The organism is Serratia sp. ME47 (assembly GCF_903970925.1).
Classification (GTDB): Bacteria; Pseudomonadota; Gammaproteobacteria; order Enterobacterales; family Enterobacteriaceae; genus Serratia; species Serratia ureilytica.
Genome location: NZ_CAJCKE010000008.1, coordinates 115,343 through 164,693, shown reverse-complemented (window position 1 = coordinate 164,693; position 49,351 = coordinate 115,343). Strand labels below are relative to the sequence as shown.

General features: G+C 60.9%; 50 protein-coding genes and 1 pseudogene (1 of these 51 only partly in view). 27 read left to right on the top strand and 24 right to left on the bottom strand.

Going from position 1 to position 49,351, the window contains the following annotated elements:
• Nucleotides 1-167 precede the first annotated feature (167 nt).
• The 3 genes and pseudogenes from H7A77_RS11210 to H7A77_RS11200 form a co-directional block, all read left to right on the top strand.
• Nucleotides 168-452 (top strand): annotated as a pseudogene (locus H7A77_RS11210) (aldehyde oxidase); the annotation flags it as partial.
• Nucleotides 452-910: a (2Fe-2S)-binding protein gene (locus H7A77_RS11205; RefSeq protein WP_033650458.1), complete on the top strand. Its 459-nt coding sequence runs from the start codon at nt 452-454 to the stop codon at nt 908-910. The pseudogene H7A77_RS11210 and the gene H7A77_RS11205, both read left to right, overlap by 1 nt.
• 11 nt (nt 911-921) lie before the next feature.
• Complete coding sequence (locus H7A77_RS11200; protein WP_042784443.1) at nt 922-2,226, top strand: c-type cytochrome; 1,305 nt, start codon at nt 922-924, stop codon at nt 2,224-2,226.
• Nucleotides 2,227-2,262: 36 nt separating this feature from the next.
• On the opposite strand, the gene H7A77_RS11195 is transcribed toward H7A77_RS11200, so the two are convergent.
• Together H7A77_RS11195 and H7A77_RS11190 are read right to left on the bottom strand one after the other, a co-directional pair.
• Nucleotides 2,263-3,432, bottom strand: coding sequence for a cupin domain-containing protein (locus H7A77_RS11195; protein ID WP_182074187.1), 1,170 nt, complete (start codon nt 3,430-3,432; stop codon nt 2,263-2,265).
• Nucleotides 3,433-3,722: 290 nt separating this feature from the next.
• Nucleotides 3,723-4,634 carry a LysR family transcriptional regulator gene (locus tag H7A77_RS11190; RefSeq protein WP_047575884.1) on the bottom strand — a complete coding sequence of 304 codons (912 nt, stop codon included), beginning with the start codon at nt 4,632-4,634 and terminating at the stop codon, nt 3,723-3,725.
• Nucleotides 4,635-4,737: 103 nt separating this feature from the next.
• On the opposite strand from H7A77_RS11190, the gene H7A77_RS11185 reads away from it, so the two are divergent.
• Both H7A77_RS11185 and H7A77_RS11180 read left to right on the top strand, forming a co-directional pair.
• Nucleotides 4,738-5,304, top strand: coding sequence for a chromate transporter (locus H7A77_RS11185; RefSeq protein WP_042785697.1), 567 nt, complete (start codon nt 4,738-4,740; stop codon nt 5,302-5,304).
• A complete protein-coding gene (locus tag H7A77_RS11180; RefSeq protein ID WP_046688471.1) occupies nt 5,301-5,822 on the top strand; it encodes a chromate transporter in 522 nt (173 codons plus the stop codon). Before H7A77_RS11185 ends, H7A77_RS11180 begins: the two co-directional genes overlap by 4 nt.
• 4 nt (nt 5,823-5,826) lie before the next feature.
• Here H7A77_RS11180 and H7A77_RS11175 read toward each other — a convergent pair whose 3' ends face one another.
• Nucleotides 5,827-6,180, bottom strand: coding sequence for an AprI/Inh family metalloprotease inhibitor (locus H7A77_RS11175; RefSeq protein WP_123061673.1), 354 nt, complete (start codon nt 6,178-6,180; stop codon nt 5,827-5,829).
• A gap of 411 nt (nt 6,181-6,591) precedes the next feature.
• On the opposite strand from H7A77_RS11175, the gene H7A77_RS11170 reads away from it, so the two are divergent.
• Nucleotides 6,592-8,208 carry a serralysin family metalloprotease gene (locus tag H7A77_RS11170; RefSeq protein WP_042784449.1) on the top strand — a complete coding sequence of 539 codons (1,617 nt, stop codon included), beginning with the start codon at nt 6,592-6,594 and terminating at the stop codon, nt 8,206-8,208.
• A 41-nt stretch (nt 8,209-8,249) separates the two neighbouring features.
• Here H7A77_RS11170 and H7A77_RS11165 read toward each other — a convergent pair whose 3' ends face one another.
• Together H7A77_RS11165 and H7A77_RS11160 are read right to left on the bottom strand one after the other, a co-directional pair.
• On the bottom strand, nt 8,250-8,900 hold the full coding sequence (locus H7A77_RS11165) for a dihydrofolate reductase family protein (protein ID WP_042784450.1): 651 nt from the start codon (nt 8,898-8,900) through the stop codon (nt 8,250-8,252).
• 69 nt (nt 8,901-8,969) lie between these two features.
• The gene (locus H7A77_RS11160; RefSeq protein WP_033650452.1) at nt 8,970-9,974 is read right to left on the bottom strand and encodes an alpha/beta fold hydrolase; all 1,005 of its coding nucleotides are present in this window, start codon (nt 9,972-9,974) and stop codon (nt 8,970-8,972) included.
• Between the two features lie 232 nt (nt 9,975-10,206).
• On the opposite strand from H7A77_RS11160, the gene H7A77_RS11155 reads away from it, so the two are divergent.
• The 5 genes from H7A77_RS11155 (at nt 10,207) to H7A77_RS11135 (ending at nt 16,526) form a co-directional block, all read left to right on the top strand.
• Complete coding sequence (locus tag H7A77_RS11155; RefSeq protein WP_033643010.1) at nt 10,207-10,638, top strand: DcrB-related protein; 432 nt, start codon at nt 10,207-10,209, stop codon at nt 10,636-10,638.
• Nucleotides 10,639-10,669: 31 nt separating this feature from the next.
• Complete coding sequence (locus H7A77_RS11150) at nt 10,670-14,896, top strand: RHS repeat-associated core domain-containing protein (RefSeq protein WP_255443864.1); 4,227 nt, start codon at nt 10,670-10,672, stop codon at nt 14,894-14,896.
• A 3-nt stretch (nt 14,897-14,899) separates the two neighbouring features.
• A complete protein-coding gene (locus H7A77_RS11145) occupies nt 14,900-15,334 on the top strand; it encodes a hypothetical protein (RefSeq protein ID WP_072056078.1) in 435 nt (144 codons plus the stop codon).
• Nucleotides 15,335-15,712: 378 nt separating this feature from the next.
• A complete protein-coding gene (locus H7A77_RS11140; protein ID WP_182074186.1) occupies nt 15,713-16,045 on the top strand; it encodes a hypothetical protein in 333 nt (110 codons plus the stop codon).
• Between the two features lie 28 nt (nt 16,046-16,073).
• Nucleotides 16,074-16,526, top strand: coding sequence for a hypothetical protein (locus tag H7A77_RS11135; protein WP_182074185.1), 453 nt, complete (start codon nt 16,074-16,076; stop codon nt 16,524-16,526).
• A gap of 134 nt (nt 16,527-16,660) precedes the next feature.
• Here the strand turns inward: H7A77_RS11135 and H7A77_RS11130 are convergent, their stop codons facing one another.
• Complete coding sequence (locus tag H7A77_RS11130; RefSeq protein ID WP_182074184.1) at nt 16,661-17,557, bottom strand: PhzF family phenazine biosynthesis protein; 897 nt, start codon at nt 17,555-17,557, stop codon at nt 16,661-16,663.
• 54 nt (nt 17,558-17,611) lie between these two features.
• The gene (locus H7A77_RS11125) at nt 17,612-18,529 is read right to left on the bottom strand and encodes a DMT family transporter (protein ID WP_182074183.1); all 918 of its coding nucleotides are present in this window, start codon (nt 18,527-18,529) and stop codon (nt 17,612-17,614) included.
• A gap of 178 nt (nt 18,530-18,707) precedes the next feature.
• Here H7A77_RS11125 and H7A77_RS11120 point away from each other — a divergent pair, with 178 nt between their 5' ends.
• From H7A77_RS11120 to H7A77_RS11105, 4 genes are all read left to right on the top strand, one after another.
• Nucleotides 18,708-19,577 (top strand): helix-turn-helix domain-containing protein, encoded by an 870-nt coding sequence (locus tag H7A77_RS11120; RefSeq protein ID WP_033643016.1) that lies wholly within the window; start codon nt 18,708-18,710, stop codon nt 19,575-19,577.
• An 18-nt stretch (nt 19,578-19,595) separates the two neighbouring features.
• Nucleotides 19,596-20,030: a glyoxalase/bleomycin resistance/dioxygenase family protein gene (locus H7A77_RS11115; RefSeq protein WP_047026144.1), complete on the top strand. Its 435-nt coding sequence runs from the start codon at nt 19,596-19,598 to the stop codon at nt 20,028-20,030.
• A gap of 311 nt (nt 20,031-20,341) precedes the next feature.
• Nucleotides 20,342-20,794, top strand: a complete 453-nt coding sequence (locus H7A77_RS11110) for a MoaF N-terminal domain-containing protein (protein WP_099783007.1) — start codon at nt 20,342-20,344, stop codon at nt 20,792-20,794.
• A 9-nt stretch (nt 20,795-20,803) separates the two neighbouring features.
• A complete protein-coding gene (locus H7A77_RS11105; RefSeq protein ID WP_033643018.1) occupies nt 20,804-21,295 on the top strand; it encodes a nuclear transport factor 2 family protein in 492 nt (163 codons plus the stop codon).
• 172 nt (nt 21,296-21,467) lie between these two features.
• On the opposite strand, the gene H7A77_RS11100 is transcribed toward H7A77_RS11105, so the two are convergent.
• A complete protein-coding gene (locus tag H7A77_RS11100) occupies nt 21,468-22,667 on the bottom strand; it encodes a multidrug efflux MFS transporter (RefSeq protein ID WP_033650443.1) in 1,200 nt (399 codons plus the stop codon).
• Nucleotides 22,668-22,922: 255 nt separating this feature from the next.
• Here H7A77_RS11100 and H7A77_RS11095 point away from each other — a divergent pair, with 255 nt between their 5' ends.
• Complete coding sequence (locus tag H7A77_RS11095; protein ID WP_223524949.1) at nt 22,923-23,378, top strand: MarR family winged helix-turn-helix transcriptional regulator; 456 nt, start codon at nt 22,923-22,925, stop codon at nt 23,376-23,378.
• Between the two features lie 37 nt (nt 23,379-23,415).
• Here the strand turns inward: H7A77_RS11095 and H7A77_RS11090 are convergent, their stop codons facing one another.
• The gene (locus tag H7A77_RS11090; RefSeq protein ID WP_046898399.1) at nt 23,416-23,697 is read right to left on the bottom strand and encodes a YjcB family protein; all 282 of its coding nucleotides are present in this window, start codon (nt 23,695-23,697) and stop codon (nt 23,416-23,418) included.
• A gap of 295 nt (nt 23,698-23,992) precedes the next feature.
• On the opposite strand from H7A77_RS11090, the gene mrdA reads away from it, so the two are divergent.
• The 3 genes from mrdA to H7A77_RS11075 all read left to right on the top strand — a co-directional run bounded on the left by mrdA (nt 23,993) and on the right by H7A77_RS11075 (nt 29,703).
• Entirely contained in the window at nt 23,993-25,918 is a 1,926-nt protein-coding gene (gene mrdA / locus H7A77_RS11085; protein WP_033650441.1) for a penicillin-binding protein 2, read from the top strand.
• 107 nt (nt 25,919-26,025) lie between these two features.
• Complete coding sequence (locus H7A77_RS11080; protein WP_033643023.1) at nt 26,026-27,744, top strand: penicillin-binding transpeptidase domain-containing protein; 1,719 nt, start codon at nt 26,026-26,028, stop codon at nt 27,742-27,744.
• Between the two features lie 411 nt (nt 27,745-28,155).
• Nucleotides 28,156-29,703 (top strand): methyl-accepting chemotaxis protein, encoded by a 1,548-nt coding sequence (locus H7A77_RS11075; RefSeq protein ID WP_182074182.1) that lies wholly within the window; start codon nt 28,156-28,158, stop codon nt 29,701-29,703.
• A 155-nt stretch (nt 29,704-29,858) separates the two neighbouring features.
• Here the strand turns inward: H7A77_RS11075 and osmB are convergent, their stop codons facing one another.
• On the bottom strand, nt 29,859-30,071 hold the full coding sequence (osmB, locus tag H7A77_RS11070) for an osmotically-inducible lipoprotein OsmB (protein WP_182074181.1): 213 nt from the start codon (nt 30,069-30,071) through the stop codon (nt 29,859-29,861).
• Nucleotides 30,072-30,302: 231 nt separating this feature from the next.
• Here osmB and H7A77_RS11065 point away from each other — a divergent pair, with 231 nt between their 5' ends.
• The 3 genes from H7A77_RS11065 to H7A77_RS11055 all read left to right on the top strand — a co-directional run bounded on the left by H7A77_RS11065 (nt 30,303) and on the right by H7A77_RS11055 (nt 31,631).
• On the top strand, nt 30,303-30,698 hold the full coding sequence (locus H7A77_RS11065) for a DUF427 domain-containing protein (RefSeq protein ID WP_047026140.1): 396 nt from the start codon (nt 30,303-30,305) through the stop codon (nt 30,696-30,698).
• 131 nt (nt 30,699-30,829) lie between these two features.
• Entirely contained in the window at nt 30,830-31,300 is a 471-nt protein-coding gene (locus H7A77_RS11060) for an Rrf2 family transcriptional regulator (RefSeq protein ID WP_033650438.1), read from the top strand.
• A gap of 193 nt (nt 31,301-31,493) precedes the next feature.
• Nucleotides 31,494-31,631: an AcrZ family multidrug efflux pump-associated protein gene (locus tag H7A77_RS11055; protein ID WP_016927779.1), complete on the top strand. Its 138-nt coding sequence runs from the start codon at nt 31,494-31,496 to the stop codon at nt 31,629-31,631.
• A 39-nt stretch (nt 31,632-31,670) separates the two neighbouring features.
• Here the strand turns inward: H7A77_RS11055 and H7A77_RS11050 are convergent, their stop codons facing one another.
• From H7A77_RS11050 to H7A77_RS11025, 6 genes are all read right to left on the bottom strand, one after another.
• The gene (locus H7A77_RS11050; protein ID WP_164057756.1) at nt 31,671-32,432 is read right to left on the bottom strand and encodes an amino acid ABC transporter ATP-binding protein; all 762 of its coding nucleotides are present in this window, start codon (nt 32,430-32,432) and stop codon (nt 31,671-31,673) included.
• A complete protein-coding gene (locus H7A77_RS11045) occupies nt 32,429-33,334 on the bottom strand; it encodes an amino acid ABC transporter permease (RefSeq protein ID WP_182074180.1) in 906 nt (301 codons plus the stop codon). The genes H7A77_RS11050 and H7A77_RS11045 overlap by 4 nt, the downstream gene beginning before the upstream one ends.
• Complete coding sequence (locus H7A77_RS11040; protein WP_142590816.1) at nt 33,331-34,245, bottom strand: ABC transporter substrate-binding protein; 915 nt, start codon at nt 34,243-34,245, stop codon at nt 33,331-33,333. Before H7A77_RS11040 ends, H7A77_RS11045 begins: the two co-directional genes overlap by 4 nt.
• A 17-nt stretch (nt 34,246-34,262) precedes the next feature.
• Complete coding sequence (locus H7A77_RS11035) at nt 34,263-35,600, bottom strand: LLM class flavin-dependent oxidoreductase (protein ID WP_182074179.1); 1,338 nt, start codon at nt 35,598-35,600, stop codon at nt 34,263-34,265.
• A gap of 19 nt (nt 35,601-35,619) precedes the next feature.
• Nucleotides 35,620-36,924 (bottom strand): MmgE/PrpD family protein, encoded by a 1,305-nt coding sequence (locus H7A77_RS11030; protein WP_182074178.1) that lies wholly within the window; start codon nt 36,922-36,924, stop codon nt 35,620-35,622.
• 225 nt (nt 36,925-37,149) lie between these two features.
• Nucleotides 37,150-38,037, bottom strand: a complete 888-nt coding sequence (locus H7A77_RS11025; RefSeq protein ID WP_182074177.1) for a LysR family transcriptional regulator — start codon at nt 38,035-38,037, stop codon at nt 37,150-37,152.
• Between the two features lie 121 nt (nt 38,038-38,158).
• Here H7A77_RS11025 and H7A77_RS11020 point away from each other — a divergent pair, with 121 nt between their 5' ends.
• Nucleotides 38,159-39,325, top strand: coding sequence for a serine hydrolase (locus H7A77_RS11020; RefSeq protein ID WP_182074176.1), 1,167 nt, complete (start codon nt 38,159-38,161; stop codon nt 39,323-39,325).
• Nucleotides 39,316-40,533 carry an MFS transporter gene (locus H7A77_RS11015; RefSeq protein WP_182074175.1) on the top strand — a complete coding sequence of 406 codons (1,218 nt, stop codon included), beginning with the start codon at nt 39,316-39,318 and terminating at the stop codon, nt 40,531-40,533. Before H7A77_RS11020 ends, H7A77_RS11015 begins: the two co-directional genes overlap by 10 nt.
• On the opposite strand, the gene H7A77_RS11010 is transcribed toward H7A77_RS11015, so the two are convergent.
• The gene (locus H7A77_RS11010) at nt 40,460-41,335 is read right to left on the bottom strand and encodes an alpha/beta hydrolase (RefSeq protein WP_147880530.1); all 876 of its coding nucleotides are present in this window, start codon (nt 41,333-41,335) and stop codon (nt 40,460-40,462) included. The genes H7A77_RS11015 and H7A77_RS11010 overlap by 74 nt on opposite strands.
• Before the next feature lie 150 nt (nt 41,336-41,485).
• Between H7A77_RS11010 and H7A77_RS11005 the strand changes: the two genes are divergently transcribed.
• From H7A77_RS11005 to H7A77_RS10995, 3 genes are all read left to right on the top strand, one after another.
• Nucleotides 41,486-42,235: a DeoR/GlpR family DNA-binding transcription regulator gene (locus H7A77_RS11005; RefSeq protein ID WP_047026135.1), complete on the top strand. Its 750-nt coding sequence runs from the start codon at nt 41,486-41,488 to the stop codon at nt 42,233-42,235.
• A 12-nt stretch (nt 42,236-42,247) separates the two neighbouring features.
• Nucleotides 42,248-43,315, top strand: a complete 1,068-nt coding sequence (locus tag H7A77_RS11000) for an oxidoreductase (RefSeq protein ID WP_033650432.1) — start codon at nt 42,248-42,250, stop codon at nt 43,313-43,315.
• Between the two features lie 113 nt (nt 43,316-43,428).
• Nucleotides 43,429-44,823 carry an MFS transporter gene (locus H7A77_RS10995; protein WP_089194731.1) on the top strand — a complete coding sequence of 465 codons (1,395 nt, stop codon included), beginning with the start codon at nt 43,429-43,431 and terminating at the stop codon, nt 44,821-44,823.
• On the opposite strand, the gene H7A77_RS10990 is transcribed toward H7A77_RS10995, so the two are convergent.
• From H7A77_RS10990 to H7A77_RS10960, 7 genes are all read right to left on the bottom strand, one after another.
• On the bottom strand, nt 44,808-45,344 hold the full coding sequence (locus tag H7A77_RS10990; RefSeq protein WP_170853049.1) for a dihydrofolate reductase family protein: 537 nt from the start codon (nt 45,342-45,344) through the stop codon (nt 44,808-44,810). The two genes, H7A77_RS10995 and H7A77_RS10990, sit on opposite strands and share 16 nt — an antisense overlap.
• Entirely contained in the window at nt 45,344-45,745 is a 402-nt protein-coding gene (locus H7A77_RS10985; protein ID WP_015377846.1) for a VOC family protein, read from the bottom strand. The genes H7A77_RS10990 and H7A77_RS10985 overlap by 1 nt, the downstream gene beginning before the upstream one ends.
• A gap of 147 nt (nt 45,746-45,892) precedes the next feature.
• On the bottom strand, nt 45,893-46,087 hold the full coding sequence (locus tag H7A77_RS10980; RefSeq protein ID WP_004928567.1) for a ribbon-helix-helix protein, CopG family: 195 nt from the start codon (nt 46,085-46,087) through the stop codon (nt 45,893-45,895).
• Nucleotides 46,088-46,167: 80 nt separating this feature from the next.
• Nucleotides 46,168-46,956 (bottom strand): spermidine synthase, encoded by a 789-nt coding sequence (locus H7A77_RS10975; protein ID WP_047026131.1) that lies wholly within the window; start codon nt 46,954-46,956, stop codon nt 46,168-46,170.
• A gap of 34 nt (nt 46,957-46,990) precedes the next feature.
• The gene (fabZ, locus tag H7A77_RS10970; protein ID WP_033643035.1) at nt 46,991-47,446 is read right to left on the bottom strand and encodes a 3-hydroxyacyl-ACP dehydratase FabZ; all 456 of its coding nucleotides are present in this window, start codon (nt 47,444-47,446) and stop codon (nt 46,991-46,993) included.
• Between the two features lie 188 nt (nt 47,447-47,634).
• The gene (locus H7A77_RS10965; protein WP_025302805.1) at nt 47,635-48,129 is read right to left on the bottom strand and encodes a TIGR00645 family protein; all 495 of its coding nucleotides are present in this window, start codon (nt 48,127-48,129) and stop codon (nt 47,635-47,637) included.
• 94 nt (nt 48,130-48,223) lie between these two features.
• Nucleotides 48,224-49,351: the 3' portion of an MFS transporter gene (locus tag H7A77_RS10960; RefSeq protein WP_108680707.1), read on the bottom strand. 72 nt of this gene lie beyond the right edge of the window; the window shows 1,128 of its 1,200 coding nt (coding positions 73-1,200); its start codon lies off the right edge, out of view; it ends in the stop codon at nt 48,224-48,226.

The window sequence follows — 49,351 nt, the reverse complement described above, 5'->3', positions numbered from 1 at the left end:
ACATTCTGTATCCATTCTGTTGTATCGTACCTTATCTCTTCCTTTTTGTCTCTTCTTATCCTCCTTCTCTGATCTCTGCGTCTCTCTGTTTTTTTTACTCATACTGCCACCCCCGTGATCTACACTATAGCCTACCCTCTTTCCCTACACGACGCTCTTCCGACCCCGGCCTGAACCTGGCGCTGTACGGCAATATCACGCTGAAAGACGGCGTGGTCGAACAGTCCAACTTCAATAATTTCCGCCCGCTGCGCATCAATGAGATGCCGGAGGTTGAGGTGATCATCGTGCCCTCGACCGAGAAACCGACCGGCGTGGGCGAACTGGGGGTGCCGACCATCGCTCCGGCGGTCGGCAACGCGCTGGCGCTGCTCGGGCGGCCGCGCGCCTCGCTGAGCCTGCCGCTGCATAATCCCACTGCGAATCCGGCGTCTGACAAGGAGAGAACCTGATGATTCATTTAACCGTAAACGAGCAGCCGCTGACCTTTGAGGGCGATCCGCACATGCCGCTGCTGTGGTTTCTGCGTGACGAAGCCGGCCTGACCGGCACCAAGTTCGGCTGCGGCATCGCCATGTGCGGCGCTTGCACCGTGCATCTGGACGGCGTGCCGGTGCGTTCGTGCATGACGCCGGTCTCCGCCGCCGCCGGCAAGAAAATCACCACCATCGAAGCCGTCGGCGCCACGCCGGAAGGCAAGGCGGTGCAGGAAGCCTGGCTCAACCTGGACGTGGTGCAGTGCGGTTACTGCCAGTCCGGCCAGATCATGAGCGCCAGCGCGCTGCTGGCCCAGAGCAAAAACCCGAGCGATGCGGACATTGACGCGGCGATGGGCGGCAACGTCTGCCGCTGCGCCACCTACGTGCGCATTCGCGCCGCCATCCACCAGGCCGCCAAGGCGTTGGGTTAGGGAGAGATGCGATGAGCAACGCCTTGAAAGGGCTGTTATGGCTGATTATCGCCGTGGTGGTGTTGGCGGGAGGATACGCGCTGTATACCCTGCTGCGGCCTGCCGGCGCGGAGCCTGCGGCGCCGATCGCCGGGGCGCCGGCCGGCATGACCGATAAACTGGCGCGCGGCGAGTACCTGGCGCGCGCCGCCGACTGTGTGGCGTGCCATACCGCGCCGGGCGGCGCGCCTTATGCGGGTGGCTTCGCCTTTAAACTGCCGTTCGGCACCATTTACGGCACCAACATCACCGCCGACAAGGAGACCGGCATCGGCAACTGGAGCGACGATCAGTTCGTGCGCGCGGTGCGTGAGGGCATCGGCCCGCAGGGCAACCTGTACCCGGCGATGCCGTACACCTCGTACACCGGGCTGAGCCGCGACGACGTGCTGGCGATTAAGGATTATCTGTTCAGCCTGCCGCCGGTGAAACAGGCCAACCCGCAAAACGATCTGTCGTTCCCGTTCAATCAGCGTTGGGGCATGAAATTCTGGAACCTGGCGTTCTTCCAGGAGCAGCGCTTCGCGCCGGATCTCAACAAGGATGAACAGTGGAATCGCGGCGCCTATCTGGCGACGGCGCTCGGCCACTGCGGTGAGTGCCATACGCCGCGCAATCTGGGGTTCGGCCTTAACCAGAGCAAGCACCTGAGCGGTGAAGTGGTGCAGGGCTGGTTCGCCGCCAACATCACGCCGGACAAACAGACCGGCATCGGCGGCTGGAGCGACCAGCAGCTGTCGCAATATCTGGCCACCGGTCATGCGCCGGGGCGCAGCAGCGCCGCCGGCCCGATGGCGGAAGCGGTGGAGAACAGCCTGCAGTTCCTGACGCCGGAAGATAATCTGGCGCTGGTGAAATACCTGCGCGATATCGAGCCGATCGCCGGGGACGACGCCGCGGCGGTGAACCTGCAGCCGAAGGGCGCGGGGGCTTCCACGCCGATCCTGCCGGGCGGGCAAGACAGCTCGCTCGGGCGCCGGGTCTTCGCCAACGACTGCAGCGGCTGCCACCAGTGGAACGGGCCGGGCCGCCAGAGCGAGTACGCGTCGCTGGTCGGCAGCACGGCGGTGAACGATCCGCAGGGTCGCAGCGTGGTGCAGGCCATCCTGAAGGGGACAAGCATCAGCGTCGGCGAGCGGCATGAGATGATGCCGGCGTTCGGCAGCGCGTATTCCGACGAGGAAGTGGCGGCGGTCGCCAACTTTGTGGTTGGCCATTTCGGCGACAAGCAGGGCAAGGTCACCGCCAAACAGGTGGCAGAGCAGCGCAAGCAGTAAAGAAAGCGGCGAGGGAGATTCTCCCTCGCCGCGGCGTCAGCGGCTGCGGCGCGACATCACCCGTTTGTCTTTCGGTCTATCCTGCCAGTCCTCAACCTGATTATTGAAGTTGTCCGCCAGCAGGTAGGCCGGGGTTTTCGCCAGCCAGTCGGACAACGAAATATCCTGATAAATGCCGTTGTCCATCACGATCAGTACCTTCAAATCCTCATCGCCGATGTTCTCGATGTAATGGCCGAAGCCCTGCGGCACGTAACCGACGTCCGAAGGGGCGTACTCTTCCGTCTGCGCGTGGCCGTGCGAACTGAACACCGTCATGCGGCCTTTGCCGGCAATATAGTATTGCCATTCGTTGGCATTGGGGTGCCAGTGCAATTCCCGGATTGCGCCGGGTTTCACGATCTCGATGATGCCGGTCATGGTGGTGGAAATGGGAAATTCTTTCGACGACACCAAATGGACGCTGCCAGCGTCATTTTCAAAGAACGGCTTTTGCTTCATTAATTCATAGCGGTGGGTCAGCGGGGCGTTATTTAATCCGCCGTCATTTTTCGGCAATGGCAATGCGGGCGGAACTGCGCCGCTGACAATATAAGCTTCGCCCTGTTTGGCCTTGGAAAATACCGCCGCCGGCATGTCGACGCTTTTTTCCAATGCCTCTTTCGGCATATGCGCCACCCAATCGGTAATGCTGAAAGTGCCGAATTCAGAGAAGTGGCCGTTATCAAACGCCAGAATAAAATGCGCGCCGTCCGCCAGCGCCTGAATGGAATGGCCATAGCCTTTCGGGAAATACCAGACGTCGCCGGGGCCGAAGTCCGCCACCTCACATTTTCCCTCGGGATCGAGGATGGTGATGCGCGCATGGCCTTCCAGCATAAACGCCCATTCGGCGGCGATGGCGTGCCAGTGCAGTTCGCGCACGCCGCCCGGCTCCAGCGTCATGTCGACGCCCGCCACGCCTTCGGAGATCGGGAATTGCTCGACGGTGGCTTCGCGCGCCCAGCCGTTGGGCAGGCTGCGCTTTTTGCTGTCGGTGAATTTGTATTTATAGAGATGCTGCGCATCGGCAGGCGGCTGATAGCTGCTGGGGGGCACGATATTGCGATGGTCGTCGGCAGCGGCATTTTTGGCGATGCCGCCGATCATGCCGGCGGCGGCCGCGCTGACGGCGGAGACTTTCAATATATCACGACGTGATAGCATAGCGTTTTCTCCAATATAAAACCGTGCGCCTGCAGCAGCAGGCGACAGGGAAGGCGCGATCGCCATTGAAATGATTTTTTGTCATCGGCGGGAATAGGCTGTGACCCTTAAATCCTAGCGGCTGGAATGTATTGCATAGGCGCTTATTTGTTTGCGTTTGTTACTAAGTGAGAGCGGGTTTAATTAATTAACCGGAAGTTGAATAGTCATGGATTGGAATTAATTTTCACCGCTCACAGGCTTAAATAAATAATAAACGAACGTCATTCTTTATTGGCCGTTCGGGCTTTTTATGACTGCCCCACGGTCTCCAGCACCAACTGACGAAAGCGCTCGACGATCGGCGAAGCCGGGCTGCGGCGCAGCGCCAGGTAAAGCGGGGCGCTGAGCTGCGCTTCTGCGGCGAGAGTGCGGTAGACGATGCCGTCGCCGCCCAGCCGCCGCATGGAACCGGGCACGATTGACACCCCTAATCCGGCGCCCACCAGGCTGAGGGTGGCCGGCAGGCGCGGCGCTTCCTGCACGATGCGCGGGCTGAAACCGGCGCGGTGGCAGGCGGCCAGGATGGCGTCGTACAGCCCCTGGCCGGCCGGGCGGCGATAGAGAATAAACGCCTCGTGGGCCAGTTCGGCCAACGGCAGCGGTTGCTGCGTTTCTTGCGCCAGCCGGTGGCCCAGCGGCAGGGCGACGATCATCGGCTCGCTGAGCACTGGCTCGACGCTCAGGCCGGGAATGCCGTTGGCCGGCGAGCGCACGAAGGCGGCGTCGAGGCGCTGTTCCAGCAATGCCTCCATCAGTTCGCCGCTGCCGGCTTCTTCCAGTTGAGTGGTGATGCCCGGCAGGATGTCGCGGTAGCGGCGCAGCAGGTTGGGCACGAACGGGTGCAGCGCGGCGGAACTGGTGAAACCGATAGCGATGTGGCCCTGCTCGCCGCGGGCGGCGCGCTGCACCGCTTCGCGCAGGCGTTCGGCGCGCGCCAGCAGGGCGCGAGCTTCTTCGAACAGCACGTCGCCCGCTTCGGTGACGCGCACGCCGCGCGGCAATCGCTGTAACAACTTCACGCCCAATTCGTCTTCCAACCCCTGCAACAGGCGGGTCAGCGGCGGCTGCTGGATAAACAGCCGCTCGGCGGCGCGGGTGATGTTGCCTTCTTCCACCACGGTGACGAACGCCCGCAGGCGACGCAGTTCAATCATAGCCATACCTCAAAGGTATCTTTCTTTGTTCCGGAATGCATTAGACATCATGGCACGGCGGCGCGCATGATACCAGACATTAAAACAAGCGATGTGGAACGGCAATGTCATGTCAGATATCAATACGTTAAAACCGCACCCGGCGGCAGCGCCGGGCAACGCGGCGCTGTTTTTGGGCTTTCTGTGGCTGGGGCTGATCGGCTTCGGCGGCGTACTGCCGATGGCGCGCAGCATGTTGGTGGAACGCCGGCGCTGGCTGAACGCGGAACAGTTCACCGAGCTGCTCGGCCTGTGCCAGTTTTTGCCCGGCGGCAATGTGATCAACCTGTCGGTGGCGGTGGGGATGGAATTTCGCGGGCTGCGCGGCGCGCTGTGCGCCTTGCTGGGCCTCATCAGCGCGCCGACGGCGATCGTGGTGGGGCTGGGCGTGGTGTACGCCCGCTTCCAAAACGATCCCCATGTGCAGCATGTGTTCGCCGGGCTGGCCGCCGCCGCCGCCGGGCTGCTGCTCTCGACCGGGATCAAGATGCTGCTGCCGCTGCGCGGCAAATGGCCGGCGCTGGCGATCGTCGCGTTGGCGCTGATCGCCATTGCCTGGCTGCGCCTGCCGCTGTTGCCGACCATGCTGGTGCTGGCGCCGCTGAGCATTCTGCTGATGTGGCGGTGGCCGTCATGAGCGGGGTGTTGATGGCGTTGGCGCTGATCTTCACCGAGCTCTCTTTATTGGCGTTCGGCGGCGGCATGACCATTCTGCCGGAGATGCAGCGGCAGGTGGTAGAGGTGCATCAGTGGATGAGCGCCCAGGAGTTCAGCGCGCTGTTCGCCATGGCGCAGGCCGCGCCGGGGCCGAACATGATGATCGTGCCGCTGGTCGGTTGGCACGTGGCCGGCTGGGCGGGGCTGCTGGTGTCTTCGATCGCCAAGTTCGGGCCGTCTTCCATCGTTACGCTATTGGTGATGGGCGCCTGGCGGCGCTTTAAGGATCGTCCGTGGCGCCGCATCGTGCAGGCCGGGCTGGTGCCGCTGACCGTGGGGCTGGTGGTGGCCAGCGGCCTTTTGATCGCCGAGGCTTCCGCGCCCAATTGGCGGCTGGCGGCGATCGTGGCGCTGGCGACGGGATTGAGCATGAGCAAGCGCCTCCATCCGCTGTGGGTGCTGGCGGGCGGCGCGTTGCTCGGCCTGCTGTTTGCCTGAAGGATTAGCGCGGGATCAGCACAAAGCGTGAAGGGCCGTTGCGGTCGATCAGTTCATAGCGCTTCGGCGCGGTCAGGGCCAGAAACGCCACCATGCTCCCTTCGGCGTCGGTCAGCGTCATGCCGTCCGGCGTCGGCCGCCAGGCGACCGGCAACGTTTGCAGCGCCAGCGGCTGCAGGCACTCGGCGGAGGCGCTGAAGCGGAAAGCGTTGGTGTTGGCTACCGCTTCATCGCTCAGCTGCACCTCGCAGACGGCTTTACCGTCGCCGATGGCGGCGAGCTGCCAGTCGCCCTTCAGCGCGGCGGGTTCCAGCAACGGCAGTGAACTGCCCAGGGCACTGCTGCACAATACGCTCATAACGACTCCTGTCAGGCTGGCGCGGCGCAAGGCGCGCATAAGGAAATGGGTTGGCATCGGGTCACTCCTTTCGGCTGTCCGTTCACACCTTAGCATGTTCCCGGCGGGATGATGAGGCAAGGATTAGGTTTTTTAATCCTCGATTATTCTGATCTAACCGTCGCTAAAACGCGCAAAAAGACGAGTGATTAACCTGTTATTGCGCTTATTTTTCTCATTAATATAGTGAGAATACAAATTGTTATGGTTATCTCCTTCTTAACGCCCGGCGCGGTGAAGCCAGGCTGGGCGGGCTCGCGCCGCCGGAGTGAGTCACTATACTGGTCAATCCTAAGCCTCGGCTTAGATAAGAACGACTGATGAATAGTCTTACAAATCGAGTGGATTCCTAGTGTGTAAAAGGAGAATGCAATGAGCAGTCGCCACAACGACATTTTGCAAGATGACGATGAGTTCACCAGCCTGGCCGCCACATCCCCCAACGATCATAACTATCAGTTTTACTATCACCAGCCCGGCAGCCCCTATGACGGATTGGGCTACGGCGCGCTGTTCACGCTGGACAACGCTAACCTGTACAGTAACCAGCGCGGCGGGGCGGCGATTAATAATTTGGGTAAAATCCGCGATAACTTCAGCTTCGATCGCGCCGCCGATCAGTTGACGCGGCCGGGCCTGACGCACAACGGCGACCAGGTGTATCACCAGCCGGTCGCGCTGACCTATTCCTTCCTGACGCAAAGCGCGCTGAACCGCATCGGCCAGACCGGTGACGGCGACAAGGGGCTGCAGCCGTTGACCCAGGCGGCGCAGGCTCAGGCGCTGAAATCGATGCAGGCGTGGGCCGACGTGGCGAACGTAACCTTCACCGAGGCGGCGTCCACCGATATCAACCACCGCGCGGATATCACCTTCGCCTACTTCACGCAGCGCGCCGACGGCAGCACCGCCGCCGGCAGCGGCCCGAATGCCATCAACGCTTACGCCTATTACCCGCCGAGTTCCAAATCGGGCAGCGATAACGCCTTTGCGGGCACGGTGTGGTTCAACAAAAATTTCGCCACCCATAAGGCGCCGGTGAGCGGCGACTTCAGCAGCCAGACCTTCACCCACGAACTGGGGCATGCCCTGGGGCTGGCGCATCCGGGATCTTATGACGCATCGTTAGGCAACCCGAGTTACCAGAATGACGCGGCTTATTATCAGGATTCGCTGCAATACTCGATCATGAGCTATTTCAACGCCGGTTACACCGGTGCCGACACCAAAGGGGTGTATGGCTATGGGCCGATGGTGGATGACATCGCCGCGATCCAGAAGCTGTACGGCGCCAACATGAACACCCGCACCGGCGACACGGTGTACGGCTTCAACTCCAACACCGGCCGTGATTTCCTGACCGCCACGGCGGACAACGGCAAACCGGTCAACTTCGCGGTGTGGGACGCCGGCGGCAACGACACGCTGGACTTCTCCGGCTACAGCCAGCAGCAGATGATCAACCTGAACGACGGCGCGTTCTCCAGCGTCGGCGGCGGCACGCAGAACGTCGCCATCGCGCGCGGGGCGATCATCGAGAACGCCATCGGCGGCAGCGGGCGCGATCTGCTCATCGGCAACGATCAGGACAACCTGCTGGCGGGCAACGCCGGTTCCGACATCCTGTACGGCGGGCGGGGGGCGGACCATCTGTGGGGCGGCAAAGACGCCAACAACTTCACCGACTATTTCGTCTATCTCAACGCCAAAGAGTCGACGGTGGCGGCGTTCGACGTGATTGAAGACTTCGAGCACGGCATCGACAAGATCGATCTCTCCGGCCTGCGCTTCAACAACAGCCTGAGCGAGCTGCGCTTTATCGACAGCGGCAGCGCCTTCAGCGGCCAGAAAGGCGAGATCCAGCTCAACTTCGACGCCTTCAACGGCACCACCGATCTGTTGATGAACACCCAGAGCAACAGCTATGCCGCCGACTTCAAGATCCACGTGGTCGGGCAGGTGGAGCAGAGCGATATTTTGTTTGCCTGAGGTGAGGAAGGGGAAGAGAAAAGGGCCGACCGGCCCTTTTTTTACGACTGGGCCGCCGCGGCGCTTTCCGCCACGAAAGAGCCGGTTTTCACCGCGCCGGCGCGGCGGTAGTGAGCCACAATGACGCCGCCGGGCGAGACCACCGAGTGGGTCAGCGTGAAGGCCGCCGGCGCCGCGTTGTCATCGAACAGCCGCTTGCCGCCGCCGAGCAGCACCGGGTAGGTGAGCAAGCGCAGTTCATCCACCAGATCGTTGGCCAGCAGCTGTTGCATCAGCGTGCTGCTGCCCTGCACCAGCAGCACCGGCCCCTGGGTGCGCTTCAGCTCGCGCAGCCGGGCGAGGATGTCTTGCCCCAGCCACTGGCTGTTCTCCCACGTCAGCGTCTCGCCGTGGTGGGTGGCGACGTACTTGGCCGCCTGATTGAACGTGCGGGCGATATCGGCGGAAAACGGGTCGGCCTCGTCGGTGATATGCGGCCAGTAGCCGGCGAAGATATCGTAGGTGCGCCGCCCGAGCAGCAGATCGAAAGGCGCAGAGAAAAGTTCGCCCATCGTTTCCGCGACGGCGTCATCCCAGTAGGGGGCGGTCCAACCGCCGAAGCGAAAGCCGCCGCTGCGGTCTTCGTCCTGCCCGCCGGGCGCCTGCATCACGCCGTCGAGGCTGACGAACGCGCTGGCAATAATCTGTCGCATGGCTGTCTCCTGCAATTGAGTGCCAGCTGAAAGTTTAGCCGCCGCGCGCCGGCTGCGCCAACCGGCCGCTCAGGGTTGCAGCGCCTTGAGCAACGCCTGATGGAAGCGCGCCGGCTCCTCCATTTGCGGCGCATGGCCCAGCCCGGCGAATTCGATCAGCGTGGCGTGCGGGATCAGTTTCGCCGCCTGCTTGCCCAGCACCGCGTAGTGCCCGATCTTGGCCTTGACCGCCGGCGGGGCGATATCGCTGCCGATGGCAGTGGTGTCGGCGGTGCCGATCATCAGCGTGGTGGGCGTTTGCAGATCCTTGAACTCGTAATACACCGGCTGGGTGAAGATCATGTCGTAGATCAGCGCCGAGTTCCACGCCACCAGGCGGTGGCCCGGCCCGTTGTTCAGCCCGGCCAGCATATCCACCCAGCGATCGTACTCCGGCTTCCAGCGGCCGCCGTAGTAGGTGCGCTGCTCATAGTTGCGGATGCCCTCGGCGGTGGTGTTCAGCTCGCGCTCGAACCACCGATCGACGCTGCGCCACGGTACGCCTTTCGCCTTCCAGTCCTCAAGGCCGATCGGGTTGACCATCACCAGCCGTTCCACCGCCTGCGGATACATCAGGCTATAGCGCGTGGCCAGCATGCCGCCGGTGGAGTGGCCGATGACGATGGCCTTGCTGATGTTCAGATTCTGCAGCAGGCCGTGGGTATTTTGCGCCAGCTGTTGGAAGCTGTACTGGTAATGCGCCGGCTTGGTGGAGGAGCAAAAGCCGATTTGATCGGGCGCGATGACGCGGTAACCGGCCTTGCTCAGCGCCTTGATGGTGTCCTGCCAGGTGGCGGCGCAGAAGTTTTTACCGTGTAGCAGCAGCGCGGTGCGGCCGTTGGCGGCGCCTTCCGGCGGCACGTCCATATAGCCCATTTTTAACGGCTGCCCCTGCGAGGTGAAGCTGAATTGTTGCAACGGGTAGGGGTAGTGAAAGCCCTGCAGCTCCGGGCCGAATTTCGGCGTTTCGGCAGCGCCGGCGGTGAACGCGGCCAACGTGGCGCACAACAGCGCGCGGCGGGTTAATCTCAGCATCCTGATCTCCTGAAAAGGGCGATAGCCGAGTATAGCCACAATCGGCGCGCTGGCGCGCCAGTGGTTTCAGATAATTCTGTAATATTAAGGTTTGATTCCCGGCAAGATTCCGACAACGGTCTTTTTCACAGTGAACGGGGTCACGCCGTGCAACATTCGCAGTATCTGATGGTTTTATTTCAAGGCTAAGTTATGCGATGCTTAAGCATTATTTATGCAAAAGGATCCTCGCATGTCCGCTTTATCCCGCTGCGCTTTCAGCGAAGGCAGCGTCGCTTTGCCGGAAGGCTATGCCGATCGCACCGTCAACGTGCTGTTGGCCGGCGACGATGTTTCCCCCTCAGTCAATATTTCCCGCGATGCGCTGCAGCCGGCGGAGAATCTGGAAAGCTACGTCACTCGCCAGCTTGATGCGCTGGCGCAGGGGCTGAAAGGCTGGGCGTTCAAAAGCCGCGAGCCGGCGTCGCTGGGCGATGGGCTGGCCGCCGGTGAGTGGGTACGCGCCAGCTACCTGCGCGACGGCAAACGCATCTGGCAGAACCAGGCGGTGTTCGCGCTGGCGGAAGGCCGGGTGCTGGTGTTCACCCTGGCGATGGCGCGCAAGCTGACGCCGCAAGACGACGCGCTGCTGCAGCAAGTGCTGAACAGCTACCGGGCGGCCTAACGATGAACTCTTTGCGTAAAAGGAACTTACGATGACCGAAGCGGCCCGCGTCGGCGATACCATCGGGCACTCCCATGCCCTGGCCGGCATGATTGCCGGCACCCTTGTCGGCGGCCTGATCGCCGCCGCAGGCGCATTGGCGGCGGGGGCGCTGTTCGTCGCCGGCCTGGCGGCTTCCTGTATCGGCGTCGGCGTGCTGCTTATCGGCGCCAGCCTGGCGGTGGGGTATCTCACCGGGGAGGCGGCCACCGCGGCGCGCGACGGCATTGCCGACGCCGGTGCCGGTAGCCTGACCCCCAAAGGCACTATCGTCACCGGCTCCCCCAACGTCTTCATCAACGGCAAACCCGCCGCGCTCGCCACCAACAGCCAGGTGGCCTGCAGCGACGACGGCCCGAGCATGCAGATGGCGCAGGGCTCCGACAAGGTCAGCATCAACGGCCAGCCCGCCTCGCGCGTGGGGGACAAAACCAACTGCGACGCGCAGGTGATGGAAGGTTCGCCCAACGTGTTTATCGGCGGCGGCACCGTCACCACCTTGCCGATCAAGCCCGAAGTGCCGGATTGGCTGTATAAGGTCTCCGATCTGACGCTGCTGTTCGCCGGCCTGGTGGGCGGCGTGGGCGGCGCCGCCGGCAAGCTGGGGGCGCTCGGCAAACTGCTGGGCAAACTGCCCGGCATCAACAAACTGGCGCGCATCGCCTGCCGAGCCGGCACCCTGATGACCGCGACCGCCGCGGTCGGCATTATCGCCCGGCCGGTGGATATCGTCAGCGGCCAGAAATTCCTCGACGGCGAAGACGATCTCGATTTCGTGCTGCCATCGCGCCTGCCGGTCGCCTGGCAGCGCTATTGGCGCAGCGGTAACCCCGGCGACGGCGTGCTGGGCCGCGGCTGGAACCTGTTCTGGGAGAGCAGCCTGCAGCCGTATCAGGACGGCCTGGTGTGGCGCGCGCCTTCCGGCGACTTCGTCGCTTTCCCCAGGGTGCCGCGCGGCCACAAAACCTATTGCGAAGCCGAAAAATGCTGGCTGATGCACAACGACGACGGCAGCTGGCAGCTGTTTGACGTCGGCGAACAGATTTTCCACTACCCGCCGCTGGCGGGCGAGCAGCCGAGCCGGCTCAGCATGATCACCGACGCCATCGGCAACGCCACCTCGCTGTTTTACGACGACGAGGGGCTGCTGAGCGAACTGGTGGACAGCGCCGGGCAGCGCCTGATGTGCCGCTATGCGCAGGGCCGCCTGCGCGAAGTGGCGCTGCAAACCGCCGAAGGCGAACGGACGCTGGCGCGCTACGGTTACGATGAGCAGGGCCAACTGACGACGGTGAGCAACCGCGCCGGTGAGGTAACGCGCCGCTTTGGCTGGCGCGACGGCCTGATGATCAGCCACCAGGACGCCGCCGGGCTGCTGAACGAATACCAATGGCAAGAGATCGACGGCGTGCCGCGCGTGACGGCCTATCGCAACAGCGCCGGAGAATCCCTTGAGTTCGGCTATGACTTCGCCGGCGGGCGCCGCAGCGCGGTGCGCGGCGACGGCAAACGGGCGGAGTGGCGGCTGGATGACGACGACAACGTGGCGCAGTACACCGATTTCGACCAGCGCCGCTACGGCTTTATCTACCAACGCGGCGAACTGTGCAGCGTGCTGCTGCCCGGCGGCGCGCAGCGCCGGAGCGAATGGGATCCTTACGGCCGCCTGCTGTCGGAGACCGATCCGCTCGGTCGCGTGACGCGCTATCAATATTCGCGCAACAGCGGCCGGCTGTTCGCCGTCGCATACCCGGACGGCAGCAGCGAAGCGCAGCACTGGGACACGCTGGGGCGCCCGACGCGCTATGTCGATGCGCTGGGCAATGCCACGCTGTACCGCTATCCGGATGACGAAGAGAGCCTGCCGGCTAGTGTGATCGACGCGCTGGGCGGGGAAGTGAAGCTGGAGTGGGACGCCCGCGGCCAGCTGACGCGCTACACCGACTGTTCCGGCAGCGTCACGGCTTATACCTACGATGCGCTGGGGCAGCTGACGGCGCAGACCGATGCCGAAGGCCACCAGACGCGCTACCGGTGGGATAACGGCGGCCGCCTGCACACCCTGATCCACCCGGATGGCGGCAAAGAGCGCTTTAACTGGAACGCGCACGGCCAACTGGCCGAACATCAGGACGCGCTGGGCAGCCTGACCCGCTGGCAGTACAACGCCCTGGGGCTGCCGGTCAGCATCACCGATCGCATCAACCGCACCCGGCGCTATCACTACAGCCCGCAGGGCTGGCTGACGCGGCTGGAGAACGGCAACGGCGGCGACTACCGCTTCAGCTACGATGCGGTGGGCCGAGTGCTGGCCGAAGAGCGCCCGGACGACACCCGCCACTATTATCGCTACGGCGCGGCCGGGCTGTTGGAGGAGCACCGCGAGGTCGGCCTGCCGGGCAGCGCGGGTGAGCTGACACAGCGCGAACAGCGCTTCCGCTTCGACGAGGCCGGGCAGCTGGTCTGGCGCGGCAACGCCAGCGCGGAATGGCATTACCGTTTCGACGCCATGGGGCGGCTGCGCGAGCTGAACCGCCTGCCGACGGCGAGCGGCGCGGCGCTGGGCATCGAGCCGGACAGCGTGCAGATGCGCTATGACGCCGCCGGGCGGCTGCTTGGCGAGCAGGGCGTGAATGGCGAGCTGCAATACCAATGGGATGCGCTGGCCAACCTGCAGGCGCTGACGCTGCCGCAGGGCGATCGCCTGCAGTGGCTGTATTACGGCTCCGGCCACGCCAGCGCCATTAAATTCAACCAGCAGGTGGTGAGCGAATTCACTCGCGATCGCCTGCACCGGGAAACCGGCCGCAGCCAGGGCGCGCTGCAGCAGCAACGGCGTTACGACGCCATGGGGCGCCGCAGCTGGCAAAGCAGCGCCTTCGGCCACGACAAACTGACCCGGCCGGAAGACGGCGTGCTGTGGCGCGCTTATCGCTACACCGGCCGCGGCGAGTTGGCCGGAGTGAGCGACGCGCTGCGCGGCGAAGTGCACTACGGTTACGACGCCGAAGGCCGCCTGCTGCAACACCGCGAACCCAATCAGGGCAAACCGGGCGCGCGGCTGGTGTACGATCTGGCGGATAACCTGCTGGGCGAGCGCAGCCCGCAGAACGACATCGACGCGCACCTGCCGCTGGCGCCGATTGCCGACAACCGCCTGACGCACTGGCAAAAACTGTTTTACCGTTACGACGCCTGGGGCAACCTGATCAGCCGGCGCAACGGCCTGTACGAACAGCACTACCGCTACGACGCCGACAACCGGCTGGTGCGGGCGCACGGCCGCGGCCCGCAGGGCGAATTCGAGGCGCAGTATCATTACGACGCGCTGGGCCGCCGCAGCCGCAAGGCGGTGCGCTACAAGGGCAAAACCGAACAGACGACCCGTTTCCTGTGGCAGGGCTACCGGTTGCTGCAGGAGCAGCGCGACGACGGCAGCCGCCGCAGCTGGAGCTACGATCCGGCCAGCCCGTGGAGCCCGCTGGCGGCGCTGGAGCAGGCGGGCGACAGCCGCTCGGCGGATATTTACTGGTATCACACCGATCTGAACAGCGCGCCGCTGGAAGTGACCGACGCGGCGGGCAACCTGTGCTGGTCCGGGCAATACGACACCTTCGGCAAGCTGCAGGGCCAGACGGTGGCCGGCGCGGCGAAGCGGCAGGGCGCGCAATATCAGCAGCCGCTGCGCTACGCCGGGCAATACCAGGATGACGAAAGCGGCCTGCACTACAACCTGTTCCGCTACTACGAACCCGAGGTGGGGCGTTTCACCACGCAGGATCCGATAGGGTTGCGCGGCGGGTTGAACCTGTATCAGTATGCGCCGAACCCGCTGATGTGGGTGGATCCGTTTGGGTTGAGTATTGAATGGGTTAATCCATCAGATATCAATTTCTCACAGAGAACAATATCTGCAAATGATTATGCCGAGATCATGAAAAAAGGAGAATGGGATTGGGGGCGTTCTCCTCTAAATGTATTAGAGGTTGATGGCCAATTAGTCACATATGATAATAGAAGGTTAGATGCTGCTTTGGAAGCAGGTGTAGAAAAAGTTGCTGTTCAACGAGTTGACCCTAATGCTGTTCATCCTTCATCTACGACAGGAAAAACATGGCAGCAAAAATTCCAAGAGCGTTTCAAAGACCGCAGAAATGTTAAAGCTGGCGGTGTGGTTCCGGATAAAGGGCTCAATAGCCGACCTAAGAGGTGTCCATAAAAAATGAAGAATGTAATTACTGAACTGTGGGAAGCTGGTGAATTACCGATTAAAAATGCTCTGTATTTTTCAGATGGTAGAGCTGAGTTGATCGATATCATATCCTACCCCACGCCTAAAGTATCTAAATCGGGATGTTTCGATTTTTTTGAGTTCTATGAAAAAAATAAAGATGAGATTACTACTATTGATGTAATAAAAAAAATTAATTTGAGTTGTGGTGGATACTTATGTTTAGGGGAAGGGAGCTATGGTTCAGAAGGTTTTATCGCTTATTTGGATCGCGAAGAAAAACTAGTTTGGGTTGTTTACTCGGAAAACTCCAACCCCTTCGTTTCTGCAACCATATTACATGATTCAACGGTTGCTATAGATTCAAGTGCTGGATTCCGACTGAAGGTCAATGTGCTAAAACCTGAGGAAATGGTGATAGTTTGATTGCTGAGTGTACAGGAATTGAATGAGGAAATAAAGAGCATGGAGGATTGTCATGAGGTTTTTTATCTGTGATGACGCTTATCCGTCTATAGAATCTAATAGTGACTATAGGATACTAACTGACTTTATAAAGGATGATATCCAAAGAGGTTTTTGTGGTGTCAATGAGTTTATTGAGGCTTGTAAACTTGTAAGATCTGGAAATCTGCCATTTTGGGAGGGAACGGGAAACTCTCATACTATAAACTATTAAACCTAATGGTGTGGAGATTTTTAATGAGTACACCGAGGAGTCTATGATTGTTTCGAGTATAGATGAGTTTGAGGGATGCCTTGAACAATGGAAGAGTCTGTTTTTTAATATGGGTGATTTTACAAATGAAACTAAATAAAGAGAATGAGAGAATAGTTCTATCTGGCCATGAAGCGATAGATATATTATCTGAGATAGAGTTTATTTTGATATCATTGCGGAACATTGCACGGCATTATTATACCGATGCAAGTGGGGAAGTAAGTCAGAAGGTGAGAAATGCATATTGTGAGGAAACTACGCAGTTTATTGATAAAAATAATGTTACCGGCCGCTTATCAAAAGTAAGAGGGGTTATTTCTGAACGGTTTAGTCATGAATTAGGGATGGATAATATGGATGATATAGAAAGGGAAATGGAGAAAATGATTTATTGGGAGAAGCCCGTTGACGAATGATGTTTAAATCTATTTGAGAAAATACTTTATGAAATTTATTGATGAAAATATAATTAATGAGTGGGTTTCCCAGCATTATGCTACGATTAACCTTTCTCTATCTATGGCACTATTTGATAAATTATCCGCTCTACCTTGGATAGCTGGGCATCTGGATTTTTCAAAATTAAATAACAGATTGATAAGTGCGCAGGAGGTACTGGATAACGACGATGAAAATCAATATGTTAGAATGAATGAGTGGTTGAAAGGCAGTACATTTGAAAAGTGTTCACACGTATTGTTTTGGTATGGAAAGGTTAACCCTTGTGTGATCTGTGAAACTAGCTTTGGGTTGAGTAACATTGATACTGCATATTGGGGTGTTCCTGGTTGGAACTACATATTTAGCTGTGATTTTGAAAATAATGACATTAAATTGAATTGTGATAATATTTTATCCTTTGATGGAGCTAATCAGTTGGTATTATTAATGCAATAATTTCAACAAAAAAACTCTTTAAAATTAACCTCCGCTAGCTGAACTCCTTTCAGCGAGAGAGAATTACTGAGCCTCATTAGGGGAAGCCGAATAGGCAGATAAAACCACTCCCTCCAACCTGTTACCCCCCCAAACTAAATACCCAATGTGCCGTTAATCAGGGTGCAGCACTGCCCGCCGATCCAGGGCTCGCCGTCAATAAAGCGCACGCTCACGCGGCCATCTCGCTTCAGTTGGGTGCCCTGGCGCACCAGGTAGCCCTGCGCGGTTCGGTCGCCGTCGGGGAAGCGGTTGGCCTTCAGCAAGCGCGCCAGGCAGGCGTTGGCGCTGCCCGTTACCGGATCTTCGATCAAGGCGCCGCATTCCACCATAAATGCGCGCATTTCGTAATCTGCCGGTTCGGCCGCAGAACAGGCGCCATAAATCACTACGCCATCCACATCACAGGCGGTTTGCAACCGTTCGATCATGGTCTGATCCGGCATCACCGCCAGGCAAGATTGCGCATCCGGCAGGCGCATCATCAGCCAGCGGATGCCCATGTCGACAATAACCGGCAGGGTATCGGCTTCAATCACCGCCGGCTGTAAAGCGGCCATCAGCCGTTCTGTTTCCTCAACCGCCATCGCGCGAAAACTGACTTCGGGCGCGGCGAACGCCAATGCGCCTTCCGGCAGGATGTTGATCGCCACCAGGCCGACGCCGCATTCCTGCATCACCGTTCCGGGGCGTTTAGGCGCCAATCCGGCTTCCAGCAGGGCGTGGGCGGTGCCCAGCGTCGGGTGGCCGGCGAAGGGCAGCTCCTTTTCGGTAGTGAAGATGCGCACCTTATAATCCGCCGCCGGGTGCGTCGGTTTAAGCACAAAGGTGGTTTCCGAAAGGTTGGTCCAACGGGCCAATGCCAGCATCTGCGCGTCGTTCAGCCCTTCGGCTTCCAGCACCACCGCCACGGGATTGCCGAGCAGCGGCGTGGCGGTGAAAACGTCCACCTGTTTGTAGGCGCGGGGTGTCACATCATCGCTTCTGAGCATTGGCCATCATCCGTTATCAACAAAACCTGATGATAACGATATTCGCCAATGGCTTCAAAGGGTTGAATTTTGTTTTGGCATACCTGCCCGTCGCCACCTCAGCCCCGGCTTGGCGAACATCACCAGGTTGCCCAGCAGAATCAGGCACAGCCCCAGCACGGCGTTGAAGTGCCACTGGTAGCCTTCGTAGATCGTCGAGATGGTCAGCGCCACCAGCGGGAACAGCAGGGTGCTGTAAGCCGCCGCGCCGGCGCCGATGCGGCCGAGCAGGCTGAAGTAGGCGGCGAAGGCGATCACCGATCCGAAGACAGTCAGGTACAGCAGGGAGCCGATATAGCGGCTGCTGAATTCGATCTGGAACGATGTGCCCTGCGCTAAGGCGATCAGCGCCATCAGCATCGCGCCGTAGGTCATGGCGTAGGTGTTGGTGGAAAAGATATCCAGCCCGCGGCGCTGATGACGCGCGCTGATCATATTGCCCAGCGAGAAGCCGTAGGTGCCGAGCGCGCTCAGACCGATGCCTTTGAGCAGCTCCGGCGCCATGCGGGTGGCGGCCAGGTCTTGCCAGAACAGCGCCACGATGCCGGTCAACCCCAGCAGCGCCGCCGGTAGCAGGTTGGGGCTGGGGCGCTGGCGGAAAAACAGCAGGCTGTTGAGGGCATTGAACAGCACCGCCATCGAGAAGATCACCGATTCCAGCCCGCTGCTGATATAAGCCGCCGCGTGGTAAAAGCAGAAGAAGTTGAAACCGAACACGCAGCAGCCCTGTAGCACGCAGAACAGATGATCGCGGGGGGCGATGCGGCGCAGACGCCGCAGCAACACCAAGACGACGAACATCACCGCGGCGGAAATGGCGAAGCGGTAAGCGATCGAGACAGGAATGGCCACCGGGCCTTCCTGTTGCAGGGTGATCGCAATCCAGGTGGTGCCCCAAATCAGCACCACGGCGAGGTACAACAGCGCATTCATTCTATTCACTCCGAAAAAACCGATGGCGCAGTATCCGCTTTGGCGTGCGGCCGCGCTTGCAGCGCCTTGCGCCCAGTTGCATATTCTTGCGCTTTTTTTGCCAAAAGCGCGGGGCGGCCGCTGGCATGCCGAGGCGCCACTCTTTACACTGTCGGCATGTCGAACAACGGGGCCGACGATGTCCAACTATCAGGCGTTTGAAACACTGCGTGAGCATAAAGCGCGGTTGCACGGCCGCGTGCTGCTGGGCACTGGCGTGGAGCTGGCCGCCTGGTCCAACTGCAACGATCGCGTCACGCAGGAGAGCGCCGACCACCATACCCTGAGCCTGTACGTCGCCGACGGCTATGAGTGTTACCAGCAGGTGCCGGGCGGCTGGCGCAACGGCGGCGGGCCGGATCGGTTCTGCATCATGCCGCGCCAGTATGCATCTACCTGGGATGTGCGCAGCGATCTGTCGTTCGTGCATCTGTATTGCACCGACGGGCATTTGCGCCGGCTGGCGGAGCAAACCTGGGATCGCAGCCCGGCGGCGATCAACGTAGAGCCGCGCAGCTTTGGCGAAGATCCGCAAATTACGCTGCTGTATCGCCAGTTTTTGCTTAACTGCGACTGGCGGGACAGCGCCAATCTGCTGGCGCTCAGCAGCGCGTCGAACCTGCTGATGTCGCACCTGATCCAACGCTACAGCCAGCTGCAGTGGACGCTGCCGCAGGCGCGCGGCGGCCTGGCCCCCGCGGTAGCCAGGCGGGTGCGGGAATATATCGCAAGCCATCTCGATCGGCCGCTGCTGCTGGCCGATCTGGCGGCGCAGGCCGGATTGAGCGAGTACCACTTCGCCCGCATGTTCAAGCATGCCACCGGCCTGGCGCCGCACCAGTTCGTGATGCGCGCGCGGCTGCAACGGGCGGAACAGCTGTTGCGGCATAGCCAACAGCCGATCACCGAGATCGCGCTGGCGTGCGGCTTCAGCTCCGCCAGCCATTTCAGCAACCGCTTCAAGGCGGCCTATGGATTTGCTCCGCTGCAGGTGCGGCAGGGGCGCTAACCGGAAGGGAGTGCAAGCATGGATCAACAATTTGCGGGCCTGGGCGTGTTGTTCGTCGCCGGATTCGGGCCGATCACGCGTGAGAGCGACGCGAGCAAGGCGTTTTATGTCGAGGCGCTGGGGTTGCCGCTCAAGCCGATGCCGGGCAACGAGAGCTATCTGCTGGCCGAGCAGGGCGCGCTGGACGGGGTGAAACACTTCGCCCTGTGGCCGCTGGCGCAGGCGGCGCAGTCCTGTTTTGGCGACGAGCGCTGGCCGGCGGATCTCGCGGCGCCGCAGGCGTGGATCGAATTTGACGTGGCCGACATGGCGATAGCCACCCAAGGGCTAATCGATCGCGGTTATCGGCTGCTGGTCGCCAACCGTGAAGAGCCGTGGGGGCAAAGCGTTACCCGGTTGCTCAGCCCAGAAGGATTGCTGGTTGGCGTCACCTATACGCCCTGGCTGCGTTAAACGCCGCGCCGCCCGCCGCCGTTCTCCCTGCGGCGGGCGGCTTAAGAACAAATTCGCATTAGCTTAAAGCTATCTGCGCTATAGACCTACCGAATCCCCGAGCTATCCCTCATCCTGAAAACAGTAATCCCGTTCATTGCGTAAAAACCAAGGGTCAGAACGCGCTATTGCCACGCCATTTCACGGCGATTTTTCACCCTCTTTTGGCGTCGTCAGGTGCCTGATGGGAATAGAGATTATTCTTATATTTCCGCTAACCGTTAAGAAATAATAATGATTCTCGTTTTCAACCACGGAAAGGAGAAGGAACGATGAAAACAGTGAAGCGAACGGGTATCGCGCTGGCGATAGCCCTGACTTTCCCCCTGGCATTGCCTGCCGCTACGGCGGCGCAAACCTCCCTGACAAACAGTAAGGCGGCGACGATGACGGAAAAACACGGGCAGTTTATTGCGGTTGGTAAAGTGGTGCAGGTGACCTTTGGCGATTTCGCCTTCAAGCTGGATTTTACCGATGACAAGACCATGACCTTCACCGGCATCGGCGAGGCGTCGCAGGGCATCACCGATACCGTGCAGTACACCGCGGTGGAAATTCGGCCGAAGGTCTACATGGTCTACTGGCATGAGCCGCAGTCCGGCGACAACGTGACGCATATCGAGGACTTCGAGCGCGGCGAGGTGTACACCAACATCGCCGCCAAGGACGGCAGCTTCACCCATCTGAAAGGGCAGCTGAAAATTGTAGGTCACTCAGGAAACTAAGGAGCAGTTATGAAAAAGGCATTGATCACCTGTGCGATCGTCGGCGGCCTGCTGGCGAGTTACCCGGCGCTGTCAACGGATCAGGCGGCGTCTTACAAATCGGCCGGCAAGGGCGGTTATCATCATGCTCAGCAAAAGCTGAAGGTGGTGGAAGATCTGTACGCGGGCTTCTTCAACCGCCATGACATCGGCGTGGCGCGGAAGCTGATTGTGGAAAACTACAAGCAGCATAACCCGTTCGTCGGCGACGGCATCAAGCCGTTCCTCGATTTCTTCAGCCAGACCTTCAAAGACAACCCGCAGTACAGCGCTAAAATATACCGCAGCGCGGTCAACGGCGATCTGGTCTACGTTCACGTCAAATATCAAAATAACCCGCAGGATCGCGGCACTGCCAGCGTGGATATTTATCGGGTGAACGATCAGGGGAAAATCACCGAGCATTGGGACGTCAATCAGGATGTGCCGGAAAAATCGGCCAACGACAACACCATGTTCTGATGCAAAAGGGCCGCTGCGGCGGCCCTCTACGCGCCTGCAACACTTTATTTACTTACATAAATACCAAACGTTCATCGCGTCGAGTAGGCTACGGCCGCCTTTGGCAGTGGCGGCACGGTTGATGGGCGTCATTGTCCCGCCACTGCTTGAGGCGCTTCCCTCGCATTCCCCGCTATCCCGCGCGTTTAGGCTGCACTTTTTTGAACTGATGGCGCAGCTGCAGCGCATTGAACAGCACCAATACTGCCGTCACGGCGAACACCCAACGGAACCCCATCATCGCCGAAATGCCCGAACCCAGCAGCGGGCCGACCACGTTGCCCAGATACATAAATGACTGGTTATAGCCGAAGATGCGCCCGGTCACCTGATCGGAGGAATACTTCAGCAGCAGCGCCTGCACCGCCGGCATCAGCGCGCCATCGGCGAAGCCCAGCAGAAAGCGCAGAATGCCCAGCTGCAGCGGCGTATTCACCCAGGCCATCACGGCGAACAGGCCGGTGGTGAACAGCAGCGCGGCGATCAGAATGCGCGCGGTGCCGATGCGATCGCCGAGCCGCCCGAGGCGCGGCGCGGAGATCAGCGCCGCGATGCCGGGCACGGCGGCGATCATGCCGCTGACGAAGGCGATATTGCTGACGTTGCCCGACAGTTCGCGAATGAACAGCGTCAGGATCGGGCTGATGGAGGAGTTGGCCAGCTGGATCATCAGGGTGCAAACGAACAGGGTGACGATCAGCGCCGGATAGGGCAGCGACCGGAATACCGCCTTGCCGCTCAGCTGATCCGCTTTTTTCACCGTGATGCGCCGCTCTTTAATCAGGAACAGCGTCACCAGGAAACTGACGAACATCAGCCCGGAAGTGACGAAAAACACCACCCGCAGCCCCAGATGGTCGGCCATCAACCCGCCCAGCAGCGGCCCGGCGATCACGCCGGAGATCTGCCCGGTCGAGAGTGTGCCCAGCGCCCAGCCGCTTTTATCGCGCGGCGCCTGCGAGGCGACCAGCGCCATGGCGTTGGGAATATAGCCGGACGTCAGCCCCATCAGGGCGCGCAGCGCGAACAGCTGCCACACGTTGGTAGCCAGCCCCTGCAGCGCAATGACGATCGCCATGCCCAGCGAAGCGCGCAGCAGCATCAGCTTACGGCCCTTACGGTCGGCCAGGCTGCCCCACAGCGGCGACACCACCGCCGAGACCAAAAAGGTGCCGCTGAATACCAGCCCGGACCACAGGCTGAGGGATTGATGATCGCTGACGCCAAGTTGTTCGACGTACAGCGGCAGAAAAGGGAGGATTTGGCTCATCGCCAGCCCGGTGAAGAAACACCCGAGCCAGACCGAGATCAGATTGACTTTCCACGCTTCCATCGGCTTATCGTACCACGTTGAATGAGGAGGGATTTGTTAAGCAAAATAATAATAACACTGCAAATTAGTCGGCGAGGGGGCAAATGCGTGAGCAAACGTAACCCTGCCGGCTGCAGTGTCTTTTTGCTATATATTAATAGCTATATTATCATAGATAAATGGGTTAAGCCAGAAGCGCGCGGTGGCCGAACGGGGCGCCATTGACGGCGCGATCCGGCGATGTGAAAGTAGGGACAAACTGGACGTTATCGACTGATGCCAATGAAAAAAGATCATCCTGAAGACGTGACGCTGCTGCGCACGCAGTTAATGTCGCTGGTGCGCCGCATGCGGCGCGAGTCGCGCAGCGACGAAAAATCCTGGGCCCAGCTGATGCTGTTGGGGGCTATCGATCGCCATGGCGGCGAGGCGACGCCGTCGTTGCTGGCGGAGTCGGAGCGTATGCGCTCCTCAAACCTGGCGGCCGCGTTGCGCGAGCTGGAAGCCGATGGGCTGCTGGTGCGCACGCCGGATGCCGAAGACAAACGCCGGGTGCGGGTGCGGCTGACGTCCGCCGGGCTGGGTTTGCTGCAGCAAAGCCGCGCCCGACGCGAGGCGTGGTTGCTGGCGGCGATGGAAAGCTGTCTGTCCGAGCGGGAGCAGGCGCTGTTGCTCGAAGCGGGGGCGCTGATGGCGCGGCTGGCGGCGGCGCCGTCTGCGGAAGCGGACTGATTGCAGGGGCGGCCTGAGTTGCCCCCCAGCGGCGAGATTACGGCATCGGCCAATCGACCGGCATGGTGCTGACCACGTCCACGTAGCGATCCCAGGCCGATGACCAGAATTGGGCGAAGGCTTCGAGGGTGAAGTGAATGCCCATCAGGCCCATCACGAACCAGCAGGCGGTAAACAGGCCCAGGCTGCTGAACATGAACGCCATGCCATTGCGGCTGGTTTTACGGCAAACGACGTTTAACTGGCTGGCGAAGAACATCATCACGGCGCTCAGCAACTCCCAGCGCATCATGATTAAACCGGTGGCAATGGTACTCATCGAACTCGATCCTATGTAACAAAAAGCCGCATCCGGCAGGGCGCCGACAGGAAAATGCGGAGGAGAATAACGGTAATAGTGTGATATGGATCACATTGTAGCATTGAGAGGAACGGCGGCTCAATGGGGCGCGCGGTGAAAAAACGCCGCCGGTAACATTCCAATATGCTGAAACAGTTATGCCATTTCATTAGCAACCTTTTCATGGGGCGTCGCGCCCGATAACGCTATGCTTGCCGGCTTTTCAGTTCCCTGATTTTGCGGGGAAATGTGACGCAAAAGGTATCGGCTCCGCATGGCCCTGTTAAAAGAAAAAATTCGCGACCACTCCGCGGAAGAGATGCTGTTTATCCGCCGGGCGGCCGTGGCGCTGGCGCTGGTGGTGGTCTGTTTCGGCGCGCTGGTCGTCAACCTCTACCGGCTACAAATTCGCCAGCACGGCTTTTACCAGACGCGCTCCAACCAGAATGACATCAAGATGTTGCCGATCGCCCCGAGCCGCGGGCTGATCTTCGATCGCAACGGCATTCCGCTGGTACGAAACGTGACACTGTATCGTATCGAGATCACGCCCAGCAAAATCACCGATATGGCGGCGCTGCTGCAGGCGTTGACGCCGATCGTCGATCTGACGCCGGAAGATATCAGCGCGTTTCGCGACGACATGCACCACAACAGCCGCTACAAGCCGATAACGCTAAAAGCGGGGCTGAACGACACCGAGGTGGCGCGTTTCGCCGTCAATCAATACCGTTTCGACGGGGTGACTATCGATACCTATCAGCAGCGCGAATATCCTTACGGCGCGCAGCTGGCGCACGTGCTGGGTTACGTGTCGAAGATCAACGACAGCGATCTCAAGCGCCTGGACAAGGCCGGGTTGAGCGAGAACTATGCCGCCGATCGCAACATCGGCAAACAGGGCATCGAGGCCTATTACGAGTCCGAGCTGCACGGCACCACCGGCTATCAGGAGGTGGAGGTGGATAACCACGGGCGGGTGATCCGCTTGCTGAAGGAGCAGCCGCCGCAGGCCGGCAAAAACATCTACCTGACGCTGGATCTGCCGCTGCAGCAGTACATCGAATCGGTGCTGAAGGGGCAACGCGCCGCGGTGGTGGTGGAAGATCCGCGCGACGGCGGCATTCTGGCGATGGTCTCCAGCCCCAGTTACGATCCCAATCCCTTCGTCAAAGGCATCGGCTATCAGGCCTATAAGGCGCTGCTCCGCAACCCGGATCTGCCGCTCATCAACCGCGTCACCCAGGGGCTGTACCCGCCGGCGTCGACGGTGAAGCCCTACATGGCGGTTTCGGCGCTGTTTGCCGGGGTGATCACGCCCACCACCACCTTTTTCGGCGCGCCGACCTGGACGCTGCCCGGCACCGAGCGGCGCTATCGCGACTGGCTGAAAACCGGTCACGGCATGCTCAACGTCACCAAAGCGATAGAAGAGTCCGCCGATACCTTCTTTTATCAGGTGGCGTATGAGATGGGCATCGATCGCATTCACCATTGGCTGAGCCAGTTTGGTTACGGCCAGTCGACCGGCATCGATCTGAACGAAGAGTACCGCGGCGTGCTGCCAAGCCGCGACTGGAAGCTGAGGGTGCACAAAAAAGTCTGGTATCAGGGGGATACGGTATCGGTCGGCATCGGCCAGGGATATTGGGTGGCGACGCCTATTCAGATGGTGAAAGCGCTGACTACGCTGATCAACAACGGTAAGGTGAAAACGCCGCACCTGCTGTATTCGCTGCAGCAGGGCAACCGGGTCACGCGTTATCAGCCGCCGACGCAAGCGCTGCAGATTGGCGATCCCCGTTCGCCTTACTGGGGCATTGTGCGCAACGGCATGTATGGCATGGCCAACCTGCCGAACGGCACCGGATACAAGCTGTTCCATACCGCGCCGTACCAGATTGCCGCTAAATCCGGCACCTCGCAGGTGTTCAGCCTGAAGCAAAACCAGACTTACAACGCCAAAATGATTCCGGTGCGGCTGCGCGATCATATCTTTTATACGCTGTTCGCCCCCTACAAAAACCCCCGGGTGGCGATGGCGCTGATCCTGGAAAACGGCGGCGGCGACGGCGTGGTGGCGGGGCCGACCGCGCGCGCGATCCTCGACCACATTTTCGATCCGGCCAACGCGCCGCAGCCCGGCGACGCGGCGCAAACTAAACCGCAGTTAAACGACAGTGCGGATGTGCAACGGTGATGCGGTTTGTTTTTACTTTCTTACAAACTGCAATCTCCTGACCATTTCCGGCAAGGTAGACTGAAATAACACGATAAACCGAATAAAAACGCAGGGTTAACACAACAGTGGCGCCATCGACCAAAAAGAGCGGTAAAACCTATTCCACAGTTCGTTTCGGCTGGATTTGCGCCGGCATGCTGGTCTGTTTTTTTCTGTTGGCGTTCAGGGTCGGTTACCTGCAACTGCTGGAACACCAGCAGTTGGCGAACCAGGCAGATCAGCGCTCGATTCGCACCCAGGTAGTGCCGACCAACCGCGCCATGATCACCGATCGCAACAATGAGGCGCTGGCGGTCAGCGTGTCGTCGAAAGACATCGTGCTGGATCCGAAGCATATTCTCGATACCCAGACCGATACCGGCAACGAACGCTGGCAGAGCATGGCCAACGTGCTGAAGATCCCGCTGGCGGACGTGCAGCATCTGATCCAGAGCAACGCGCACAAACGCTTTGTCTACCTGGCGCGCAAAGTGGAGGACGACAACGCCGCTTATATCAGCAAGCTGCACCTGACCGGCGTCAGCACCGAGCAGGATTTTAGCCGCTTCTATCCGATGGGCCAGGACGCGGCCGGACTGATCGGCATCGTCGGCCAGGACAATCAGGGGCTGGAGGGCATCGAGCTGGGCTTCAACCCGTTGCTGCAGGGTAAAAACGGCCTGCGGGTCTACCAGAAGGACGGCAGCGGCGCGGTGATCGGCGTGATTAAAAGCGTGGATCCGGTTCCACCGCCGAATGTGACGCTCAGCATCGACAAATTTATCCAGTACGTGCTCTATGCGCAGATCCGCGACGGCGTGGTGGCTAACCAGGCCGACTCCGGCTGCGCGGTGCTGGTGAAAATCGACACCGGCGAAATCCTCGGCATGGCCAGCTACCCGTCGTTCAACCCGAACAACTATGGCAGCACGCCGGCGAAAGACATTCGCAACGTGTGCAGCAGCGACAGCTTCGAACCGGGTTCGACGGTGAAACCGGTCGTGGTGATGGTGGGGCTGGAACATAAGCTGATCCGGCCGGATACCGTGTTGGACACCACGCCGTATCGGGTGAACGGTCACCTGATCAAGGACGTCGGCCACTGGTCGAAGCTGACCATCACCGGCGTGCTGCAAAAATCGAGCGACATCGCGGTATCGCACATTGCGCTGGCGCTGCCGGCCACGGTGCTGCCGGCGGTCTACCGCAGCTTTGGCCTGGGGCGGCCGACCGAGCTTGGCATCGGCAACGAGAGCAGCGGCTACCTGCCGCAGCATCGCGAGCGCTGGGCCGATATCGAACGCGCCACGTTCTCCTTCGGCTATGGGCTGCGCGTGACGCCGCTGCAAATGGCGCGCGAGTATGCCGCGATCGGTTCCTTCGGTATTTATCGGCCGCTGTCGATCACTAAGGTGACGCCGCCGGTGATGGGGCAACGCATTTTGCCGGCCGATACGGTCAGGTCCGTGGTGCATATGATGGAAAGCGACGCCTTGCCGGGCGGCAGCGGGGTGAGTGCTGCGGTGCCCGGCTACCGTTTGGCGATCAAAACCGGTACCGCCGAGAAAATGGGCCCCAGCGGCAAATACGACGGCGGCTATATCAACTATACCGCCGGCGTGGCGCCGGCCAGCGATCCGCAGGTGGCGCTGGTGGTGATGGTCAACAACCCGAAAGCCGGCAAGCACTTCGGCGGCTCGGTAGCCGGGCCGGTGTTCGGCAAGATCATGGCCCAGGTGCTGGAGCACATGAATATCCTGCCGGATGCCCAGCCGCTCAATGTGGTGTCGTCGGTTAAAGGGTGAGGATTTAAGCGGGAAGTGAGTGGGTCAGAAAATGTCTGACCCACGCTTCAATACAACGAGTTTAACCTACGGCAGTATTTATTATGGATATGCCTTGAGGTATTGATTGATATTCGACTTGAATGAATTTCTCTGTTTCTAAAATAATATTTCTTATTTGGCGATTCGCAGAGAAGCTTATTTTCTCACCAAGACAATTCCCTCTTTCGTTCACGCCTTAACATGATTTCAACGCATTCCGAACCCGGCAACACCCGCCTATGGGCGGCTGTAATCGTCGTGTCATCAATGCTCGTTAGACTCGCAGCATCCTGGTATTACCGACTAAAAATCATGAATATAAAACTGACACTTGGCCGCAGGGTAAAACCTGCGACGGCGCTGCCGCGCGCGTTTGGCTTCGGCAAAAGTATGGGATTATTAAGCGGCGTAATTTGCGTTATCGCGCTATTTTCTCTGCTGCAATTGTTTTCCACCGTATTTATTTCCAATATTCTGCGCGACGCCAAGATTAACCTGGTGACGGGCGACGCTTTGCATCGCCAGCAGGCGGCGATGGATCGCGCCAGGCTGTCGCTGCTGACGGCCAGCGATACCCTGAACCGTGCGGGCATTTACTATCTGCAGGATAAAGCCACCGGCTCCGACGGCAGCTGGCATAGCCTGCTGGATGAATCGCTGGCGGCGTTGCAGGCTTCAGAGCAGGCCTTCGCCCGGTTTGAGCGCCTGAGCGCGACGGCGCCCGAGGCCGCTGACGCCCTGAAAGGCAGTTATCGCCTGTTCTATGACGGTCTGAAGGAGCAGGCGCAAGGGCTGCAACGCAGCGACAGCATCGATGCGTTTTTCGCCGTGCCGATCCAGGCTTTTCAGGCGGATTTCAACGAGAAGTATCTCGCTTATCAGGCGCTGAACGAACGACGCGGCGATGACGTCAACCTGCGGCAATTGGCGGCGCTGGAGCAGGCCAAAACCTATGCGCTCGGCGCGCTCGCGGCATTGGCGCTGATCGCCGTGGGTGTGTGGTTCGGCGTTGCTCGTTGGGTGATCGCACCGTTGCAAAGGGCGATCGCCCATCTCAACGTGCTGGCCGCCGGCGATCTTTCGCGGCCGTTGCCGCCTGAACGGGCGGTTAACCGCGAAATGCGTCAGTTGCAAACCAGCATTGGCCACATGCAAAACGGCCTGCAGCGGCTGGTGAGTGAGGTGCGCGATGCGGCGAGCGGGATCCTGAACGGCGTCGGGCGGCTGGCGGACGGCAATCGACAGTTGACGGCGCAGTCGGCGAAGCAGGACGGCGAATTGCAGTTGGCGACCGAGCACGTGCAGCAGTTGGCGGCGCGGGTGGAAGAAAACGGCCAATACGCGCAGCTGGCCAATCAACGCACCGAACAGGCCAGGCAGTGCGCCGGCGCCGGTGAAAAGATGATGCAAACCGTCAACGTCTCAATGCAAGGGATCGTCAACCAATCGGCCGAGATGCGCGGCATTGTGGCGCTGATCGACAGCGTGGCGTTTCAGACCAATATTCTGGCGCTGAATGCGGCGATCGAGGCCGCGCACGCCGGCGTTCACGGCCGCGGTTTCGCCATTGTCGCTAAAGAAGTGGGCCTGCTGGCGCAGAAGAGCAGCCATTCTACGCGCGATATTCAGCAGCTGATCAACCGTTCGTTGCAGCAAATCGATCAGGGGTCGCAAGCGGTAGAGCTGCTGGCGGGCAATTTGCGTCAAATTATCGATCTGGTGAACACGTTTAGCGCACTGATGGGGGAGATCTCGCTGGCGTCGCTCAATCAGGGGGAGAGCATTCAGGACGTGACGGCGCGCATCGCCGGGCTGAATCAGGTGGCGCGGCAAACCGGCGCCGTGGTGAACGCGGTGACCGAGGCTTCGCAGTTGCTGCAGGGCGAATCGGAACGATTGGAAAAAGCGATGGCGCGTTTCAGGCTGCTGGCGCAATAAATAACCCTGGCGCAGGTGAATGAATAATAAAGCCGCGCTTAACGTTATTTATTTAGGTTCGCTCCCTGAGGAATTTCAGCGGAGTAAATAAAAGCAGGCCGGCGCGTGTGGATTAAAAAAGCGTCGGCCTGCGGAGGTTATTTTTGGCGGGAGAATTAACGGCTGGTCTGGTGGCCGATGATGCCGCCCAGCGCTGCGCCGCCGAGGGTGCCCAGCGTGCTGCCGTCGGTCAATACCGCGCCGCCCACGGCGCCGACGCCCGCACCGATCGCCGTGTTGCGATCGCGATTGGACATATGCCCACATGCGGTAACGGAAAGCGTCGCCATTACCACCACCAACACACCCGCGGCACGTCTAATATTCATAATGAGTTCCTGGTAAATTGGCTAATTAATGGATTAAAAATAATCCGATTAACTCGCCGGTAGAAGTTGGGATGAATGTATTCCTCCGAAAGAAAATCGAACAGGTAAAAATTCTTAATTTTGGCGCGGTGAAAAGCGATCGCTCGCCGAATGTGCGGCCGTCGGCAAAACCGTTCGGCTATACTGGGAAGACGCCTCACGAGGGGCGGGGCGCACACGCTGGAGGCCGCCATGTCCGAGCTCGTTTCCGCATCCGGCAAACCGGTGAAAATTCCCGGCCCGGACCATCCGATTACGCTGACCCGCCATCCGACGCGGGTCGTGGTGCGCGGCGCTGGCCAAATCCTGGCCGACAGCCGTCATGTACTCATCTTGCAGGAAGCCAACTATCCGCCGGTGTTTTACTTTCCGCGTGAGGATGTGAATATGGCGCTGCTGCATAAAAGCACGCACGTGAGCTACTGCCCTTATAAGGGCGACTGCAGTTATTTCTCCCTCACGCTGAACGGCCCACAGGGGGACAATGTGGCCTGGAGCTATGAAATGCCTTACAACGCCGTGGTGGCGATCAAGGATCATCTGGCATTTTATCCCGACAAAGTCACGGCGATCCGTACCGAAGCCTGAGCCGCCGCCGCCTTCGGGCGGGGGAAGGTTGACATTCCACTTATCCCTACTCATTATGTGTATTACCGGAAATTGATACGCTTTCCTTATGTTTTAATCCGACATAAGCGAAACTCTGAGCAGGTGCCAAGGTGTCTACCTCTACGCGATTTGCCGTTGCCATCCATATTTTGACCAACATCACGCTGTGTCGCGGCCAGACGGTGCGTTCCGAAGATATCGCCCGCAGCGTCAACACCAATCCGACGGTGGTGCGGCGCATTCTCGGGGCGTTGGCGGAGGCGGGGCTGACCTATTCGCAGATGGGGCAAGGCGGCGGGGCGCTGTTGGCGCGGCCGGCGGAAGCGATTTCTCTGCTGGACGTGTATCGCGCGGTGGAGGATCAACCTTATTTCACGCTGCATCGCACCCGGCCTAACGAGGCGTGCTATATCGGCCACGCCATTACCCCGGTGCTGGAGCAAGAGTTTGCGCGCGTCGGTCACGCGCTGGAAGCCAGCCTGGCGCAGACCAGCATCGCCGAAATGGCCGGGCAGGTTGAGCTGCGCGCCGGCTATCCCTTCGTCCCTTGTTCACCGCAATATCAAGCAGATACGCAGTAAAAAATCACGCCAAACCCCGTTCCGCGCAGAGCATTTTTTGCATTGCGTTAATGTAATTGTGTAAGTTACATTAGCTCGCATCAAGTGTGATGTAGCTCACGTTTTAGACTGCCTCCCCACGATAATCGACCGTTTGGCCGGAAACCTTTTCTTCCGGCGCAGATTCGCTGTGCTTATAAACCAGGAGAGAACGATGTTAGAAATGATTGAAAGCTTGGCCACCGTGGTGGTCCTGGTGCCGGTAATGGTGGCCGTCTTGCTCGGCGCGATTTACGGCCTGGGTGAAGTGTTCAACGTCTTTTCCGCTATCGGCAGAAAAAATAACGGCTGAATTTGAACGTCAGGGGACGCAACGCCCCCTGACGGAGGGTTACAATACCGTCGCCAGGAAGTTGCGCGTCCTCTCATGTCCCGGCGCATCCAGAACCTGCTGCACGCTGCCCGTTTCAACCACCTTTCCCTGATCCATAAAGACAATCTGGTCGGCCACTTCGCGGGCGAAGCCGATTTCGTGCGTGACCACCACCATGGTCATGCCCGAATGCGCCAAGTCTTTCATCACCTGCAGCACTTCGCCAACCAATTCAGGATCGAGCGCGGAGGTCGGTTCATCAAACAGTAACACCTGCGGGTTCATCGCCAGCGCGCGGGCGATGGCGACGCGTTGCTGCTGGCCGCCGGACAGTTCACGCGGCCAGGCGTTGATGCGATGTTCCAGCCCGACGCGGGCCAGCAGCTGCTTCGCCCGTTCCTGCACCTCGGTTTTTTTTTCCTTTTTCACCCGCAGCGGCGCGTCGCTGACGTTTTGCAACACGGTGCGGTGCGCAAACAAGTTGAACTGCTGAAATACCATGCCGATGCTTTTACGCTGTTCGGCCACCTCGGCTTCTTTCAGCTCGTACAGATGCCGGCCTTTTTGACGATAGCCGATCAGCTGTTCGCCAACGCGAATGGTGCCGCCGTCCAGTTTTTCCAGGTGGTTGATGCAGCGCAACAGGGTGGACTTGCCTGAGCCGGAAGGGCCGAGGATCACCGTTACCGAACCTGCCGGAATGGTCAGGCTGATGTTTTTCAACACTTCGGTGCCGGAAAAGGATTTCCGCACCCGGTTGATGTGGATGGATGCGCTCATTGTTCACCTCCCTGAGGGGCTTTGCGGTTGAGGAAGAACCGGCCGCTGCGCGTTGCCTGCGTGCCGCGGCCAAAATAGCGCTCCACGTAGTATTGACCAATTGACAGAATCGAAGTCATGGCCAGATACCACAGGGTGGCGACCAGCAGCAGCGGGATGACCTCGTAGGTGCGTTGGTAAATGATCTGCGCCGAATACAGCACGTCCTGCAGGGCAATCACCGACACCACCGCGGTGGTTTTCAACTGCCCGATCACTTCATTGCCCGCCGGCGGCAGGATGGTGCGCATCGCCTGCGGTAATACCACGTGCCACAGGATTTGCCCACGACGGTAGCCCAGCGCTTTGGCGGCTTCCAACTGGCCGCTGCTGACGCTTTGGATGCCTGCGCGCACAATTTCCGCCGCATAGGCCGACTGATGCATCACCAGCGCAATCACCGCGGCGCTGAAGGTGCTGATAAGGGTATTGGTCGGCGCGCTGGCGACTTCGCCCAGAAACGGGATCCACAAGCTGATGCGGGGATAAAGCGCGGCGATGTTGTACCACAGGAACAGCTGCACCAGCATCGGCACTGCACGGAAGAACCAGGTGTAGAACCAGCTTACCGCCACCAATACCGGATTGGCCGACAGGCGCATCAGCGCCAGCAGCACGCCGCCGGCGAAGCCGAACACTACCGAAATCACCGTCAGCTTCAGCGTCATGAGCACGCCGTTGAGGATGGACGCCTCGGTGAGGTTTTCCGCCACCACCGACCATTCAAAGCGCGGGTTGTGCAGCATGGAATTGACGATAACGGCGACGATCAGCAGCACAACCAGGGCGCTGAGCCAGCGTCCGTAATGCCGGTGGCCGACGATGCTCAGTTCCGCGTCGTCGACAGGGTATTGCCCACTCATTTTGCGATCTCTTCATTGATGCCGGCGGTTTTCACTGCACCAAAACCGATATCCCAGCCGTCGAGGATTTTCTGGTAGCTGCCGTCGGCGATCAGTGAATTTAGCGCTGCCTGCACCGGTTTCACCAGTTCGGAGCCTTTCGGCAGGGCGATGGCCACCGTGGTGCCGTCGATGTTGATATCACCGGCCAGCGTCAGCGGTTTGACGTGGGTGGCCTGGTAGCGCAGCCCTTCATACGGGCCGAAAAACATCGGCACGCGGCCGCTGATCACCGCTTGCACCCCGGCCGGGCGGTCCGGGAAGATCGGCATGGTGATGGCCGGTTTGCCGGCGGCGACGCATTGATCGCTGGCCTGCTGCAGGCGAGTTATTTGCGAGGTACCTGCGCCGGCGCCGACGGTCTGGCCGCACAACTGGGCCAGCTCGGTGTAAGGGCCAAGCGCAGCGTCTTTGCGGGCGATCAAGGCCAGCTTGGAAGCGTTGTAATAGCCGACGAAGTCCACCTGCTGGAAGCGCTTTTTGTTGGCGTCAATGTTGGCCAGCGCGACGTCATAACGGCCGGACTTCAGGCCGGGGATGATGTTGTCGAAACCGCCGGTGTCCTTCCAGTGGATCGCCACGCCCAGGCGATCGGCAATCGCGCTCATCACGTCGATTTCACGCCCGGCCAGCGTTTTGTTGTCCGCCTGGTAAAAAGTGGTCGGCGGGGTGTTCGGGTTGGTGCCGGCAACGATATAGCCGGCCTTTTTGATTGATTCAGGCAGGCTGTCGTGCAGCGCCGGATCGGCGGCAGCTTTCACCGCCGCCTTGAAGGGAACATCGCCTTCAGCGGCATGACCGGCGGCCAACGGCGCCAGCGTGGAGGAAGCCAACAGCAGGGACAGTACGGTGCGTTTGAATGTGGTTTTCATCATGATTTCCCTGCGGATTAAGCCGATTTTACGTTAGCGAAGTTGATTGCCGGTTCAGGCAGGCCCAGGTTTTCACGCAGGGTTGCATACTGATACTCCTCACGGAACAGGCCACGGCGGCGCAGCTCCGGGATCACCAGCTCGACGAACAGTTCCAGTTGGTTGGGCAACACCGCCGGCATGATGTTGAAGCCGTCTGCGCCTTGCTGTTCCAGCCATAGCTGGAAGTCGTCGGCGATCTCTTCGGCGGTGCCTACCACCACGCGGTGGCCGCGCGAACCGGCCGCGACGGCCGCCAGCTCGCGCAGCGTCAGGTTTTCCCGCGCGGCCAGATCGGTCAGCAGTTTCACGCGGCTTTGGCCGCCTTCGGTGGCGCCCACGTTCGGCACCGGGCCGTCCAGCGGGTAATCGCTCAAATCGAAACCAAAGCGCGCCGACAGCTGCTCAATGCCGTTATCGATATCCACCAGTTGATTCAGCTGATACCAGGTTTCCCGCGCTTCTTCTTTGGTACGGCCGACAATCGGCATCACACCTGGCAGGATCAGCAGGTAGTCCGGGTTGCGGCCGGCGTCGGCCACGTATTTTTTCTGACTGCGGTAGAAAGCCTGTCCTTCTTCCAGGCTGGCGGCGGCGGTGAACACCACTTCGGCGGTTTCCGCCGCCAGCTGTTGGCCGGCCGGGGAAGAGCCGGCCTCAATGATCACTGGCCGCCCTTGCGGCGAGCGGGAAATGTTCAGCGGGCCCTGCACCGAGAAATGCTTGCCCTTATGGTTGGCGGCGTGGATTTTCTCGTCGATGGCGTACACGCCATTTTGCTTGTCGCGCACGATGGCGTCTTTTTCCCAGCCGTCCCACAGTTTGTAGCTGGCCTCGAGGAATTCCCGCGCCACTTCATAGCGTTCCGCGTGCGACGGCAGATCTTCACGGCTGAAGTTGCGCGCCGCATCGCTGGAGAATGAGGTCACCACGTTCCATGCGGCGCGGCCGTGGCTGATATGGTCGATGGAGGCCATGGCGCGCGCCAGGTGGAAAGGTTGATCGAACGTGGTGGAGGCGGTCGCCGCCAGCCCGATATGGCGGGTATTGACCGCCAGCGCCGCGAGCAGCGTCAGCGGCTCCAGGCGTGACATCGTCGAGGGCAGGCGGTGCACGCTGGTCGCCAGCGCGTCGCCGACGAAGAACATATCGAAGGTGCCTTCTTCGGCTTTTTTTGCGATCCAGGTGAACCAGTCGATATCGGTCGGTGAACCGCTGGCGCCTTCTGCGCGCCATCCCCCGATGTGGTGCCCCAGCGCCTGAACGAACAGGCCGAGACGGAGTTGGCGCGATGGTGTTGAAGGTGAAGTACTCATAGTTATTCCTGTTTTATTATTAATTTAACAATGCAATCAGTCGCGGCAGCGCGCCAGGGGACATAAGCGCACAGTCGCGGATAACGCTCTCGCCTTCGAGGCCCGGAAGCAGCTGCAAAATGGCGCGCAGCTTGGCGTCGAGGTCTGTTGGCCGGGCGGCGGTTTGCTTTCTTGTGACCATGTCACTTATTTGCCTTCTGTCCTGCAGCGTCAGGGTCAGGCGATGGAAGCGCATCTCCGGATCGAGCGCGTCCGGCGGGGCCGCGGGATCGACATGGCGCTCAACTTTTGCCGCCAGGGCGGCGATAGCCGCATCGACCGGCTGTTCGCCGTAATGCATCAGCGGGACCTCGCCGTGGTATAGCGCATCGGCGATGACGTATTCGAGGCTAAAGCGCGCTTCCACACCGGTGGCCGGTTGGTGAATATAGGGCGCGGTATCTGCACCGGGCGGAAAACTGACCTCAATCTTTGCGATCTCCGCAAGGGCGTCGCCTTGTTCCTGCAGCCGCGCGCGCAGGGCGAGCGCCGCCTCGGCCGCGCTGTGAGTGCCACCGCAGGTCGGGTAGCGCTTGAACTCCAGCCCCGGCTGCAGGATGCGCCAGGGCGTGCCCCAACCGGCGGTCAGATATTCCGGTTTTTGCCGGCCGCCGCCGTGGGAAGCCAGCAGGCTGTCCAGCACGCCCTCCGGTTGGCCGATGAAACCGGCCTGAGCCAGCAGGGCGGCGTTGACCGCGTTGCGTGCCGCCAGGCCGGCGTGCAGCGGTTTGGCCGCCGAACCGAACTGGCTGCGCAGGCCCGCTGCCTGCGTGGCCGCCAGGCCCAGAGCAATCTGCGTTTGCCGCTGGTCAAGCTGCAGATAACGCGCCACGGCGGCGCAGGCGGCGACCGCGCCCAGGGTAGCGGTGCTGTGAAAACCCAGTGCGTAATGTTGCGTGCCAGCGGCCAATCCCAGCCGGCCAGCGGCCTCTACGCCGATGACATAGGCGGTTAACACTTCAGTGACATTGTCACTCTCACCGTTCAGCGCCAGCAGGGCGGAGAGCACTACGGTGCTCGGATGTCCACGCAGCGCAGGATGGTAATCATCGAAGTCCAACGAGTGGCTGACATAGCCATAGCGCAGTGCGCGGTTCTCACTGCCGTTCGGCGGAAACGTCGCGCCGATCGCTGCCAGACCGGCATCGCTCAACGCCCCGCGGGCAATCGGCAATGCGCAGGCGAAGTAATCTTTCACGCCGCGGCGAGCGGCTGACAGGGCGGTTTGATCCGGCTGGCTGTTCAATATCAGATGAGCGAATTGGACGGTTATCGGTAATGACAAGGCGTTAACACCTGAATTTATAGATGGTTATGCACGAGTGCGGGGTGAAAGGTATTGTGTGGCGGTTTTCTTTGTCCCGAAAGAACGAACGGCGCTTCCATATCACTGAATGGAATATCACGACGGCGCTGCGCCGCCGTCAGGGCTGCTGGCAGGCGCGCCAGACTGCGCTTTAGCTATTTTTGTGCAAAGCAAAGCTGAATTTGTTCTGACGCGGTAGAGGACTTAGGCCGAGAAAAGGCGAACGCTCATGATGTCGATAAATGCCCTGAGACGCGGGGTAAGATGTTTGCTTGAAGGCCAGAGAATTTTGAGACTGCCACTGTGTCGGCAGTGGTCGCCAAGCACCGGTTGGAGCCGCTGCTGCTCCAGCGCCTGTCGCACCGCGAAATCGGGCAGGCAGGCGATGCCCAGGCCCTGTTCCGCCAGGTAAATCAGCGTATCGACGGTGTTGCATACCGTGCGCTTGCCCAGGCCTTCGTCGAGCAGTTTATCTCCGCCCGCCACCGGCCAGGTCTCGACTTTGCCGGTGGTGGGGAATCTGTATAACAGGCGGGCGTGATCGCGCAGTTCTGCCGGCTGGCGGGGTATTCCCGCCCGGCGCAGATAGTCCGGCGCCGCCACCAACTGTAGGTGAAACGTGCCCAGTTGGCGGCTCATTAAGCGAGAATCCTCGGTATCGCCCACGCGGATCACCGCATCGAACCCTTCTTCGATCACCGCGACCCGACGGTCGGAAAAATCGGCTTCCAGCTCAATATCGGGATAATTCCGGACAAATTCCGCCAATACCGGATTTAACAGGCCTCCCACCAGCGGCAGACTGACGCGCAGTTTGCCGCGCGGCGCGCTATGCGTATCACTGATATCCCGTTCCGCCGCCGCCATCTCCTCCAGAATACGCTGACACCGCAGCAGAAACCGCCGCCCCTCGGCGGTTAGCGTCATGCTGCGCGTGCTGCGGTGAAACAGACGCACGCCCAATCGGTTCTCCAGGCGGGCGATGCTTTTCCCCACCGCCGAGGCCGAGATGCCGAGCACGCGGCCGGCGTCAACGAAGCTGAGAGTTTCAGCGGCCTGCACGAAGGCGCTCACGCCGGCTAAGTTATCCATCGTTTGTCCTATTGCGGACGTTAATGTCCGTTATGAAGGGAAATCTAGCCTGTTTTTCCGCTAATCGCCAGGCCCTATGCTCGGTGACTACAGCATGGGCTGATTATCTGGAGCAATGACGATGAGTGCATATGGGCATACCGCGGGCGTGATAGACCGGGCGATCGATAACGCGCTGGCGGAAAAACGGCTGGTTGGCGCAGTGGTTTTGGTGGCGCAGGGGGGCGATATGTTTTATCGCCGCGCGGCGGGGCTGGCGGATCGCGAAGCCGGCCGGCCGATGGCGTTCAATACGCTGTTCCGTCTGGCTTCGGTATCCAAACCGATCGTGTCCACGGCGGCGCTGGCATTGATGGCGCAAGGCCGTATGCAGCTGGAGGATCCCATCACCCGTTGGCTGCCGCATTTTCGTCCGCGGCTGGCGGATGGCACCACGCCGTTGATGACGCTACGGCATCTCATGACCCACACCGCCGGATTAAGCTACCGTTTTTTCCAGCCGGAAGGGGGATTCTATGCCCGGCTCGGCGTCTCCGACGGCATGGATGACGCGTCTGTCAGCCTGCAGGAAAACGTACGGCGCATTGCCTGCGCCCCTTTGCTGGCTCCGCCCGGCGCGGCGTGGCGCTATTCCATCGCGACCGATGTCCTGGGCGCAGCGATCGAACAGGCGAGCGGCCTGCCGCTGGCGCAGGCAGTAAAAAAATGGGTGACCGGGCCGCTGGCGATGACGGATACCGATTTCCTGGCGGTGGACGCCGCGCGCCTGGCGGCCGCTTACGCCGATCATCCCGGCGAGCCGCGCCGCCTGCGCCAACCGGATCATTTACCGTTTATCGATGGCAGCGCCGGTTTTCATCTGTCGCCGGCGCGAGCGTTGGATCCGTTGGCTTACGCCTCAGGTGGCGCCGGCATGGTCGGCTCGGCCGAGGATTTCCTGCGCCTTCTGGAAGCGTTGCGCCAGGGAGGAACGCCGGTGCTGCCAACCGATTGGGTGACGGCGTTCACCGGCAACCAGATCGGCGATTTGCCGATGCCGTTTTGGCCGGGGCGCGGTTTCGGCCTCGGCATTACCGTACTGAAAGACCCCATCGCCGCGCAAACGCCGGAGTCCGTGGGGACCTGGCGAATGGGCGGCACCTATGGCCATTCCTGGTTCGTCGATCCTGTCCGGCAGCTCAGCGTGGTGGCGTTTACCAACACGGCGCTGGAGGGCATGTCCGGCGCCTTTGTCGGCGAGATTTGTCAGGCGGTCTATGCCGCGACGGGAGCGATGCAATGCGCCTGATGCCGCCGATTTTCTTTATCGCGCTGGGGTTGTTCGGCGTCTACTGCATCGAGTTCGGCGTGGTGGGCATTTTGCCGCAGATCATCGCACGGTATGGCATCTCTACGGCGCAGGCCGGCTGGCTGGTCGGGATCTTCGCCCTGACCATCGCGCTGCTCGGGCCGCTGTTGGTGCTGCTGGCGTCGCGATTCAATCGCAAACGCATGTTGTTGATCGCGTTGACCGTGTTTGCGGCGGCCAGCGCGCTGTCCGCTCAGACGGACAGTTTCGCCATGCTCATGCTGCTGCGCATTGTGCCGGCGCTGTTTCATCCGATCTATTTTTCGCTGGCCATGGTGGCGGCCGCGGCGCTTTATCCCCCGCATCAGGCCACCAAAGCAACCGCCTATGCGTTCATCGGCACCAGTATGGGCATGGTGCTGGGGATACCGTTGACGCAATGGATCGCCGGGCAGTTCAGCTATGAAGCCTCGTTCCGGTTCTGTGCCTGGGTCAATCTCCTGGCAGCGGCGGGATTGCTGATGCGGTTGCCCGACGTCGCCGTTCAGCGCCTCAGTTATGGCAAACAGCTGACGATCCTGCGCAGCGGGACGCTGTGGCTGAATATCATCACCTGCGTGCTGATCTTTGCCGCCATGTTCGCCGTCTATGCTTACGCGGCTGAATATCTCAGCCGTGAAATCGGCCTCAGCGGCGGCGCCATCGGCTTTCTTCTGGTGGCGTTCGGCGTGGGCGGTGTCGCGGGCAACCTGTTGGCCGGCAAGGGGTTGAGCCGCCATCGAGCGCTGACGGTGCTGCTGCACCCGCTAGCCTTGATTGCGGCTTATGCGCTGCTGTATCACTACGGCAGCGCGAATATCGGTTCGATGACGGCGCTTTGTCTGTATTGGGGAGCGGCGCACACCAGCGGTTTGATCGTGACGCAGATCTGGCTGACATCCGAAGCCCCCCAGGCGCCGGCGTTCGCCACCGGGCTGTATATCGCCTTTATCAATCTGGGCGTGGCGCTGGGCTCGCTGGCGGGCGGCTGGTCCATCACCGCGTGGGGGCTACAGGGCAGCCTGCTGTGCGGAGCCTTATTCGCCGCGCTGGCGGTGCTTACGATCGCCGCCAGGCTGCGGTTGCAGCGGCAGGCTACCGTTGCGTTGCGTCGATCATCGCCATCACCTGCCGAAACATCGCGCTTTCCGCATCCGCCAGCTCGTTGACCAGCGTAAAGTGATTGCAGTGGCGGTCGGCCAGCAGGTGGACGTCGAGACCGCGCGCCAGGCAGGCGTCATAATAGGCCTGCGTTTGGTTTTTGAAGCCTTGCGTTTCGCGGTGGCCGACGTCGAGCAGGATCTGCGGCGCATGCGCTTTCGCCGGCAGCAAAAACAGCGGGCTGAGAGTTTGCGCCTGTTCGGGCGTCAGGTGCAGCCAGTCGTTGATGTAGATATCGCACAGCGGGCGCAGATCGTAGAGGCCGCTCAGCGCCAGCGCGCCTTTGATCGCATCGGGCGGCAGGCGATAGCGTTGCTGCCAGCCGTCGGCGATCAGCATGCCGCACAGGTGGCCGCCGGCCGAACTGCCGCTGACGAAAATGCGCGCCGGATCGATGCCGAACGGCGCCCCGTGATGATAAAGCCAGGCGACGGCGCTGCGCACCTCATGCACGATCTCCGCCAGCGTCGCTTCCGGCGCCAGCGTATATTCCAGCGTGGCGACCGCCACACCGCGGCGGGCGAACGCGGCGGCCATCGAGCAGGCTTCCTCTTTGCGCTGTGAATGCCAGTAGCCGCCATGTATAAAGATCAGCAACGGGGCGGGCTGTGCGCTGGCCGGGAACAGATCGAGACGCTCGGCGGCGCTCATGCCGTAGCGCAGATCGTAAATGCCCGGCGTCTGCGCTTTGGCGCGCTGCGCCAGCGCGGCATAGTCCGCCATGCAGGCGTCAAAATCCTCCACCGAAGCGCGGGCGTTGTATTGCGTGGCGCGGGCGCTCAGGTCTTCAAACGTCAGATCGATGTTCATGCGTTTCTCCGGATTGTTATGCGTTATGTCTTCATCATCGTCCCGCAGGGGAAAAGATGTTTGATCTCCGGTGCGCACAATTGCGGCTTCTCCAATGCTGTTATCTGCTGTATATTGCCGTTTTATGCTTTTTTAATGCGGAATAATCCCATGCACAAAGCGGCACGACAGCGCCATTTACTGGATTTGCTCAGCGAACGCGGTCAGGCGGCGGTGGCGGAATTGGCCAGCGCCATCGGTGTTTCGGTCGATACCGTGCGCCGCGACTTGGCCGATCTTGAGCGGCAGGGGTTGGCGCAGAAACATCACGGCGGCGCGATAGCGCTCGAACCGTCCGGCATGCCGCGCCAGGCGCGCGCGGCGCTGTTGCCGCAGGTCAAGCAGCGGCTCGGCCGCGCGGTGGCCGCACAGATCCCGCCCGGCAGCACCCTGATGCTGGATGCGGGCAGTACGCTGTTGGCGGTGGCGCAAGCGTTGCGCGGCCCGGCGACGGTGATCACCGCCTCGCTGGATATCGCGCAGTGCCTGAGCGATAAGCCGGAGATCCAACTGATCCTGCTCGGCGGCCAGTGGGACGCGCGCCAACGGCTGTTCGCCGGCAGCGCGACGCTGGCGTTGCTGGAACGCTACCGCGCGGACATCGCTTTGCTGGGCGCCTGTGCGGTGCATTCTCAGCTGGGGCTGAGCGCCGGCGAAGAGGCCGATGCAGAGGTCAAACGCGCCATGATGGCCAACAGCGGCGAGCGCTGGCTGGTGGCCGACCATATGAAGCTGGATCGCTGCGAGCCGCATCACGTGGCGGATCTGGCGCAGATCCAACGCCTGTTTACCGATCGCCCGTGGGATAACCTGGACGAGCAATCAATGATTGAACTTTGTGTCGTCGCCGACGACCGCTAGAGGAGAACCCTGATGAACGATAACGCTCAACCGTTGCAGGTGGCGCTGATTGGTTACGGCTTTGTCGGCAAGGCGTTTCATGCGCCGCTGATTAACGCGGTGCCGGGTCTGGCGCTGAGCGTGGTGGCTTCGCGCGATGCCGCCAAAGTCCATGCCGATCTGCCGCACGTGCGCGTGATCGCCGATCCGCTGGAGGCGATCCGCTTGCCGGAAGTGGACCTGGTGGTGATTGCTTCGCCGAACGCCACCCATGCGCCGCTGGCGCTGGCTGCGCTGGAAGCGGGCAAGCACGTGGTGGTGGATAAGCCGTTTACGCTGGATTTGGCGCAGGCGCGCACGCTGATTGCAGCGGCGGAGAAGCACGGCCGTCTGCTGTCGGTATTCCAGAATCGCCGCTGGGACAGCGATTTCCTGGGCGTGAAGCAGGTGATCGAGCAGGGACTGATCGGCAAGGTAACGCACTTTGAGTCGCACATCGATCGTTACCGCCCAGAAGTGCGGGTGCGCTGGCGCGAGCAGAATCTGCCGGGCAGCGGGCTGTGGTTCGATCTGGGGCCGCACATGGTCGATCAGGCGCTGCAGCTGTTCGGTTTGCCGCACAGCGTGCAGGCCAACATCGCCACGCTGCGCGCCAATGCGCAGATCAATGACTGGGCGCATGTGGTGCTGAACTACCCGACGCACCGCGTGATTTTGCATGGCAGCATGCTGGTGGCGGGCGGCGTGTCGCGCTTTACCGTGCACGGCGATAAAGGCAGCGTGGTCAAAGCGCGCGCCGACGGGCAGGAGAGCCAACTGCTGGCCGGCGTAACGCCGGGTTCGGCGGAGTGGGGTAAAGACGACGACGCGATGAGCCTGTTTATCGGCACGGAGCCGGTGCGTACGTTGCCGACGCCGGATGGCGATCAGCGCCAATATTACGTCCAGGTGCGTGACGCGCTGCGCGGCGCCGGCGCCAACCCGGTCACCGCATCGCAGGCGTTGGCGGTGATGGCGGTGCTGGAAGCGGCCACCCTGGCGGCGGAAACCGGCGTAACCCAAACGCTGCCGCTCACCGAGGCGGAGATCGCCGCCTGGTAACGCATCGCGCCAGATAAGGCGTCAGATGCATTGATACAGTGCATCGCATGCGTCTTCCGCCATCCCAGCCCCTGACATAGGCTAAGCCTCAGTCTATGTCAGGAGTGCTTATCATGTTATCCCATCCTTCGCCGCAGGGCGTCCGCGGCATACTGGCCGCACTTTCTCTGTGTATGCTGCTGTCATCGCTCGGCATCAGCATCGCCAACGTCGGGCTGCCGGCGCTCGCCACCGCATTCCATGCCTCGTTCCAGGCAGTGCAGTGGGTGCTGCTCTGCTATTTGCTGGCCGTCACCACCTGCATCATCGGCATCGGCCGCTTGGGTGACAGCCTCAATCGCCGCCGCCTGCTGCTGGCGGGCATCGCGCTGTTTACCGCCGCTTCGCTGGCTTGTGCGTTGGCTCCGCAGCTGTGGCTGCTGCTGGCGGCGCGCCTGGCGCAGGGGCTGGGGGGCGCAGTCATGATGTCAATCACCATGGCGCTGGCGGGCGAGGCGCTGGGCACGGAAAAGATCGGCCGCGCGATGGGGCTGCTCGGCACTATGTCGGCCGTGGGCACCGCGCTGGGGCCGTCGTTGGGCGGCGCGCTGATCGCCGGCTTCGGCTGGCGAACGATATTCCTGATCAACCTGCCGCTGGGGCTGCTGGCGTTGTGGCTCGCCTGGCGATACTTGCCGGATGGGGCGCGGGCGGCGACGCGCCCTGAACCGTTCGACCGCGCTGGCACGCTGCTGCTGGGCGGCGCATTGCTTTGCTACTCGCTGGCGATGACTCTGGGACGCGGTGATTTCGGCGCGCTTAACCTGGCGTTGATGTTGGGCGCTCTGTTGGCGGCAGGGTTGTTTATCCGCGTGGAACGCCGCGCCGTGTCGCCGCTGTTGGCGCCGACGATGTTTCGCCATCCGGCCCTGACGGCGGGGCTGGCGGCCAGCGCGTTGGTCATGACGGTGATGACCGCCACGCTGGTGGTCGGGCCGTTTTATCTGTCGCGCGCGCTGGGGTTAAGCGCCGCGCAGGTGGGGCTGGTGATGTCGGCAGGGCCGGCGGTGGCGATCCTGACCGGTATTCCGGCGGGTTATCTGGTGGATCGCTTTGGATCGCAACGCATCGCCCAGCTTGGGCTGGCGGCAGTGGCCGCCGGGGCGGGATTGCTGTCGCTGCTGGGCCGCTGGGGCGTACTCGGCTATGTCGCACCGATCGCGCTGTTGACCGCCGGTTATGCGCTGTTTCAGGTGGCCAACAACACGGTGCTGATGAAGGATCTGTTTCCCGAACGACGCGGGTTGATCGCCGGCATGGTCAATCTGGCGCGCAATCTGGGGGCGATCACCGGCGCGTCGGCGATGGGGGCGCTGTTTTATCTGGCCTCGCAGCGGGTGGCGGGCGCCGCGGCGGCCGCGGCTTACGGCATGCGCGTCACCTACGGCGCGGCGGCGTTGCTGGCGTTGGCGGCATTGCTTATCGCCTTCGGCGGCCGCCGACTGGCGCTGCGTTATGACGCGCGCTGAACGGCGTAGCGTTCTTGCACGAAACCGTTGTCCGACTGGGTGACGGCGAGCAGACGCAGGCGCTGCTCAGGGGCATCGGCGCCGAACAAGGGAATGCCGCCGCCCAGCAGCAGCGGCACGCGCGTAATCGTCAATTCGTCGATCAATCCGGCCTGCAGGAAACGCTGCACGGTCTGGCCGCCGTCGATATACAGGTGACGGCAGCCGGCTTCGGCCAACCGCGCCACGACGCTGGCCGGTTCGCCGCTCATCCAGCGGACAGGCTCTGCGCTCTGCGGTGCGGATTGCGTCGACAGTACCACCACCGGCAGTTCTCCATAGGGCCATTCGGGAAAGGCGCGGACTTTTTCATAGGTATGGCGGCCCATCACCAGCGCGTCGATGTCGGCGATAAACGCTTCAAAACTCAGGCCATTGAGCAACGACACCGCGTACTCGGGCCGCAGCAGCCAATCGATGTCGCCGTCCGGGCCGGCAATGAATCCGTCTACGCTGGTGGCGATGTAAACCGAGCATTTCATCAGGCGAGATCTCCGCGGTAAACCACATGGACCTTGTTGCCGTCGGGATCGCGCAGGTAAGCACCGAAATAGCCTTTGCCATAGTGCGCGCGCTCGCCGGGTTCGCCTTCACTGCTGCCACCCGCCAGCAGGCCGGCGGCGTAGGCGCGTTTAACCGCCAGCTCGTCGGCGGCGAGAAAGGCCAGCATGCTGCCGTTGCCGGCGCTGGCGGGCTGTCTGTCGAAGGGTTGGTAGGCATAAAACCGCGGCAGCGTTTGGCCCGGCATCACCCAGCAGCGGGCGGCGGGGCCGCCGTCCGGCGTCACTTCCCGCCGTTGTAAACCCAATGGCAACAAAATGGCGTCGTAGAACGCGGCGGCGGCGTCCAGATCGCTGACGCCGACGGTAATATGGCTGAACATGGCGCGTTTCCTTTCCCAAGAGAGAATAATGAACGGATAAAACAGTAGCAGCGATAGCGCAGGATGGACAGACCGCCGTGGAGGATTCGGATTAGGGACGCGCGCAGGGGGGCAAAGCGCGCTTCACGGTTTGTGGGGCGGGCCGCCTCAATTGCTCTCGACGCGAGGATTGGCGTGGGTCGGCTGGCTGGGATAATCCACCTGATGCTTGTGCAGATAATCGCGAATCAGCTGGCGCACCACCTGGGAAGGGGTGACATCCTGCTGCAGGCACAGCTCTTCCAGGGCTTTCTTTTTGTCCGGGTCAATCAGCACCGTTAGCCGCGCCGTTTTCTTTTCCATCAGTGTCCTCCAGAGAATGATGACTGAATGATAATACCATGTGAGCGAAGCGGCCAGCCAGACCGCGCCGCCGCTCGTCTTTAGCGGAAATGCAGCCGCTCTATCTTGCGTGACAGGTAGCCGAGTTCGCAGTTGAACAGCTCGCCGCTGCCGGCGGCCAGCGTGCGCAGCGTGCTGAGCGGCAGCGACACCTGGGCCGGCGTAGCATAAATGATCACGTTGCCGCTGGGGGCGACGCAAAACAGCACGGTGGCGAATATCCGGTGCAGGCTGTGGTACAGCAGGCTGTTTTCGTCGGGCAGATCGTGGTAATTCAGCACCAGCCAGCCCCCGTCATTCAGCCGCGCGGCGCAGTTCTCCAGGAATGTCTGGGTGCCTTGCTGCGGATCCATGGCGAACGCCGAATAAAGATCGGAGAAAATCAGATCGTAACGCGTTTCGGCGGGCGGGCGCACGAAGTCCATGGCGTCGGCGGTGCGCAGGCTGATGGTGTCGGTGGCCGGCAGCGTAAAATAGCGGCGCGCGACGGCGATTACCGCGGCGCGCAGCTCAACGACCTCCAGGCGCATAGCCGGATCGAGCGCGTGCAGCGCACGCAGCAGGCTGCCGCCGCCTAACCCCAGGATCAACGCCGACGTCGGCGGCTGCCAGGCTACCGCCATCAGCATCGCTTTGATGTAGTTGTGGATCGGCTGCGCGGGGTTGCTGAGGCTCATCTTGCTTTGCTCGCAGATGCCGTCAAACCGCAGCGTGCGGTAGTCCTTGTGATCGGAAACGATGATTTCGCCCCAGGCGTCGGCTTCGCGAGCGATCACCTGGCCACGCGGGGAGAAATCGAGGGTTCTGAGTAAGCTGTCAACCAGAGACATGGTATTCGCAGGGCTCCTTTGGCAAGCGGCCTGTTTACTTACGGGCGCACATGAAATCGGCGGTGCAAATGCGCCGGCCATCGATGCTGGCACGGCCGGTGAAGCGGGCGATCGCGCCGCGCCGGCGTACAAAGGCGACCTCCATCAACACCTGGTCGCCGGGACGGGCGGCGCGATAAAACCGCGCCCGCTGAATGGAAGCGAAGTAGTAATGTTCCCCTTCGTTAAGCGCCCCGAGATAGTAATGCGCCAGCAGACCGGTGCTTTGCGCCAGCGCTTCCACCAACAGCACGCCAGGAAAACCGGCGAAGCGCGCATGGCCGCTCCAGAACGTCGGCTCATTGGCGGTGATGTTCTTGATGGCGCTCAGCCGCCCTTCGGCGATGCAGGTGCCGGCGGGCAGCACGCGATCGACCAACAGACAGGGATAGCGATGAGGCAGAATCGCCTGAATATCGTGGAATTGCAGGGGGTGACCATGTAATGGCATGGGGGAGCGTGATCCTGTCTGCGGCGAATCCGGCGCGATGGCCGGCGTTCGGTCCATAATGAGTGTAATGACATTATAATAAAATTATCATCAGATGTGCCAGATGAAAGACATGACGGCGACGACGGTTGGGAAACAGCGAAGGAGGGGAAGACACCCGATCCTGACGATCGGGCGTGGCGGCGCGTTTAGTGCTTGGAGCGGGTCACCTTGTCCAAATAACCCATCACGAAGGCGGAGAGCACGAAGGTGAGGTGGATGATCACATACCACATCAGCTTGTTGTCTGGCACGTTCTTGGCGTCCATAAACACCCGCAGCAGATGGATGGACGAGATGGCGACGATAGACGCGGCGACTTTGTTTTTCAGCGAGGTGGCGTCCATTTTGCCCAGCCAGCTCAGCTTTTCTTTTCCTTCGGTGATATCCAACTGCGAGACGAAATTTTCGTACCCGGAGAACATCACCATCACCAGCAGCCCGCCGACCAGCGCCATGTCGACCAACGACAGCAGGGTCAGGATCAGATCGGCTTCAGCGACGGAGAAAATGTTGGGCAGGACGTGCAGGATCTCCTGAAAAAATTTGATAGACAGGGCGACCAGGGCCAGTGAAAGGCCGAAATAAACCGGCGCGAGCAGCCATCGGGAGGCGTACATCGCGTTTTCTAGCAAGCGTTCCATCATAAAATTGTTTTGAATGCGTAGCAAAAAGGGCGCTCAGTATAGCGCAAGAGGCCTGGGTGAAATCAACCGCTTGCGCCAGTAGAGGGCGATATCAGGCCGCTACGCGCGCCGTTTTGCGCCCGCAGCGGATCCACAGCGCCACGGCCCCCGCCGCGGTTGCCAGCGCCACGACGCCCGGCCAGCCCGCGCTTGCCAGAATGCGGCTGCCGAGGGCGGCGCCGGTCGCCATGCCGATGAATACGCCGGTGAACAAGAGGGCGTTCAAGCGGCTGCGGGCCGCCGGATCAAGACCGTAGACGATGGTCTGGTGTGCGATCAGCGTCGCCTGGATGCCCAGATCAAATCCGACGGTGCTCAGCGCAATGAGCGCCAGCTGCGCCGGGAGCGGCAACAGCGGAAGCAGAAACATCAGGGCGAAGGCGGCCAGGACCAGTGCCGCGCCGATGCGGGTCACGGCGTCAGGGCCGTGCCGATCGGCCAGGCTTCCCGCCAACGGCGCCGCCAGCGCACCCGCCGCCCCCGCCAGACCAAACGCGCCGGCCGCCGCGCTGCCGATCTGGTAGCGCTCCGCCAGCATCAACGCCAGCGTTGACCAGAAAGCGCTGAAGCCCAATGACAGAAAGCCTTGCGCCAGCGTTGCACGCCGCAGCTCGGGATACGCGGCCCACAGATGCCCCAGCGAGCGCAGCAGCGCGGGGTAACTCAGCGCGTTATGGGGGCGAAGACGCGGCAACATGCGCCAGATAGCCAGCGTGATCGGCAAAACGCCCAGCGCCGCCAGCGCGTAAACGCTGCGCCAGCCGGCGAACTCGGCGAGCGCGCCGCTGAACACGCGCGACAGCAGAATGCCGGCCAATAGCCCGGTCATCACCGCGCCGACGGTTTTGCCGCGGCTGGCCTCCGGCGCCAGCGTGGCGGCGGCGGGGATAATGTCCTGGGCGACGGTGGCGGTCAGGCCTATCGCCAGGCTGCTGAGCAATAACAGCGGGAATGAGGCGGCAAACGCGCAAAGCAGCAGCGTCAGCGTCAGCAGCGCGCCTTTGATCAGAATGATCCGCCGGCGATCGTACCGGTCGCCCAGCGGCGCCAACAGTAAAATGCCCAGCGCATAACCCAACTGGGTCAGCGTCGGCACCATGCCGGCATCGGCGACGCCGGCGTGGAAATCGGCGCCCATCATGCCGAGCATGGGCTGGCTGTAATAGATTGAAGCGACGCT

Bases quoted from the DNA above. Each gene is read 5' to 3' on its own strand.
- H7A77_RS11205 (WP_033650458.1), top strand. From the start codon at position 452: ATGATTCATTTAACCGTAAACGAGCAGCCGCTGACCTTTGAGGGCGAT.
- H7A77_RS11200 (WP_042784443.1), top strand. From the start codon at position 922: ATGAGCAACGCCTTGAAAGGGCTGTTATGGCTGATTATCGCCGTGGTG.
- H7A77_RS11195 (WP_182074187.1), bottom strand. From the start codon at position 3,432: ATGCTATCACGTCGTGATATATTGAAAGTCTCCGCCGTCAGCGCGGCC.
- H7A77_RS11190 (WP_047575884.1), bottom strand. From the start codon at position 4,634: ATGGCTATGATTGAACTGCGTCGCCTGCGGGCGTTCGTCACCGTGGTG.
- H7A77_RS11185 (WP_042785697.1), top strand. From the start codon at position 4,738: ATGTCAGATATCAATACGTTAAAACCGCACCCGGCGGCAGCGCCGGGC.
- H7A77_RS11180 (WP_046688471.1), top strand. From the start codon at position 5,301: ATGAGCGGGGTGTTGATGGCGTTGGCGCTGATCTTCACCGAGCTCTCT.
- H7A77_RS11175 (WP_123061673.1), bottom strand. From the start codon at position 6,180: ATGAGCGTATTGTGCAGCAGTGCCCTGGGCAGTTCACTGCCGTTGCTG.
- H7A77_RS11170 (WP_042784449.1), top strand. From the start codon at position 6,592: ATGAGCAGTCGCCACAACGACATTTTGCAAGATGACGATGAGTTCACC.
- H7A77_RS11165 (WP_042784450.1), bottom strand. From the start codon at position 8,900: ATGCGACAGATTATTGCCAGCGCGTTCGTCAGCCTCGACGGCGTGATG.
- H7A77_RS11160 (WP_033650452.1), bottom strand. From the start codon at position 9,974: ATGCTGAGATTAACCCGCCGCGCGCTGTTGTGCGCCACGTTGGCCGCG.
- H7A77_RS11155 (WP_033643010.1), top strand. From the start codon at position 10,207: ATGTCCGCTTTATCCCGCTGCGCTTTCAGCGAAGGCAGCGTCGCTTTG.
- H7A77_RS11150 (WP_255443864.1), top strand. From the start codon at position 10,670: ATGACCGAAGCGGCCCGCGTCGGCGATACCATCGGGCACTCCCATGCC.
- H7A77_RS11145 (WP_072056078.1), top strand. From the start codon at position 14,900: ATGAAGAATGTAATTACTGAACTGTGGGAAGCTGGTGAATTACCGATT.
- H7A77_RS11140 (WP_182074186.1), top strand. From the start codon at position 15,713: ATGAAACTAAATAAAGAGAATGAGAGAATAGTTCTATCTGGCCATGAA.
- H7A77_RS11135 (WP_182074185.1), top strand. From the start codon at position 16,074: ATGAAATTTATTGATGAAAATATAATTAATGAGTGGGTTTCCCAGCAT.
- H7A77_RS11130 (WP_182074184.1), bottom strand. From the start codon at position 17,557: ATGCTCAGAAGCGATGATGTGACACCCCGCGCCTACAAACAGGTGGAC.
- H7A77_RS11125 (WP_182074183.1), bottom strand. From the start codon at position 18,529: ATGAATGCGCTGTTGTACCTCGCCGTGGTGCTGATTTGGGGCACCACC.
- H7A77_RS11120 (WP_033643016.1), top strand. From the start codon at position 18,708: ATGTCCAACTATCAGGCGTTTGAAACACTGCGTGAGCATAAAGCGCGG.
- H7A77_RS11115 (WP_047026144.1), top strand. From the start codon at position 19,596: ATGGATCAACAATTTGCGGGCCTGGGCGTGTTGTTCGTCGCCGGATTC.
- H7A77_RS11110 (WP_099783007.1), top strand. From the start codon at position 20,342: ATGAAAACAGTGAAGCGAACGGGTATCGCGCTGGCGATAGCCCTGACT.
- H7A77_RS11105 (WP_033643018.1), top strand. From the start codon at position 20,804: ATGAAAAAGGCATTGATCACCTGTGCGATCGTCGGCGGCCTGCTGGCG.
- H7A77_RS11100 (WP_033650443.1), bottom strand. From the start codon at position 22,667: ATGGAAGCGTGGAAAGTCAATCTGATCTCGGTCTGGCTCGGGTGTTTC.
- H7A77_RS11095 (WP_223524949.1), top strand. From the start codon at position 22,923: ATGCCAATGAAAAAAGATCATCCTGAAGACGTGACGCTGCTGCGCACG.
- H7A77_RS11090 (WP_046898399.1), bottom strand. From the start codon at position 23,697: ATGAGTACCATTGCCACCGGTTTAATCATGATGCGCTGGGAGTTGCTG.
- mrdA (WP_033650441.1), top strand. From the start codon at position 23,993: ATGGCCCTGTTAAAAGAAAAAATTCGCGACCACTCCGCGGAAGAGATG.
- H7A77_RS11075 (WP_182074182.1), top strand. From the start codon at position 28,156: ATGGGATTATTAAGCGGCGTAATTTGCGTTATCGCGCTATTTTCTCTG.
- osmB (WP_182074181.1), bottom strand. From the start codon at position 30,071: ATGAATATTAGACGTGCCGCGGGTGTGTTGGTGGTGGTAATGGCGACG.
- H7A77_RS11065 (WP_047026140.1), top strand. From the start codon at position 30,303: ATGTCCGAGCTCGTTTCCGCATCCGGCAAACCGGTGAAAATTCCCGGC.
- H7A77_RS11055 (WP_016927779.1), top strand. From the start codon at position 31,494: ATGTTAGAAATGATTGAAAGCTTGGCCACCGTGGTGGTCCTGGTGCCG.
- H7A77_RS11050 (WP_164057756.1), bottom strand. From the start codon at position 32,432: ATGAGCGCATCCATCCACATCAACCGGGTGCGGAAATCCTTTTCCGGC.
- H7A77_RS11045 (WP_182074180.1), bottom strand. From the start codon at position 33,334: ATGAGTGGGCAATACCCTGTCGACGACGCGGAACTGAGCATCGTCGGC.
- H7A77_RS11040 (WP_142590816.1), bottom strand. From the start codon at position 34,245: ATGAAAACCACATTCAAACGCACCGTACTGTCCCTGCTGTTGGCTTCC.
- H7A77_RS11035 (WP_182074179.1), bottom strand. From the start codon at position 35,600: ATGAGTACTTCACCTTCAACACCATCGCGCCAACTCCGTCTCGGCCTG.
- H7A77_RS11025 (WP_182074177.1), bottom strand. From the start codon at position 38,037: ATGGATAACTTAGCCGGCGTGAGCGCCTTCGTGCAGGCCGCTGAAACT.
- H7A77_RS11020 (WP_182074176.1), top strand. From the start codon at position 38,159: ATGAGTGCATATGGGCATACCGCGGGCGTGATAGACCGGGCGATCGAT.
- H7A77_RS11015 (WP_182074175.1), top strand. From the start codon at position 39,316: ATGCGCCTGATGCCGCCGATTTTCTTTATCGCGCTGGGGTTGTTCGGC.
- H7A77_RS11010 (WP_147880530.1), bottom strand. From the start codon at position 41,335: ATGAACATCGATCTGACGTTTGAAGACCTGAGCGCCCGCGCCACGCAA.
- H7A77_RS11005 (WP_047026135.1), top strand. From the start codon at position 41,486: ATGCACAAAGCGGCACGACAGCGCCATTTACTGGATTTGCTCAGCGAA.
- H7A77_RS11000 (WP_033650432.1), top strand. From the start codon at position 42,248: ATGAACGATAACGCTCAACCGTTGCAGGTGGCGCTGATTGGTTACGGC.
- H7A77_RS10995 (WP_089194731.1), top strand. From the start codon at position 43,429: ATGTTATCCCATCCTTCGCCGCAGGGCGTCCGCGGCATACTGGCCGCA.
- H7A77_RS10990 (WP_170853049.1), bottom strand. From the start codon at position 45,344: ATGAAATGCTCGGTTTACATCGCCACCAGCGTAGACGGATTCATTGCC.
- H7A77_RS10985 (WP_015377846.1), bottom strand. From the start codon at position 45,745: ATGTTCAGCCATATTACCGTCGGCGTCAGCGATCTGGACGCCGCCGCC.
- H7A77_RS10980 (WP_004928567.1), bottom strand. From the start codon at position 46,087: ATGGAAAAGAAAACGGCGCGGCTAACGGTGCTGATTGACCCGGACAAA.
- H7A77_RS10975 (WP_047026131.1), bottom strand. From the start codon at position 46,956: ATGTCTCTGGTTGACAGCTTACTCAGAACCCTCGATTTCTCCCCGCGT.
- fabZ (WP_033643035.1), bottom strand. From the start codon at position 47,446: ATGCCATTACATGGTCACCCCCTGCAATTCCACGATATTCAGGCGATT.
- H7A77_RS10965 (WP_025302805.1), bottom strand. From the start codon at position 48,129: ATGGAACGCTTGCTAGAAAACGCGATGTACGCCTCCCGATGGCTGCTC.